The organism is Nostoc sp. DedQUE05 (assembly GCF_034530955.1).
In the GTDB taxonomy this organism is placed as follows: Bacteria; Cyanobacteriota; Cyanobacteriia; order Cyanobacteriales; family Nostocaceae; genus Nostoc.
The window spans coordinates 327,191-384,861 of the sequence record NZ_JAVRCB010000001.1 but is presented as its reverse complement, the minus strand read 5'-3'; the positions used below and the strand labels follow the sequence as shown (position 1 = coordinate 384,861).

Sequence of the window (57,671 nt, the reverse complement as noted above, 5' to 3'; positions counted from 1 at the left end):
TTACTTTACAACAACAATTTTTAGCCCAATTTAGATCGCTACCCTTTGACGATTTAGCCGCAACGACGTTTGGAACAATTCGCTCTCAACTAGAAGCATTAGGTACTCCCATTGGCGCGTATGACTTACAAATTGCCGCGATCGCTCTGACAAATAACTTAACCCTTGTCACCCATAACACTAGAGAATTCCAACGCATTAATAACTTGTTGATTGAGGATTGGGAGATATAGCGATCGCTGAAATCACAATTGCGTTGGCGTAGCCAAACCCAGGCATTGCACCCTTGTTTTACCTGAAACTGCCACTGGGCGATCGCCTGAACAACCTTTGCAATTGTTAGAGTTTGACAAATCGATACAATTAGCGATCGCCTTCATCGCTAGAGATAACCAAAAACTATAATGAATGCATAAAGCAACCAATACACGCAAGGTTAGGAGAATCTAAAGAATGCAGGCTGATAGCATTTCAGAGCAAAGGTTACTTAAAAAAATTCAAAAGCTACCTCCCGAAAAAGTTTTGCTAGTTGAAGATTTTATTGATTCTCTGGATCAGCAAAGCACAGATCATAGCCTTACCTTTGCAGCAGCAAAACTTTCTGAACCAGTTCTGCTCAAAATCTGGGATAACCCTGATGATGCAGAATATGACAAACTATGAATTTGGTGATGTTGTTTTAGTGCCGTTTCCCTTTACTGACCAAACTACTACTAAAAAACGTCCAGCAGTGGTTGTGAGTTCTAATAGCTATCAACGTGAGCGTTCGGATTTAATATTGATAGCGATTACCAGTCAAGCAAATCCAGCAACTTCCTTTGGTGAAATCACAATTACTGGATGGCGAGTAGCTGGTCTTCTCAAACCTTCAATTATCAAACCAGTTTTGACTACCATAGATAAAGGACTAGGATCAAAAAGTTAGGGCGACTTGAGGAGCCAGACCTTCAGGCTTTGCAAAACCTTTTTCTGGCTATTTTGGGTTAATATGCGATCGCTCCCTCCACTAAAAGCCTGGAACTATCACTCAAACTCAGTTTCGCAGAAAGCTTTTAACAAATCGATACAATTAGCGATCGCTCCTAAATGAGCAATTTCATATCCATGTGTATTTTGGGTAGGAAATGCCAAACACGCAGCACGCCCAACATGTCCGAATTTCATGGCAATGGAAGCATCGCTACCAAACCCACTCAGAGTTGTTAACTGCACTGCCATATCCAACTGTTTAGCACTATGGCGCAGTTGTCCATTTAAGCCCTCATCATATATTCCATAGGCATCTTGAGATAAAAGTACAGGACTTTTACCATCTTTAACAGGATATTCCTCAGATAATGGACAAATTTCTAAAGCAATCAAGGCATCCAAACGTTGATTTTGCGTGAAAAATAGCGCCCCAATTGCTCCCACTTCTTCTTTTGCTGAAGCTACTAAATAAACATCAACTACTGGCTGTTTCAGGTTTTCAGCCAAAGCTAACAAAATCGCCACAGAAGCTTTGTTATCCAAAGTGTAACCAGCAATATGATCCTTTAACCGAATTGGACGCTTGCGATGCTTGCCAATCACCATTCTAGTTCCAGGTCGAATGCCAGCTGCTTCTAATTCAGCAGATGTCAGCTTTGTTTCAATCCAAGCATTCTCCCACTTAACAGTAGTATCTTCCTGCTGGACTTTTTGGGGCGATTCGTGGGAAACGTGGCGGGAACCAAAGCTGAGAATACCGTTGATGGTTTCGTTATCTCCCAATAAATCGACAACACCTTCGCCATAAACCCACGGGAAAGAACCGCCGAGTTTGCTGACTTTGACACGACCTTCATCACCAAGACTCTTGACAATTGCGCCAATTTCGTCTTTGTGTGCTGTGATAGCAATTGCTCGATCTGGAATTTTACCTGGAATCTTAGCAATAATATTATCGGCGCGATCGCGCCAGACTTCTACACCCAGCGCTGTAAATCGTTGCATCAACAACTGGTTAATCTCAGCTTCTACACCACTAGGAGAGTGGTGCATAACTAATTCTTCAATAATTTCAAATAAGCGATCGTAATCCCACATCAATACAGTTAGTTTAGTTTTCGACTGTTATATGAGACAATTGTGCATCAACAACCCGACCTGCTGACCTTTTTTGTTGACGCTTCAGCATTCCTACTGCACCAAAAGCACCAAGAGCTAAAATTCCCAAGTTTATCGCAGGTTCAGGAACAGACTTAGCCTCAATTGCCGCCAGTGCAGCGTCTGCTACTAACTTATGAGCATTTGTTGTTGGATGTACAGAGTCAAAGAACAAATAATCATTTGGTTGAGAACATACACTGACGATTGTCTGGAAATTCCCGACTACACAAGGGTTAGTCACATCTTTAAACCCAAACTTCCCTGGATTTGCTTGTACCTGATTAAATAGGGAAAACACATCCACAGAGATCAGATTCAAGTCAGAGTTATTAGTAAATTTGTCTAGTTCGTCTTTTAATCTCGTGTTATGGTCATTTGTTAAGGCAGTCAAGTTGCTAGATAGACCTGTAGCGGCTGCAAAAGGAATCTTGCCTAAATCAGGCAAGTTAAAGACTAAAATATTTTTTGCACCCGATGAGGCAAGTAACCCTACTGCGTTTGATAAATTCTGGACTGTTTGCTTTGCATTCGTAGCTTGACCAAACACATAATCATTTGCACCTCCCCATACAGCATAAAGGGCATTTGGATCGAGCTTCTGATTGGCTTGTATAATCGGTTGCGTCAACAAGGCGACTTGCTCTAATACTCCCGGTAACGGCGCACTAGGAACAACAGCATTACCTTGACCAGAACTAGCACCACCCACAGCAAAGTTAATACCTTGATTGGGAATAGTAGGATTTAAAGTAATGTATGGAGAGGGTTTTAATCCTAGCCGATCTCCGAGGTAGTCTACCCACACTCGATCGTTGGAAAAACGCCCTTGAAAGTAAGGCGGATCTTGGGGAATGGCTGTTGTTGGAGCGACTAAACCATTAGTAGCAGCGAAAACATTGCCAGTATCAGAAAGACTGTCGCCAAATACATAAAATTTGTCAAAACTCGCAGCACTTACTCTGAGCGGCAACATGAAAGATAAGAAAACAAATCCTGCTGCTACAGCTTGTTTTTTCATATTTGTTTTACCTGTATTATTTTTTAGTTTGTTTAAAAGCAATCAAAAGGCGAAAGTCTGACAACTTGTCTTTACTAAGTACGTCTATTAAGTTAATTTACGTTATTTTACTTAACTATGCCTCAAAATTTCATCAAACACGGGTAAAAACGCTGAAAATACTTAGATTTACATTTTCTTGATGAAAAACAGGTCTATTACAAAAAAATGGTCAAATTTATATGTTATGACATGGGAATTGCACACTTTTATGCTTGCGATCGACTAACTGCGACAGAATGGTGCAACCCTTCCTCTTCATAGCTTTAACTTTGCTTTAATTTCAAAGCCTCAGTAGCCGATACACCCTCACCTTGACTGCCGAAATACCACAAAGCCGTAGCAGCCTCAGCACGAGTTACTGGTTTTTTGGGTTGAAACAGAGTCGTATAACCAAACACCCGGCGAATATTCGATTGTTCGCCATTCTGATAATCAGCCAACACTGCTCTTAAAGCCTTCGGGTCAATTTTCGCTACGTCTTGGAAACCCCAGGTTTGTTTAACCGCATCTAAGTTAGCAGAGGGTAAAGCTTGGCGAGTATCTAAGGGTAATTTCCATAGCAGCAATTGTTCTCGCGTTAGAGGTGCATCAGGACGAAACAAAACTACTGTAGAATCTCCAGACAAAGGACTAGGAATTAAGCCAGCCTCAGCCAATCCCTGAATTGCAGGAAAATCAGGATCTTTTGCTGACACATCACTAAAAGCTGGTTGAGTACTTTCTGATGCCAAGCGAATCTGTTTAGCTGGATTGTTGGCATATACAGCATTGTTAGCAGCAATTAGCCAACGGGCATATTCTCGATGTGTAACGATTTTACTGGGTTCAAACTGATTAGTTGTGGTAGTAGAGTTGCTCTTAGTTGTCTTTGTTTCTATAGATAAAACACCTAATGCAGCCAAGTCCTGGATATGTTGCTGCCATTCTTGTGGTGCCTTATTCAGATCGTTGAATACCTGAGATTTAGAGGTGGCTGTAGGGATTGTTTGGTTATTAGCTGTACTTGGTGGCTGTGCTGCCGAGTTTGTCGGTAGTATTGGGCCAATAAACTGTGAATTTCCCGGTTGAGGAACGGCGTTAGCAGTTTCGTTAGGATTTGTAATTGAAGTAGGTTGTGCTATTGCAGTACTATTCGGTACGTAATCAATCAGTAATTCAGTGGCTGTTTGAGGTTGATTGGGTGTGGCGTTAGTAACTGATTTGGGCTGAATGGAAACCTTTAACAGCAAATCGCTGCGACGCGCCTCAAAAGTGTTTCCTGTATCATCTGTCGGCTGTTGTAAAATCTGCCAGTTATTTGTTTGAAACTGGCTGCGATAAAAACTAGCAATAAAATTACTGGGGTCAGAACTTAACCAACGAGTTGAGATTTTGTTTTCTGAGCCGCTAGCAGGTGTAACTTCCTGTAGCTTGGCATTGGAATATAGTGGAATATCTTTAGGAAAATCAGCTGGTAACTGAACAGTTGATTCATTTTGCTGTGCTTGCGGTTGGTTACTCTGAGATTCTCCAAAGACAACTGGATTGCTTTGCAGTTTTGGATCTGCCGCCAAAGATTCCTCAAGGTTTTTGGCGACAGGACTATTAGCACAGGCTGTTAACGAAGTGAGTATAACAGCCCAAATTATTAGAAATACTGCTGGACGTTTACAGGGAAGCACAGGAAATCACAAATTGAGTTTCAATTCCTACCCTAGCGCAGACTGTCCATTAAATGGGAATGAGGCATGGGACATGGTTATCCTCCTTTATTCCCCTGCTCTGCTCTGACTCTCTATATCACCCAAAAACACTACCGACTCACTACGTCTTCTTCGTAAATGTCTATTTTGGTGATGATGTCTCTAAAAATGAGTAAACGGTAGCAAAAGCTACCGTATTGTCTTCGTTTTACAGCCATTAGGTTTTGATAATTCCTATGCTTATTTATAGAGTTCCCTAAAATTCTGGAAAACTAACATTTTTGGGAAAAAATATAAATAAACCTGAAATCATTGCTAGATAAGAGTTTTATAATTTCAGAGTTCTTAGTCAGGATTTTAGTATTTAGATAAGAGTCACCAACTATAGGACTCATATTTGATTTTTGAAAAAAACTCAGTATAGCTTTATTCCTTCTTCCCAGTCCCCAGTCCCCAGTCCCTAGTCCCTACGATTAATTCAGAAATCAAATCAGATTGCTATACAAACCGAGCGATACTAGATTGTGAACCAATCTTTTAGAGAGTTATCTAAATATCCAAGTTGTAGAGTAGATAACTGCTCAAAAAACAGTTTAGCTAGCAAAAGCTTGAATCTACTTCCAGATGCACTAGTTGTAACGCGATGCCTACGCCAAGCAACTGAAGTGATAGACTTGGAATAAAGCTCCCTTTAGCCTCACCCAAAGAGGGGAATAGATCGAGTTCACTAACACTGGCTGATAATCGATTCTGAAAATTATTCATCTGACGATGATAATGTGAGTCAGGCAATAGCTGAAAAATGCCAGTGTTAAACAATTCCAGTAACTTAGCGTAAGTTCGTTATTCTTGACGATTGGGGTAATAGGTAAAGCAGTCAAGTGTCGCAGCAGTTTCTTTAGTATCTCTAAATTGATTTTTTGGAGAAAATGCTACTTGTGCTGTAGTCAAGAATTACTTGACAGCCTCGAAAGCAGTGAGTGCTTTCTCTAAAAGTGTGTAGTTTACCGCCGTAGGCATCGCCTCTATGTTATCCAAAACTTTCCCTCAATCAACCCATCCCCTGTTATTCTTGGATAGGGCTGTGCTTCTTTTAGGAAAGCTGGAAGGTGCGCTTCGCAAGTTATAGAAATAGTACATAGTTGGCTTTGGCTGTTTTTCCCAATCCTAGTTAATGATTGGCTTGAGGCGAAAAAGACACTTCATCAAATGCACTGGCGGTTGAAAAAACCTCTACAAACTTGGTCTGAACAGTTAACACCTTCCTGATAGATTAGATACAATTAGCATCTGTGTTTTATTGGGCGATCGTTTGCTCAAAGCGAGTATTCAAATTGACATGGTGCTGGACTAGCCGATTTGACATAGTATTAAACCTTTCACCTGCTGGCTCTGGCGAAAATTTTTGATTCAGGGCAAATTAAGACTTATATTCAAGAGGCTTGAGTGTTTATTGGAGATGAAGTTCACCAAAAGGCAGCAAAAGGCAGAAAAAGACACGTTTGATGTCAAAAACGCAGATCGGATAGGAGTATGAAAATCTAAAATAGATATTAAGAAGAAAAAACAACGACCATCGACAACCGTCAGTCCTTTTTACTTTCTGTAAAGCGTCACCGGGTTGTTACCAGTGCTGAAACACGATTACATGCAAGTTTCCCAGGATCAGCCTATTTATTCTGAGGCTCCACTCCAGCTGTTACTGTTTGTCGATGGACGTCCCAAGTCCCGTCAACAGGTGCAGCGAATACGTGCTTACTTAAAAGAGTTGCAGGTTGAGTATAGTTTTGAACTTCAAACTATTGATGTTGGTCAACAACCTTACTTAGCAGAACACTTTAAATTGGTAGCAACGCCAGCTTTAATTAAAATTCACCCGGAACCACGGCAGGTTTTGGCTGGAAGTAATATCATAGCGCAATTGAAAAACTGGTGGCCTCGCTGGCAAGCCGCTGTAGACGCCTATTTGAAATTACAGGAAGACTTACAAGAACGGATAGACGATAATGCTAGGGTGACATTACCCAAATCGACTATCCGTTCAGTTGCTGTTTCTGCCGAACTGATCCGACTCTCAGACGAAATTTTTCGCTTAAAACAGGAAAAAGATAACCTCCAAGAGCAGCTACAGTTTAAAGATCGGGTGATTTCGATGCTGGCACACGATCTCCGCAATCCCCTAACTGCCGCCGCGATCGCCATCGAAACTCTCCAATCTAACTACAATTTAGAAACAGGCCAATTTCAGCGCCTTAAACCATCCTTAACGGCGCATCTATTAAAACAAGCCCGTAATCAAACTAAGATCATCGATCGGATGATTGCCGACCTTTTGCAGGTAGGTCGAGGCAAAGATACTGAGTTTCCAATTTTACCACAAAAATTACAACTAGGTAAACTGTGCTTAGATGTACTAGAAGAATTGTGCGATCGCTACACCGCTAAATCCCAAGAGGTCGAAACAGATATTCCCAACGACTTACCTTATGTATATGCTGACCCAGAACGCATCCGGCAAGTGCTGGTGAATCTGTTGGATAATGCCATCAAATACACCCCAGAAGGTGGCAAGATTAGCATCGCCGGATTACACCGCACTACCCAAAAAGTTCAGTTTAGTATTGGCGATACTGGGCCTGGTATTCCTGTAGAGAATCGCGATCGCATCTTTGAAAACCACTTCCGCCTGCAACGGGATGAAGGTACAGAAGGTTACGGCATTGGTCTTTGTCTATGCCAACGCATCGTTCTGGCACACTATGGCCAAATTTGGGTGGATTCTGCCCCCAATAACGGAGCATGGTTTCACTTCACACTGCCAGTTTATCCTTCTTAGGTAAGGGTATTGACAAATGACCAATGACCAATGACTAATGACAAATGACAAATGACAATTAAGAACTTGAGACAAAGCGATCGCGTCCCCCGGCCTTTGCTTGATAAAGTGCTTTATCTGCCAGCACGATCAACTCTGAAGGTGAAGATTCCCAAGTCGGGACAACAGTTGCCACACCCATACTGAGAGTGACGTGCTGACTCACCGCAGAACCGTCATGAACAATTTGCAAATCTTTGATTCCCGCTCTAATTGCGGCGGCGACATGAAGTGCGCCAGATGCAGGAGTGTATGGCATAATCACAGCAAATTCTTCTCCACCATAACGCGCTACTAAATCCCGATGTTTTTGTGCCTTAAGGCTTAAGACAGCACCCACCTTTTGTAAACATACATCCCCTGCCGGATGGCCGTATTTATCATTATAAAATTTAAAAAAGTCGATATCACACAAAATCATTGACAAAGGAAATCCCTCTTGTGCGAGATTAATCCATTGAGTATTGAGATAATCGTCAAAGCGGCGACGATTAGCTAACTCAGTTAAGCCATCTACATTGGCAAGGTGATGCAAAGCTTCGTTTGCCGCCTCTAACTGTTTGTATACTTGTGCTTGCTGTAGCAGTCGACGCAACCGCTGGCGTAATACAGGCCAGTGAATTGGCTTAGTGACATAATCAGTCGCTCCCGCTTCAAAAGCACGGTTTACAGATTCCTCATCGTCCAAGCATGTGATCATCAAGATGGGAGTGCGCTCCCATATCTTGGACATGACCGTATTGTTAAGAGTCGAGTCAGTATCAAAGGTGGCAAGGGCTGAGATTAAATTATTCCTAGCAATCTGGAGCAAGTGCTTACAGCAGGTAAAGCCATCCATCACAGGCATTACAGCATCTAGCAAAACTATATCGGGTTTGATAGTCTCGTAAGCATCTAAACATTGCTTACCATCATTGACCTCGACTACTCGATAACCTTCTTGTTCCATTGCTTTACGCAACAATACCCGGATGGTCTTGTCATCATCAGCCACTAGAATCAGTGGTGGTTGCTTAGAAACAGAAAATGGGCTTATGCCTGACATGAGTTGCCTTCCACTTGCGGGATTATCCTGAAAAAGGCTGTGCAACTCAATTGCATGGGGGCGATCGCTATTTTCATCAATGCCAGGATTTGCGGCAAAGGCGTGTCTGGCTTCACAATCAACTGTTTTTTGACAATGGACTGCCCAATGTTGTTGGGCCAAGCAAGCGGTAGATAAATAAGTTGCATAGACAATCTGTAATTTGAACGCGAAGGCAATTGCTGCCTTTTTGTTCAGCGATGGTTATGGGAGAAAATGTTACTTTTATATTTCCCTATTGTTAAAGTCAAATTACAATTTTTTTGAGAATTACAAATACACACCCTAATTATTTAGTTATGTAGTTAGTTTATAAACCCAGTGAGACAAGGAAAAGCAATCGCTAAAGTCCCCTTAGAAGATAGCTAATACTAAATACTAATATCACCTGACTGAAATTTATTTAGTCTATCCGACAAGGTTTGCTGAGGTTTAGTATAATTACATAAGATTGAGAGAAAACTTAGTGCAAAACTTTATTTTCAAGTGACTTCATAACCCTTTCGTTCTAGCCACAAACCGTCCAAAATTAAAGTTGACTACACAAACAAGCAAAAGTTCTTCCAAAAACCATTCAAACCTATTGACATTCGCTAAATCTTTAAAATGCCAGACTCATTAATGTACCAGCAGGATAATTTTGTTGTTCTAGAAACAAATCAACCAGAACAATTTATGACATCATCAGAGCTATTAGAAAAGCTCAAAATAACTCTTCAACAACTCATAATTCAAGATTTACCGCCTGACTTGCAAAAGTTTAATACTGTGGAAACTCAAGCCCAATATTTAATTGACACTAGTTGCGAATTAGACATTGGTCCTGGAAAATATTTACAGTGGTACGCAGTTCGTTTAGAAAAGTAACTTTTTGGTAAATGCTTAAGAGAATCACAAAAAAATCTTCATAAAAAATTTCTGACTACCTCCCCGACTTTTTGAAAAAGTTGGGGAGTTAAATCTTGGTTAAGGGAATTCTCCAAAAAGAATAATTACTAATTCATAATTCATAGTTCAAGACACTGTACAGTAATCCACACTGCTCATCAAAAATTTCGTGGTTAATAAGAGCATGGAGCCTACAGATACCACTAATTATAATTATGAACTATTAATTATTTTGACTGTTGCAAAAATATGGGTAACAACAAGTCATAAAGGTATGAAATTTGGGTAACGATAATTTTTGCTCTTGACTATTGACTACTGACTAGTGATTCTTTTTGAGTATTGATTAGCGCTAGCTCAATTGTATTTTCAGATGGCTGCGTTATTTGAATTTCCAAACCAGGGCCAAAATAATTGGTCATTTTTTCATGCTTTTTTTGCCACACATCAATCGGTATTAGCGGTGAATCAAATTCTAAAATTAGGGCATAGCTCCCATTAACTTCCGTTTCTCGTATCCCTGTCACTGTTGGTCGCTCCTGGTCAGTGGGACTCAAACCCAGAAAAGAAAGTGTTGTATCTAGATGAGCATCTTGACCGTAGCAATATCGGGTGATGTCTTTGCGAATTTTATTTTGCGTATCAGTTGCTTGCTGCTGGCGCAGTCTCAATGCTGATGGTGACGTAGTTTGGGTAAATGGTACTGGCTTAAGTTCATTCGCTTTTAGTGCCAGTCCTCCCAATAGTAGAGGAATCCCGTAAAAAAATCCGACAAGATTGAGTGTGGCATTATTATCAGCATAGGCGACAAAGCCAATGATGGTTAATATGCCGCCGATAGTTAGACCGAGTGTTCCCAAAGAGATTTGGCGTAGCATGAGCTTAAATTAGGATAAAGTCTGAATACCTTAGTTTTATTATCATCGGCTATGAGCAACAAATTAGGAAAGAACATTGTCACCAGGTGCTAGTGTTCAACTAACCCTAAATTGCCGTATTAAGATGGTTAGAAACCGCACGCCAGTTGCTCAAGAGTGGGAAGGGAACACACCAAGAGCGAATAAGTCAGGCATTGTCGCTCAAAACACTGGCTTCGTTTAAACGAGACTTTATCCACCTTTGTCTTTGTGGTTTTCAAACACTCAATTTATCCTTAGTCCATATTCGCACAGCATCACGCAGGGAAGGCAAGTGGCACTAAGTTGACTACTAAGGGTGTATAGTGTCCCAGAATATTAGATTTTGCGTTAACTTTAAATTTAAAGGTAGCTAAAGATAGGAAAAAAATAATGGATATACAGACTATAAAAGAACGAATTGTCGCAGTTCAAAATAAACGCGATTACCTATTAAGCTTACTGGAGCAACCAAACCTGGGAACTTTGAGAATAGATGTAAATCAGGCTTTGGAAGAACTGGATGAATTAATTGATGAATTTACACGCACCATTCCGGCAGAGTAAAAATTATTAAAATTTACGTCGGTTTAACCTCAACTTCCGGCTAGACCGACGTTCTTCAGTAGTATCATGTCTTCAAATCCCCAAAATTGAACTAAGCTTGAGTTGGCGAAGCAATAATCACTGGATTATTTATCCTGCCACTGAACCATCTCCTGCACGCTGACCTAGCTGCCTAACCAAGGCAATAAGTTCGCTTGTAGGTACATCTTTCTTGCAAACGTTATCAAAGCTAGACATTGCCTTTTGCCCATGAAAATTTACGTCTTCCACTGAGGAGTAAGCAAGTATCTGGGTGTTCGGAGATATAGCTTTAATGTGACTGGACGCACTCCAGCCATCCATGACTGGCATCTGTAAATCTAGAACAATTACGTCAGGATGGCAACGTTTAACCATTTCTATAGCTTCTTCACCATTACTGGCTAAACCTACTACTTGAATATTTTCCTGGCAAGAAAAAACCAATTGTAACGTTAAACGAGTCAGTTCGTGGTCATCAACTACTAAAACACGCAAGGTAGAGAGCTCGCAGGATAACATTAACATTGACGGGAAAGACAAATTTATTCAGAGTAACCCCTCCAGTTTATGAGAACAAGTGCCAGCACTGACTCTATCCTATGGTTGAATAACTTGTGTGAAACTATGTAAACAACTTAGACAACTGCTCAAAAAATTCAATTTTTCCAAAAAAAAACTAATTTGAGCTAGTTGTCAAGGTATAAGTAACTTATTTTTTTATCAATCAGGTTGGGACTACACCAGTTGAGCGTAATGCCATGTTCATGAGAATTTTTTGTGAATTAGCTTCTGGAGAATCATCATAAGGACGCCGTTGAATGTAAGTACCATCAGCTTGTAATTCCCAAGCTTGGCGATTATCTGCGAGCATAATTCCCATAATTTCTTGCAAATCTTTAGCAATATCTGGATCTTTTACTGGGGTAATTACTTCGACTCGGCGATCCAGGTTGCGGCGCATCCAGTCAGCACTGCCAATATAGATTTCCTCCTGTGTATTGTTATGAAAATAATAAATCCGAGAGTGCTCTAAAAAGCGACCAACAATACTGATGATGCGAATATTTTCACTAATGTCTTTGATTCCTGGGCGTAAACAACAAACACCCCTAACAATTAAGTCGATTTGCACTCCGGCGCGGGAAGCTTCATATAAAGTGGCAATAATTTCTGGATCGACTAGGGAATTCATTTTGGCGACAATCCGTCCAGAAAATCCATTTTGAACATTTTCGATTTCGCGGTGAATTAATGCCAAAAAGCGATCGCGCATATTCACAGGCGCAACCAGCACTTCTCGATAAGATTTTTGCAGGGAATACCCAGTTAAGAAATTAAATAAATCTGTAATGTCAGCACCCAATTCTTCACGGCAACTAAACAATCCTAAATCTGTATAGAGTCGTGCTGTTTTAGGGTTATAGTTACCAGTCCCAATATGCACGTAGCGACGTATCCGGTCTTTTTCGCGCCGTACCACCATGACGGTTTTACTATGGGTTTTTAGCCCGACTAAACCATAGACAACATGAACTCCAACTCTTTCTAGGCGTTTTGCCCAGTAAATATTATTCTCCTCATCAAATCGCGCCTTTAATTCCACCAGCACAGATACCTGCTTGCCATTTTCAGCAGCGGCAATTAAGGCGTTGACGATGGGCGAGTCACCAGAAGTCCGGTAAAGGGTCATCTTGATGGCTAACACATTCGGATCGTAGGCAGCGTAGGTAATAAAGCGCACAACTGTAGCCGAAAAAGATTGATAGGGATGGTGTACTAGTAAATCCTTTTCCCGAATTACAGCAAAAAAGTCTTTTCCTTCGTCCGTCTCCAGCGCATCTGGGTCTAAACTCGGTTCTCTCAGCCTTTGCAGGCGTAATGGTACAACAGATTGGCGTGGTGGATCTTTGAGTTCCGGCAATGGTAAGGACATAAAGTACATTAAATCCCGCAGTCCCAAAAGACCATCTACCTCGTAAACATCACTTTCTGCTAATTCCAAATCATGTAATAATCGCGATCGCACTATTTCTGGAGTTTGGGATTGAATTTCTAGCCGGACTGGACTACCACCCAGTCGCCGTTTTCGCAATTCCTGTTCGATCGCTAACAACAAATCATCTGCTTCATCTTCTTCTAAGACCAAATCGGCATCACGGGTAATGCGGAACGGATGATATTCTTGAATGTTCATCCCCGGAAATAGTGATTCCAAGTTATGAGCGATCGCCTGTTCTAAAGGTACTCCAGTCCAATGGGCAGGTTTTTCGCTATTCTGATCTCCCAACTCAGGCGGTATCGGTAAAAATCGTGGTAGAACACTAGGGACTTTGATTCTGGCAAAAAATTCTTCTTCGGTGTCTGGATTCTTCACCACAACAGCCAGATTCAGACTGAGATTAGAAATAAAAGGAAAGGGATGACTAGGATCGACAGCCAGAGGAGTCAAAACTGGAAAGATTTGTTCTTCAAAATAGCTGTTGAGATGAGTCCGCTGCTTTTGATTTAAATCTATGTAATTCAGAATATGAATGCCATGATTTACTAGTAAAGGACGAAGCACTTCCTCAAAATGTTTGTGCTGTTTGTTGACATGGGGAGTGAGGGCAGACCTAATATCGTCTAGCTGTTGTTGTGGTGTGCGACCATCAGGAGTTAACAGGCTAACTTTTGCCTCTACTTGTTGCTTTAAGCCAGCAACGCGCACCATAAAAAACTCATCTAAATTAGAGTTAAATATTCCCAAAAACTTAAGACGTTCCAGAAGTGGGGTGCGATCGTCACAGGCTTCATGTAATACCCTGGCATTAAATTCTAACCAGCTTAACTCTCGGTTAAGATAATATTGTGGATCGCTGAGATTGATGGGGGTAGCGCTTTTTTTAGATTTTGCCATAATGACCTAAAGGCAGTCAGATGTAGCCCATTCAACTGGGGGACAATAAATATAGTAAGTTAAATGGTGCTTGAGGGTAACGTTAAGGCAATTTTTTGCTGCGCTTACGATCTACCTCGCTACTGGGAAAGGACAGACATCATAACTTTCAAAAATCTATTGGTATTTAAATAACTGTAGTCAAAGACTCAAAAATTAACTTGTGTAGGCACGAAAGCCAACATTCCTAAGAAATTTTTGGGTGTTTTGCGCGTAGGCATAGCCCGTCGTAGACATCGCCTTGGCTATCTTCCAGATAACCACCCTAACCACCTAACCTATAACTAGATTTTATAGCCGTTTTCAATTTTATGGAATATGGTGTTGGCGTATAGTTATCTGCCCTTTGAAAATATTGCATCCATACAATAACTGCGATCGGACTGGGATTCAAATCGTTGCCCACAGCATATTACCTATAAAGATGCACTTAAGATTTAGCAAAGATATGACATAGCCATATCTGACAAGTTTTAACGAATTATTAAGCAGTATTTACAGAGTATTGGAGTGTTGTAAGCAGTCTAAAGGCTTACCTCCAATCCTTGATGGATTTGGCTTTCCAACATCAAAAATTTGGTAATCATTACTACAACTTTTATACAGGCATTTATTATGCATAAGCCTGACTGCAACTCTATTTTTATAAGGTATTTGAAGCTTTTATTCAGAGCTACACCAATACTTCCATCTATTAGTTTTTTTAATTTGTGACCTCTGCAATTTTAAAAAATTTCAGTATAATCTCTGAGATATTTCTGGCAGGCAATGGTTATATTGATAACGTAAAGAAAAACAACACGGGGAGTTTGTTAATCATGAAAATTTCTGCGATCGTTAAAGGAAGCATTTGTCTGCTAGGTTTGGTTGGCGTTGGTAATATCCTGGCTGCACCAGCAAATGCAGGACAAGCTTCTGCTCGTGGTGCAGTTACAATAGTTAGACCATCAGGTGCTTCTCTCAGCGTCAGTGGTGAGTTGGTTGCAGCTCCGGGTACAGACTTTACCGCACTAGATGTTGTCGTTAATGGTAATTCTGCTCCAGGTACAAACCAAGAAGTTGTCACAGGTCTCACATTAACTCCAACTAGTGCGGCATCTTCAGTCACACCTCCCACCACAATTTCAGCAGCTATTGCAGCAGCTATTGCAGCCAATGCTCCTACAACTGTTGAAGATTTAGCAACCCTTGTCAGAGCAGCTGGTGTTGGTGGCGGCTTAGAGTAGATTGAATTTTTGCTTCGTAAGTACTTACAAAAATTTTAACAACTGACAGAACAGTTGAATAAATTAATAGATCATAGGGAGGAGAAATAGCAATGCTATATCTGTTCCCTATATTTATTTTGTGGCTCAGATTCCCGACTTTTTGAAAAAGTCGGGAATTTTGTTATATGGGTCTTTCGTAGAGACGCATAGCTAGAGTCATTGGTGTTAACTAAACGTGAAAGCTGGTAAGCAAGAATGCTTTGAGACATTATCTTGTTCCTAGTCTCTTAACTGGAAAGGCATATTTTGTCCACCTCAAGTATTGAGGTAGAGCCGCAATGACAAGCATTGCCAGCTAGAGACTGGAAGCGAGGTTTTAAAAGGTTTTACGTTTAAACTCAGTAAAGGCAATTCATGAATTGCCCCTACTGAAAACTAGGATTTTAGTCCTTTATTGAATTGCCATCTAACTCCTCATCAATCCTTTACATAGCTTTATTGATATCAATATAAACCCTGAAACTCTCACTAAATATTGAATAGAGAGCTTGCGTAAAAATACGAAGCCTCAAAATGTCCATTTTTCACAAAACGCTCCCAACAAAGGTTTTATATTTTTATACACTGAAAGAATAAAAGCCCAATAACAAAAGGTTCTGCCTCTACTTTTGCTAGTCGAGGTTAATTTTGCACTATCAAGCAAAATCTGGAAACAAGCTAAGGCGAAGAACATGAGGAGTTCATAAAACATGAATAGCTTATCCCAAAAATTACCTATAAGTCTTCGAGGAAGTATCTGTCTATTAGGCTTAATAAGTGTAGGAAACTTTTTAGCCGCACCAGCAAACGCACAACAAGCTACTGCTAGTGGTGCTGTTACTCTTATTAGACCTTCTGGCACTTTTCTCAGTGTCAGTGGCGAGGTAACTTTACCTTCTGGCTCTTACTTTAACGGAGGTGTAACAATTTCTCCTACTTATGGAGGTATCGCAGGTGGAAATGAAGAAACGATAACTAGTCTGACTATAAGCCCAGGATTAGTTCAAACTACTACACTCTCTAACCCAAACCCATTTATTGATACAACAGCAAACTTATTAAAAAATACTACTTCTGTTGAAGATTTAACAACTGTAATCCGAGCAGTCGGTGGTAATAATGGCTTAGGTGGCTTAGATTAAACATAATTGACAAATTAAAAACCTTATATCCCCGACTTATCAAAGAAGTCGGGGATATTTTACGATGCTATCAAAATCGATAACCACCTTGAAGCTGTAGGTCAAATCCATTCTCGCCTGTACCAATTTGAGTTTCTATAAACACACTATTATCTGGAAAATTATGTCTTAGAATAACTCCATAATTGAAGCCAGAAACTCGGCTGCTCAAACCTACATTATTAATAGCATAATTTTTAAAATAAACGCCAGCAGAAAGATTTTTGCTAATTTTGTGTAAACCCTGAAATTGAAAGAAAAACTCTTTACCCATCTCCAAATTTGTCTTGAGGTTCATACCATGACTAGTACTAAATTCTCCATTAAAAAGACCTAGAAATTCACCATTGCTATTATTCTCAACAAAAGCAATGCCAGGAGCTAAAGAAAAACCAAAATTCCTTTCTTGATGCTGATATAAATAACTTAAATAAGTAGAAAAAGGATTATTTTTATTAGAAGCACTATTCCAATCAACTCTTAAGTATGGTACGTGAGTGTTAATAGCTACAGGCCTTTTGGCTGAATTTAACCGCACATCAGTTTTAATATAGTTAAGAAGTATATTAGTATAGAAACCTAATGTTGGTTCTTCTATTCCTAAATTATTATTAGAAACGCCTGGGGCTGAGTTAGCATCTATATTAAACCATGTTCCTACATTAGCACTATAATTAAAATTTCCAGAAGAACCTGCTGCTAATAATTCAACTGTCGGCAATGAAAGATAACCATTAAAGCTATTAAAACTAACACCAATTTTGTCAACTCTAGTGAGTTCCATATAATCGAATGCTAAATCGGCTGCTCGCGCTTGAATTGGTACTATTGTCGAATCTGAGGAATTAAATTTTTGTACAAATTGTTGTCCTTGGGGACTTGTCAAAATTACTTCGGCAGCAGATGATTGGTTAATAGGATCAATAGAAGTATCAGTTAAAGGAATCGGAATACCAATGTAAGTCAGAGGGCCAAAAGTTTTATTAGAAAGCCTTAAATCAGAAAAGAATGTATTACCTTCCTTTAAAATAGAAATATCTCTTCCAAGAAATTGAACTGCTCGTTTGTGGTTTCCCGTTCTTATTTGTAAAATACTAGAGTTCTGAGGAGTGACTTGACTAGGAAATGTATAAGTTCCAGATACCTGCTCTAGTCCACTAGATGCATTAGCATAAGATAAAGTGCGATTCAGCCTGTTATTGATTTGTCTTCTTTGTTCAGATGTAGCAGTTGTACTTAAAGAAGTAAAGCCTTCTCCATCCTTAAATTTTTGTCTAGCTTCTTGTAGACCTTGTTGAATATTATCAATTTGAATAGCTTCAAAAACTTCACCTAATAACAAACCTAATGTAGAATTTACTGATTGAATAGCATCAAGACTAGTATCGCTGAATTTCGCTGTCAGAGATAATCCTGGAGCAGAAAAAATATTAGAATAAGTAGCCTTGACTGCAACTGGATCGTATTGAATTAAACTGCGATTATGAGGACGGCTAACATATAGCCTATGCCAATCTGAACTTTTTTGAGTTTGAGATAGCGTCTGAAATACAGGTTGTCTTCTCCCTAAAGATAACCACATTAAAGAGTTAAAATAATGAAAGTCTTTCTCCGATTGAGAAAGAAAAGGATTGACTGCTACATTTAATAAATCATAATTATCAAATTTGCCAAGTTGAGCAACCTTAATACCTGGTAAGGAAGAGATAGGAGCATTAAAACCAAAACCTTCTCCTGTCAAGATATTTCCCCAGGAGATACCAGTGGCTTCTAGGGCACTATTAGGAATGATTTCGCCTATCTTGAGTTTGACATTTCCATCATCTAGTAAAGGCTGTATATTCGTCGTTGGAAAGCCTTGCAAAATTTTGGGGGCATTGGCAGCATCTAAAGCTTGAAATAAAGCTTGTCCACCATTAATACTCAAAGTAGAACCACTACCAATAGCTGGAATAGGATTTCTTAAAACTGTGACATTAGGATTGTTTGAGTCAATTCCACTATTAATGGTAACTCTGCCAGCAGGTATCCCTTCAAGATTTACCAATTGTCCAACTATTGAGGTTATGGAAAAATTTTGAGTATCAACGTCTCCAAATAAATTCTGAAAATCTGTAGGTATAGCGAACAGAGTTTGCAATCCCCAAAATGCCTGTTGTGAGGTAACATTTTGGGTGATATAAGTATTAGTTTGTCTTCCTTGAGAGATGATACCGACTTGGGAGCCTTTCGTTTCAACTACTATTCTATTGCCATCGAGAACCCAGTAAAACTGGTCAGTCTTGGGAAATTTGGCATAAGTAAATTTATCAATAATCTGATTCTCTCCAGAAAATCTTACTCTTATATCCGTATCTATATAATTTTGATTTTTATTTGGCTTAAATAATTCAGTGGAAAAAGTAAGGTTATCTGTAGGGTTAATAATCCAAGGATACTTGTTGGCACTAAATGTTAGGGCATCAAGAATTATTGTCTTTTGGATTGCTTGTGGTTGCTTTTTTGTTCGGCGTAGTTTTTCTATTAATATTTGTTGCTGGGGTGTGTATGGTTTTGACGGATTTGAATTTGTTGATGGCTGAATTGTATTTGGTTGAGGCTTTTCTCGGTCTTCTTCAGGTAGCTGGGGAGGCTTTTCTTTGTATTCTTCAATCGGGATAACGTCAGCAATGGTGAATTTGCGTAACTGTTTTGGCTTCTCTAAGTTAGAGTTAGACTTTCTTAAAGCCTGTTTTAACAGTTCTTGGCTTTGCAAGTTATTTATTTTTCGATCTGAATTTATTAATGACTTGTTATGATTAGCGATTAAATCAATACTATGCCTGTCTATGCTTAGAGCGATCGCAGATAATTTAATAAATACAATTTTGTATAAAATTGTTGAAAACAACAAACAAATACCAAGAATCTTGATATGTTTTCTGAATCTCATTAGGGAGATATTGAGAGTTCTTCGATTTGAATTTTTCAATGGTTTCAAAATAATTTTTTTGGCTATTCAAACTATTGAGCATTGGCTAATGTCGAAAATTAACCATTATTTAATACTTAGTCTTTGGATTTATTTGATTTGATGAATGGATTCAACAGTGTTTCAGTAAATATAGATAGTCAAAAAAGTTTTCTTTCTTATCCTGTCGGCAAATAATAAAATAGGATTAAGCAGATTTACTGCAACAAGAGTGTAATTCTTGAGCAAAAATTCAACCTCAGCGAAATCACCACAACTCAAAAATTGAGCGATTATTTAGCCGTATAAATACGTACTTAAAGACTAATAACTTAAAAAGTGGAGTAAAAATATACTTCAGGCTACTCGCTCTCGTCTGCAAATTTGATACATTTGCTGCTTTCTAGTAGAGTTTATTTATACATCCGGAGTAGACTGATTGAGCTAATTGAAGATACCCTTAGCCATGTATTGGAAATACTAGAGCGATATCTCACAATTAGCCGCTGTGCATTAATGCTGATGTAGATAAATTTCGCATTAATGTAAAAGCCAGTTTTCCTGAGAATTTCGACACAGTAGAAGACGATCGCATCGACCTAAAATGGTTTAGTGCGACTGGTAAATTACTCCGGTAAACTCACTAAATCTCTTATGTCTAATAACTAAATCTAATCATGCACAGTAAATACAATTAGTCCTAAACTTGTCTACACTAGGATTAGGGCGATGTCTACGACGGACTACGCCTACGCAATAAATTTGTGGCGTAGACAGGCAGTGGTTGATAAAAGCTTGTTGAAAAAGTTGTAAAGTATACTTAAAACCCCTCTTCAAATTTCTCCCTGAAACGGAGCGAGACTTTGAAACGCCGATTATCTTGTAGGCAAAGGGGGCTGGGAGAGTTAGGCTTTTAAGGCTTAGATGTTACGAAAAATACTTTTCAAACATCCTTTAAGAATCGCTTTTAACAAACTTTCCTGAACAGCCAAAGGTGAGGAAAGTATTAAGAATTATTAAAAAAACTTAAGCTATTCTTGAGATAATCATGTTGCTGACTGGATATAACATTTAGATTTTTTTAAAAAAAGTTAATGAAATTTAGACATATTGATACAGAAATAGCGAGGTTAGAAGCCCTCCGCCAGTATCAAATTCTTGACACAGAACCCGAAGAAGCTTATGACAATCTTGCTCGGTTAGCGGCCTTTATTTGTGGCACTCCCATATCCTTGGTAAATTTTATTGATGAAAACCGTCAATGGTTTAAGGCAAAAATAGGTTTAGATGTATCAGAAATGCCCCGGAGTGTTGGATTATCTTATCTTTGCCAAGAGCAGCGTCATGTTGTAGTGGTTTCTGATACCCTAGCTGATGAAAAGTTGGCAAGTAATCCGGTAGTAACTGGCTATCCATATATACGGTTTTATGCAGGTGTACCCTTAATTACTCCGAAGGGAGATATGTTGGGAACTCTGTGCGCGATTGACCAAGTTCCACGACAACTAAGCCAAAAACAAGTGGAGGCATTTGTGGGTTTGAGTCGCCTGGTAATTGACCAACTCGAACTCAGGCGTCATGTAAGTGAGGTATCTAAAGTTACTGAGAAACTAGTGGCACACGAGCAAGCAGCCCGCGCCCAATCTGAAGCCGCCAAAACCCGCATCACCAATCTTCTCGAAAGTATCACTGATGGTTTTTTTGCCCTAGATCAAAAGTGGCAATTCACCTATATTAATGGTCAAGCAGAACGGCTATTGCAAAAAACTCACAATCAGCTTTTGGGTAAAAATATCTGGGAGGTGTTTCCAGAAATTATCGGCACAACATTTGATTGTGAATATCGCAGGGCAGTCTTAGAACAGGTTAGTGTCGAATTTGAGGAGTTGTATCTGCCACAGCAGCAGTGGCTTAAAGTTCATGCCTATCCAGCTAAAGACGGCTTGTCTGTTTATTTTCAAGATGTTACTGAACGACGGAAAACAGCAGCAGCACTACGAGAAAGTGAAGAACGTTGGCAATTAGCATTACACGGTAATAATGATGGTATTTGGGATTGGAACCTCAAGACTAATGAAGTGTTCTTCTCAACTCGATGGAAGGAAATGCTCGGCTATAAAGACTACGAAGTTTCCAACCATTGGGATGAATGGATAAAACGAATCCATCCCGATGAGCGAGATTGGGTACTTCAGGCTTTCCAAGACCACTTTGCCAAGAAAACACCGTTTTACGTCTGTGAATATCGAGTCCAGTGCCAAGATGGCAGCTATAAATGGATTCTAGATCGAGGACAGGCACTTTGGGACGCATTGGGTGATATAGTGCGGATGGTTGGTTCTTATACTGATATCACAGATCGCAAGCAGGCAGATGAAGAATTAAAGCGGCAAAATCTGCGATCGCAACTATTTGCCGAAATCACCCTGAAAATTCGAGAATCTTTACAAATAGATGAAATTCTTCAAACCACTGTCACAGAGGTACAAAAACTACTACAAGCTGACCGTGTATTAATTTTTCGACTGGAACCTGACGGTTCGGGAACAGTGGTACAAGAGGCAGTGCTGCCTGGTTGGCCGGTAATTCTAGGAAAAAATCTTTTTGACCCCTGCTTCAAAGAAGACTATATAGAAAGATATCGCCAGGGAAGAGTAAGCGCCCTTGAAGACATTGAATCTGCTCATATCCAACCATGCCATCGAGAATTTCTTCAGCAGTTTGCTGTCAGGGCTAACCTTGTAGTGCCGATTATTGTCAGGGAGGATATTTGGGGCTTATTGCTAGCTCATCAGTGTAGCGCACCTCGACAGTGGAATCAGTTTGAAATGGATTTGTTACAGCAATTAGCGAACCAAATTGGGATTGCTTTATCTCAGGCAAAACTATTAGAAAAAGAAACCCAGCAAAGTCAGGAACTTACTCGTTCTAATGCGGAATTAGAACAGTTTGCCTACGTAGCTTCCCATGATTTGCAAGAGCCATTGCGGATGGTAACTAGTTATTTACAATTGCTGGAGCGGAGATACAAAAATCAACTGGATGCCAATGCGGATCAGTTTATCACCTATGCAGTAGATGGGGCCAGCCGGATGCAGACCCTAATCAACGATTTGTTAAACTATTCCCGCGTCAGCACCCGTGGACAGCCTTTTGTGCCAGTTGATTGTAGTGTTGTCTTAGAACAGGTGCTTGCTAATCTTCAAGTGGCGATCGCAGATAGTAAAGCAGTTGTCACTTATGATATTCTACCTGAAGTAATAGCCGATCCTACCCAATTAACACAAGTATTTCAAAACCTGATTGCTAACGCGATCAAATTTTGCGATCGTCAACAGCCATTAATTCACATTGGAGTAAGTAAGAGAGATACAAATATATTAGATGGAAAAAATTTAAATTTTACCCCCCCGGAGGATGAATGGTTGTTTTGGGTGCGTGATAATGGAATTGGTTTGGAATCCGAATATAGTGAACGTATTTTTATAATTTTTCAGCGCTTGCACGGTAGAGACAAGTATCTAGGTACTGGAATTGGTCTGGCAATTTGTAAGAAAATTATCGAACGCCACGGTGGCCGGATTTGGGTTGAGTCGAAACTGGGTCAAGGCTCGACTTTCTACTTCACAATTCCAGATAAAGTAGGTAAGCAATGGTAAACACCATAACAGCGATTATGCCTATTGAGGTTTTGTTAGTAGAGGATAATCCTGGCGATGTCCAACTTACACGCATCGCCCTAGAAGATAGTAAAATCTCAATTCATTTAAACGTAGTCGAGGATGGTGTAGAGGCAATGGCATTCTTGCGAAAACAGGGAAAATATGCTAAATTACCTCATCCAGATATTGTACTGCTCGATTTTAACCTTCCGAAAAAAGATGGACGAGAGGTATTAGCAGAAATAAAAGGAGATGAAAACCTCAAACGAATTCCTGTAGTAGTTTTGACTACTTCCCAGGCTGAAGAAGATATCCTCAAAGCCTATAACCTTTTTGCTAACTGTTATATAACTAAGCCAGTAGATTTCGATCAATTCGTTAAAATTGTCCAATCAATAGAAAATTTTTGGTTTGCGATCGTAAAACTGCCACCGGAGTAGTGGAAATGGCAGGTAAAAATATTATTAAAGTCTTGTTAGTAGAAGACAACCCTGGTGATGTCTTATTGTTACAAGAGTTATTCAAAGAAGTTACCACAGTTATAGTTGAGTTGATGCCCGTTGAACGGCTTTATGAAGCACTCAACTACTTAACAAACGAAATTTTTGATGTAATTTTGTTAGACCTCTCGCTGCCAGATAGCCAGGGATTACAAACTTTTGTCATGGCTCATAATCAGGCAAAAGCAACTCCAATTATTGTGCTGACGGGTATAAATGATGAAACCCTGGCAACTAGGGCAATGCAAAAAGGAGCGCAAGATTATTTAGTGAAGGGGCAAGTAACTGGCGACTTGCTGGTGCGATCTATGCGTTATGCCATCGAACGTCAGCAGGCAGACAACGCACTGCGGCAGAGTGAGGAGCGATTTCGGGTTGCTCTGAAAAATTCTCCAATTTTTGTCTATAACCAGGATAGAGATTTGCGGTACACCTGGGTTTACAATCCGCCATCTGGATTGACAGTTGAGAAAATATTGGGCAAGCAAGACTTAGATATCGTCCCAATAGAAGATGCTCAACGTCTCGTCGCAATTAAACGTGGAGTGCTGACTACAGGCATTGGAACGCGAGAAGAAGTATCAATTACCATCAAAGATACAACGCGATATTACGATTTAACTGTCGAGCCACTACGGAATGAAACCCAAGAAATTGTTGGAGTGACATGCGCCAGTATAGATATTAGCGAACGACAAGCTGCATTACGCGACCGCAAATTGGCACAAGAAAAAATTCGCGAACAAGCAGCATTACTAGATGTCACCACAGATGCTATCTGCGTCCGAGATTTAAACAATCAAATTATCTTCTGGAATAAAGGTGCAGAAACACTTTACGGTTGGCAAGCTACAGAGGCTTGGGGTAAAAATGCTAGCGAACTTTTGTATGACGAACCTTCACCGGAAATTGAAGCGGCTCTATTGCAAGCTATTAGTAAAGGGAAGTGGCAGGGCGAATTAACAAAACTTACTAAAATGAACAAAGAAGTCCTTGTGGCTAGTCGTTGGACTCTGGTATGCGATGAACAAGGAAAACCCAAATCAATTCTCACCGTTGACACAGATATTACCGAGAAAAAGCACCTAGAAGCCCAATTATTTCGCGCTCAACGCCTGGAAAGTATTGGCACTTTAGCTAGTGGTATTGCTCACGACCTCAACAACATCCTGACACCGATTTTGGCAGGAGCGCAACTGCTACCGCTAAAATTTCCTAATGCAGATGAGCGGACTCGTCATCTCCTAGAAATTTTAGAAATTAACGCTAGACGCGGTGCTGATTTAGTCAAACAGGTACTTTCCTTTGCGCGGGGTGTAGAAGGGAAGCACATCACTTTGCAACTCAAACATATAATTGTAGAAATTGCCAAGATTCTTAAAGAGACCTTTCCCAAATCGATAGAAATCAGCACTAATGTACCGCAAGATTTGTGGATGGTTTCTGGAGATAGTACTCAACTGCATCAAGTGCTGATGAACCTCTGCGTTAATGCCCGCGATGCTATGTCCAATGGTGGTACTTTGAGTATCTCTGCCGAAAATATGTTGATTGACGCAAATTATGCCCGCATGAACCTAGAAGCCAAAGAGGGGCCTTACATAGTGATTACTGTCTCCGATACTGGAGTTGGGATTCCGAAACAAATGCTAGATAGAATTTTCGAGCCATTCTTTACTACAAAAGATGTCGGACAGGGCACTGGTTTAGGACTTTCCACGGTATTGGGAATCGTTAAAAGTCACGGAGGTTTTGTAAATGTGTATAGTGAACTGGCAAGTGGCACTAGCTTTCAAGTTTACTTGCCAGCAGTGGGGGGAATGGAAACAATTAGCCCCGAAAATTTGCCACCACAGACAGGACATGGAGAATTGATTTTGGTTGTCGATGATGAAGCCGCCATTCAAGAGATTACGACAACATCATTAGAAGCTTACAACTACAAAATCTTAGTTGCCAATGATGGCATTGAAGCGATCGCGCTATATGCTCAAAATAGAGACAAAATTAGTGCCGTTCTTATGGATATTATGCTGCCCTCACTGGATGGTTTAACAGCCATACGTACCTTGCAAAAAATTAACCCCCAAGTCAAAATTATTGCCAGCAGTGGACTTATGTCTGACAAGAAGCTCAGTGCAGTAGCAGCTATTGGTGTCAATACGTTTTTGTCAAAGCCCTATACTGTTAACGAATTATTGCTTTCTTTGCAGAAAGTACTATCATGAATCAAATGCTTACGTAAGTATACTGTTAGCTGTGAGTACAAAACGCTGCTTTATTAAGCGGGTGCAAATTGCTTGGATTTGATATGATTGAGCATCCGTTAACAGACTTATTTTACCGATACTCACAGCTTGGCTATATTGTGGGTGGAAGTAGCTATTAGATTTGCAGGATTGCTGGTTTATTTGCGTAGGCTTTGCCCGCCGCAGGCATCGCCTTGCATATCTTGACGCACCTTATAGAATATTTGTCAATTTATTTGGTGCGATGCTTACAGCGGGCAAAGCCTAGGCAAATTGGTGTAGGTTGACCATTATCTTATCGATAACGGCCAGTGATTAATTACCCCTACACATTAAATCGGAACAACATTACATCTCCTTCCTGCACAACATACTCTTTCCCTTCACTGCGAACCAACCCTTTTTCCTTCGCTGCATTCATCGAACCAGTTGTTACTAAATCTTTATAAGCAACAGTTTCGGCGCGGATAAATCCCCGCTCAAAATCACTGTGGATTACACCAGCAGCTTGAGGTGCAGACATTCCCGCATTAATTGTCCAAGCGCGGGTTTCTTTGGGACCGGAGGTAAAATATGTCCGCAAGCCTAGAAGCGTGTAAGTTGCCCGAATCAATGATTTCAAACCGCCTTCTTCCACACCCAAAGACGCAAGAAAATCAGCTTTATCTTCCTCTAGTAATTCCACTAATTCAGCTTCAACTTGAGCCGAAACTATCACAACTTGGGCATTTTCTGCTGCTGCAATTTGCCGCACTGTTTCGACAAAATGATTACCAGTAGCCAACTCATCTTCAGATACATTGGCAGCATAGATAATTGGCTTATAAGTCAGCAGTTCCAATCCTTTAATAATTACTGCTTCTTCTTCATTCAAGCTTACCTGACGCACCGATTTACCTTCATTTAAAGCCGCAGCTAATTTTTCTAAGACTGTGATTTCAAACTGTGCATCTTTGCTAGTACGAGCTAGTTTACGAGTGCGGTCAATTCGCCGTTCAATTTGTGCTAAATCTGATAAACCCAGTTCTATATTAATGATTTCAATATCTCGCGCTGGATCAACAGAACCAGCAACGTGGATAATATCGTCATTCTCAAAACAACGTACCACATGGACGATCGCATCAACTTCCCGGATGTGGGACAGGAATTGATTCCCTAATCCCTCACCCTGACTTGCACCTTTAACTAAACCGGCAATATCTACAAATTCAACCCGCGCCGGGATAATTTGTGCCGAACTGGCAATCTTAGCAAGAACATTTAACCGTTCATCCGGTACTGCGACAACGCCGACATTCGGTTCAATCGTGCAAAAAGGGAAGTTAGCTGCTTCAGCTTTGGCATTAGCAACTACAGCATTAAATAAAGTAGATTTTCCGACGTTGGGAAGTCCGACAATTCCGGCTCTTAGCATTTTGGATTTTAGATTTGAGATTTTGGATTACATTACCAAGTTAATCTAAACAGGTTCCGGTATGGTTTGGGGAATTGTCCCTGGAACCGTCTGAGGAATGGGAGCAGGTACTGGTTCTGGTACAGGCCCCGGTAACGGTTGAGGAATCGCTGGCCCCGGTACAGGTTCGGGACTAGGTAGCGGATTCGGCTCAGGATTGGGACTAGGTAGCGGACTCGGGCCAGGAGTAGGAATTTGTGGTTCAGGTATAGAAATCGCAGTAAAATTAATCATCGTAAGTCTAAATTAAATTATTCAACCTTCCCACGCTAGATGACAACCTCATCTGTTGACATCTCCCCAAATAGCTATACCCACCAACACATCCTTTAATAATTTACCCCTCTTCTCATTCTCCGCGTCCCTCTGCGCTTCCCTTTGCGCCCCTTTGCGTTTAAATTTCACCCCTCAATTCCCCACCGCACAAAACTACTCCTCCTTCACCTTTTCCACCACCTCTGGCACTGGGTCGTAACCACCCGGATGAAACGGATGACAGCGCAAAATCCGCCGAGTTGCCATCCAGCTACCACGCAACACACCAAATCGTTCAATAGCTTCAATAGCATACATCGAACAAGTTGGTTGAAAGCGACAAGTTGGGAGAAACAACGGCGAGATAAACATTCGGTAGCCCCGAATCAGCCAAATAAATAATAATTTCATTGCAGCTACCCAAATCTTATAAATTAGTAACAGGGGTAAAACTTTTCATTTTGTCGCATCTTTGTTAATTACATTTTCTGACTTCACCTCAATTCCGGTTTTCTGGCTGCAAATTGCGTTGGCTTTGCCCGCCGAAGGCATCGCTGCAATCTGGGTGTTACTCATCCTCCTGATTGCAGGGGTGGTAAACCGCTTTGCCGACAAGCCAGAAATCGTGCGGAAGATTGTTCATATTGGCACTGGGAATGTGATTTTAATCGCCTGGTGGCTAGATATTCCCGCCAGCGTAGGGATTACAGCTTCTATTTTAGCGAGTGCAATCACCTTATTATCCTACCGATTGCCGATTCTTCCTGGTATTAATAGCGTTGGACGGCAAAGCTTAGGGACATTTTTTTACTCTGTTAGTTTCGGTATTTTAGTTGCTTGGTTTTGGTACTTGCAACAACCCCAGTACGCAGCACTCGGAATTTTAGTAATGACTTGGGGAGATGGATTAGCAGCCTTAATTGGGCAACGCTTTGGTAAACATAAGTATAAAGTTTTTGGGACAGAAAAAAGTTGGGAAGGCTCCCTAACTATGATGCTTGTTAGCTATGTTGTCAGTAGTTTGATTTTAGTTGGAACTCAAGGAAACAGTTGGCAAACTTGGGCAGTATCACTGTTAGTTGCAGTTATCGCTACTGGTTTAGAAGCTGTTTCATTTTTGGGTATTGACAATTTGACAGTTCCTTTGGGTAGTGCAGCCCTTGCCTTCTTTTTAAGTCAGTTAGTTCTGAATTAGTAATTGCCTAGACTCCTATTCCTAGTTGAGCAAATAAGAGACAGTGCCAAAAATTTATTGTTAGTTAATAAATGTAGCGCTTCTCAATTGAGTCTAATACGGGTAAGGAAGTTCGTAGTAAGGACTTTAGTCCTTATTTTCTAAGCACTAAAGTGCTTACTACAAACCCTCAAAACTGATTTACTGGTTTAGCAGTCCGATCGCAATTTCAAGATACATCTTAGCCTTGTGCAAGTTAAGCAAGCTTTCTTGGTCGTATCTGTCAGGGTAGCTCATAGCCTTTCCTTCCATTGTCAGCTTAATCAGCGCCGCTTGCTCATCTGTGGGTGAGTTCATCTCATCTACTACACCTTCAAGAAATTGAATAACGCTAAAACCTGGTGACTTCAACCCTCTTCCTTGCCTTAGTTGAGCGAGTGCTATCTGTGGGAATGCCATTAAGGTAACAATCCAACTGGTCTTGTACCCTCCGTTCCCAGTAGGCTTCAATCCGTAACGCCTACACAAGTCTCTCAATTCAGCAATAGTTTTGATTTCGAGTTCTGACCTTGTAAACATAAAATAGAGTTACCTCTTGTAAAAGTGGTATCGGTGGTGAACTTGTTTTGTAGACTGGGTATCGCCACCGATATAAAACTCTATTCTAATGGTTTCGTTCGTCTCAAGCTATATTTATATCTCTCAACAATGCCTAATCCTAAAGGGAACCCTCAAAATTTTGAACCAGCGCAACCAAAGGGAGATAAGCCATTAACTGACCAATTGAGTTTTAGAGTCTCTAAGGAAATGAAGGAAGAGGTAAAGGCTAAGGACGATCCTCCTGAATTTTGTCGCCAAGCTATCCAAAAAGCACTAGATGAAGATAAGAAGAAGTAGTTATACCAATTTGAAAAAAGAATGGGACAAATAGACTCTTTGTAGAGACGCGATTCATCGCGTCTTTACCCAAGGATGTGTTGCAATCATTAATTGAATTGGTATTAAAATTTTTTGGACTAAAACTTTAAGAACTATAATAAAGCCCTCTCTAATAGGAGGGCTTTATCGCTAAGTCAAACTCTTAATTTAATTAAGACCATAGTCCTATTGCCAATTTTTCGTATCGGCTCAATTAACAAAAAATAAATCTTTTTGATTATATTCAACACCATCCATTACGTGAAAATTGAGCCGAGTTTATTACGGCGATCGCTCCAAAATCCAATCGAGTAAAATCGGATTGACTAACTCCGGCGCTTCATCCTGCGGACAATGCCCCACTCCCTCTAAAGGAATAAACTTTTCTACTTGCCCAAAGTTAGCTAATTCTCTCCCTAACTTAATTGGTTCCCACGGATCGGCCGTTCCCCACAAAATAATCGCCGGACACTGTAACAATGGTAAAAGGTCTTCAGGCAATGGCCCTGTAGAATAAGAAGTAAAAGCCAGAAACACAGCCCCAGCCCCCGGATCGCTTGCTGGTGAAGTGAGAATATCTACCAACTCATCTGTTACCATCTCAGGATTCGCATAAGCTTGCAGCAAAATTTTCCGCACCGTTTTCGGTTTGGCGAGTTGATTGAAAAAGAAATCGCCAACTGGTTTAATAGATAGCACCCGTTGCAGCAAAGGCGCTCCGTAACGACGAGATAAAGGTAAAGTTACCCGTTTGCGATCGTGCAACAGCCGTAAAGAACAGTTGAGTAAAGCAACTCCCAAGGCAATATCTGGGTTGCTTACTGCTGCTTGCATAGCAACAATACAGCCAATGGAATTTCCCACTAAAAAAGCTGGCTCACCCACTACTTCACGGCAAAAATCTGCTACTTGTTGTCCCCAAGTTTCTAGTGTGTAGTTAATTTTTTCACCAGGCTGAGGTTTTGCAGAAGCCCCAAAACCAATTAAATCGATCGCATAAACACGGCAATTTTCCGCTAATACCGGAATATTTTTTCGCCAGTGCCACCAAGAAGCACCAAATCCATGCACCAGGACAACAGCTGGCCCAGTAGTTCCTTGGGTTTGGTAACAGATCGGAAAATCTTGCCAAATCCAGGTTTTTGTAGAGTTAAGTGCTGTTTTTGAACTTGAGGTTGTCATGGGAAATTTGATGTAAAGAATGCTAAAAGCTTTTTAGCAGCAAAGCACAAGTAAAATTGTTTTGAATTTGCAGAAAATTTATCAGATTTTCAAAATAAATCTTTGGCTCTAGTGATAGCCTATACATATACCACAAAAGCTTCTAAGCTGATAGTTTTATCCAGTATAGAAAGTTTTCATCTTATTGATAGAGGTAATTTACTCACAACTGAGATGATGTCAGTATTAAAAATCATAACGTTTCTAATATGAGTAATATTTGGGCTATTTTTTAGATGTGAGTGAATTAGCATCAGTGCTAGATTCAGTAGTTTTACAATTTACGATCGCAAATTTGGTCTATAAGATTGGCGAATATGAGGCATCGGCTAAGGGGTGGTTTGCAACTGGAAACTGACGCTGAATTTAACAATATTTTTCTTGTTCCTAGTTCTGCGGGCCAGAAATCATGAATCTACTAGAAACAATTGATACTCCCGTTGGGAGCTATGCACCAGATTTTGAATTGCCAGGAATTGATGGTCAAGTACACCATCTCAGGCGTTATCTTGAGAAGTTCCGAGCAGTCGGCGTTATTTCTATGTGTAACCACTGCCCTTATGTCGATCGGTATTTAGGCAGACTAAAAAACATTCAAGCCGAATTTGCCCCAAAAGGCTTCACACTAATTGGACTCAATGGTAGTAATGTTGACTACGACACTAGGTCAAGCTTTGAAAATATGAAAGCTTTTGCCCGACGTCACCAGTTGAATTTCCCCTACCTGTGGGACTCAACGCAAGATGTGACCGGCAGTTTCGGCGCAACAAAAACACCAACAGCCTTTCTCATAGATACTAACGGTATAGTCCGCTATAAAGGTAAAATTGATAATCATCCCCAAGAACCATTACCAGTGGGAGAGGATTATTTGAGAACTGCGATCGCTTCTCTGTTTAAAGGTGAAGAAATAGCCATACCACAAACAGAACCAGTAGGTACTACATTGATTTGGCGTAACTAGACATAGATAGTCCCTGTAACTGTTATCTTAAATTGGAGGCAATTGCAACTTTTTTGATAAAGCGTAACTTCATGGGAACGAATTACCGACGGGTTTTACTCAAACTGAGCGGTGAAGCCTTAATGGGCAACATGGGCTATGGCATTGATCCAGAAGTAGTCAAAGGAATAGCACAAGAATTAGCAGAGGTGATAGCGACTGGTACTCAAATCGCCATAGTTGTTGGCGGTGGCAATATTTTTCGTGGCGTTAAAGCAGCGTCGGCGGGGATGGACAGGGCAACCGCTGACTATATCGGGATGATTGCCACGGTAATGAATGCCATGACGCTGCAAGATTCGCTAGAACACATAGGAGTACAGACGCGGGTGCAAACCGCGATCGCTATGCAAGAATTAGCAGAACCATATATTCGTCGTCGTGCCATCCGTCATCTTGAAAAAGGACGGGTGGTAATTTTTGGTGCTGGTTCAGGAAATCCCTTTTTTACTACAGATACGACTGCGGCATTAAGAGCAGCAGAAATCGATGCTGAGGTGATTTTTAAAGCCACCAAAGTAGATGGAGTATATGATGCCGATCCTCATATTTATCCTGACGCCAAGCGTTACAATAGCTTAACCTACGCGCACGTTTTAGCCCAAGATTTGCGGGTGATGGATAGTACTGCGATCGCCTTGTGTAAAGAAAATAATATCCCAATTCTGGTATTTGACCTAACGGTGCGAGGAAATATCCACCGAGCAGTCTTGGGAGAATCCATCGGCACCCTTGTGGGAGGTTCTTGTGAAATTAGCTGAAGCTGAAAGTACGATGCAAAAAACCGTTGAGGCAACTCAACGGGCTTTTAACTCGATTCGCACTGGTCGCGCCAATGCGAGTCTATTAGATAAGGTATTGGTGGACTATTACGGTTCGCCTACTTCCTTGAAATCACTGGCAAATATTAGCACGCCAGATGCTACGACAATCTTAATTCAACCCTACGAGCGCAACACCCTAAACATCGTTGAGAAGGCTATTTCCCTCTCAGATGTGGGTTTAACACCTAGTAACGACGGTTCTGTAATCCGGTTGAATATTCCGCCCTTAACCAGCGAACGCCGTAAAGAATTTGTCAAAATGGCATCCAAGTATGCTGAAGAGGGTCGTGTTGCTATTCGTAACATTCGCCGCGATGCTATAGACGCCATTCGCAAACAGGAGAAAGCCTCTGAAATCTCCAAAGATGAATCAAAAGACCAACAAGACAAGTTGCAAAAATTGACAAATGAGTATACTGCCAAAATAGATGCACTGTTGGCAGAAAAAGAAAAAGACATCACGACTGTTTAAAGTCTCAAGTCTTAAGAAATGATAAAGGCTGAAGGATAATGGATAAATTCTTCAGCCTTTATCATTTCTTAAGTTATTGCATAAATTCTAGAAAAATTGATCGAGTAAGTAAGTAGACATGAATAATTAAAGTAGGAACAATTCATCAATTGCCCCTACTCAATAGAAAATAAACTAATTCTGGAGCAAAAATTCAATATGTACGACTGCATCATCGTCGGCGCTGGGCCAGCTGGTGGAACAGCTGCATATCATTTAGCCAAACAAGGTCGCTCAGTATTAGTGTTGGAAAAAGAATCTCTGCCAAGATATAAACCTTGTGGTGGTGGTGTATCTCCAGCGATCGCTCAATGGTTCGACTTTGATTTTAGCCCAGTAATTTCTGTAAAAGCCGACTCCCTTCGCTTTACCTGGAATTTGGGCGACCCCGTAGAAGCAAAAATCGCAACAATTGAACCAGTCTGGATGGTGAGACGAGATACTTTTGACCATTTCCTAGTGCAGCAAGGGCAAAAGCAAGGAGCTGAACTACGAGATAATACGGAAGTAACGGGTATTGAGTTTCAAAGTGATTACTGGCAAGTTAACACAGCTAATGGCTCAGTTACAGGTCGTTACTTAATCGCGGCTGATGGTGTTAAAGGGCCAATGGCAAAATGGCTAGGCTTCAAAGATCGTAAACGCCGTTTAGCAGGAGCTTTAGAAGCAGAAGTGGCCGCGGAGGTCAAGGATAAATCTACAATTCATTTCGAGTTTGGCTTGGTGAAAAACGGCTACATTTGGAACTTCCCGAAGGCGGACGGTTATTCCATTGGTGTCGGTACATTTGTCGGCGGCAAACCCCAGGATTTTAAGAAAATTTTAGATGAGTACGCGCGATCGTTTAATGTAGATATCAAAACTGGCAAGCAATATGGTTATCCTCTTTGCTTGTGGGATGGCAACCAAAAGTTGCATACTCAAAATGCAGTTTTAGCTGGGGAAGCTGCTTGTGTAGTCGATCCGATGACAGCAGAAGGCATTCGTCCGTCAATTTTTAGCGGTTTAATTGCAGCAGGAGCGATTAATGAGGCACTTTCTGGTGATACCAACGCTTTAGAAAAATATAGCGAAGTGATTAATGAAGAATGGGGTACTGAAATGGCTTGGGCGCAAAAATTAGGTGGAGCATTTTATCGCTTTCCTGGCATTGGCTACAAAGTTGGTGTTAAGCGCCCTTCCGGTGCGAAAATTATGGGTAAAATTCTGTGTGGAGAACTGCGCTATGGCGACGTTGCCAGTCGTGCCCTCAAGCGTTTAATTCCTGGTTTTGGGACTTGAGCAACTTGTTAAAGTGAGCAAACTTTCGCCGCAGTGTACTAGATATTTCTCAATATGGCAATTTACTTGATAAAACGGCTATCTGTGTTCGCTAATATTCTTGCTCTTGTCCTCTTCATGCCGGGAATTGCCTTAGCTGCACCCGTTCAACTCCATACTATTTCTGGTGTCATTTCCGCCCAAACTACCAAAACTGCAAGCTACTCCACCTCGTCGGAGATTAACCTGACTCCTTTACAGCGCCAAGAACTCCAAGCTGTGCGTCAAAGAAGAAATAGGGAAATTGAGGCAGTGTTAAACTCAGCCCAACGTGCCCAACTTACTCACAATCTCCGGGCTGGTAATAATATCAAGCAAGCTTTAGAAAAATTAAATTTACAACCAGAACAGCAAGATTTTGTAAAGGCGATCGTGCAATTTACTAACTTGAAAATGAAGGCTATTTCATCTAGGCATTTGCTAAAAATAGGACATAACTAAAGGCTTAAAATTAGCGATCGCCTAATAATTTTTTAGTAGCGATCGCAAGCAATTTTTATTTTCGCTGTCTCATACCAATTTTATCAAAGAATAGGGCAGATCGTGAATATGAGTTTAATACAGTAAAACCAAATAAATTTAGATTTATAGAATTTTTTTTCCAGAACCAAATCCAACCTACGAGATACTAATTGTCCTTTTTGAATAAAAAGAGATATAAATGGGATGGGTATTGTAGCTGAACTTAAGCAAATATCACCTTTAATGTTAGAGAATTTTCAAAGAGATTCTTCTCTATTGGATATATTTTTTAGTGTTAAGTATTTGCCTGAGTCTCACTTTTGGGAAGAAGCTATTTATATATCAGATAACTCACGGCTGAGTATACAGAAAGATTCAGAAGATAAATTTAAAAAATTTCAGTGGGCAGATAACCAACAAAGATAAAACACAAAAGCAGAGATGTTGAGGGAGTGGCAAATCTCAGAATTATCTTTAGGAAAATCGTGGCGTGAACTACATTTTTTACTAACCGGATATACACATACAGACAAATTATATTTTTTAGTAAGTGAAAATTCTCTAAATAACTTACCCAAAATTCCATTGAATAATTGGAGTTTTTTTAAACTAATTCATAAAATTATAAATAATCAACGGCACATAGAACAGTACACGATTCCTACGTTAGATATAGATCATTTACCCTTGGTGAATGTCATTATGGGTGGCACAGAAATAGGAAATAAAGAAGGTTATGGTAAACACAGATATTTACCACCTGATGAAGTGAGGCAAGTAGCTAAAGCTTTATCTGAACTTTCAGAAAATGGCTTTATAGCAAGGTATAAGCGAGAAGAAATTAAACAAGAACGAGTGAGTATTATAGATTGGTCAGAGTCGGAGACAGTAGACTACTTAATAGAATACTACCAAGAAATAATTGCTTACTACATAGAAGCAACTAATTTGGGAAATGCTATGTTACTTTATTTAACTTAATTATTTTAATTATGAATGCGATGTACAACTTATTCTTAGAATCCCACTTCTATTATTCCTCTAACCCACAGTCTGAGAGGCTTATGGAAACAGTTGATTAATCATGACTTCAATTTCTGGAAATGCAATCAAGGATAATGTTGCATCCTCCGGCAAAATAAATTCAAGATTGTAACCTTTCAAGCTTGGTTCGCGAAAAACATAAACCTGACGCTGATTCACATCCAAAATCCAGTAGTCATTAATTCCTGCTTTCGCATAAAGAGGCGCTTTGTGTTTACGGTCTGTTTCTAGTGTTGTATCGGCTATCTCAATGAGTAAAAAGATTTCATTCGGTGCAGGATGACGAGCAATGTACTTTCGCGCATCAATGCAGACAACAGCAATATCTGGCTCAGGTTCCGAGTATTCGCTTAACTGAATCGGATCTTGCACCCGAACTAAGGCAACTTCTGCTAGCAGCCGCTTGAGATAATCAGATGCACAAAGCGTTGTCGCTGCATGGGGAGGATTTTTGGCGCTCATCGGGATAACTTGCCCGTTAATCAGTTCTACCCGTTCATCCTCTGTAATAATACCCGTTTCAAACATCCGGTGATATTCGTTTACAGTCCACAGGCGCACTCTAGTTTGTGTCATTGGATTTCCTTTAGCGATACCTACGGTGGGCTACGCCTACGCGCATCACTTTTAGGCGATTATCTTTTACTCTCAACTTTGGCAGCATCTATAATTAATCTTGCCCTATTTAGTTCGTTACCATGTCGGAAGAAGATATCCGAGCCGCAAGGCTGGAGAAAGTAGAACAACTCAAGCAGCTAGGGACTAATCCCTACGCCTATCGTTGGGAATCCACCCATCATGCAGCGCAGTTGCAAGAAAAGTTTGCCGATTTATCCAGTGGCGAAGAAGTTGATTTGGAAGTTGCCATAGCTGGACGCATTATGGCGCGTCGCGTTTTCGGTAAACTGGCTTTTTTCACCTTGCAAGATGAAACCGGTACAATTCAGCTTTATCTGGATAAAAATCGCATCCAAGAAAGCATGGCAAATATTGATGCTGATGCCTTCAATCATTTAAAACAACTCACAGATGCAGGCGATATCCTGGGAGTTAAAGGTACTATTAAACGGACTGAAAAGGGCGAGTTATCTGTCTACGTTAAACAATATACTATCCTCACAAAATCCCTGTTGCCCCTACCCGACAAGTGGCATGGATTAACGGATGTTGCCAAGCGTTACCGTCAGCGCTACGTTGACTTGATTGTAAACCCGGAAGTACGGCAAACTTTTCGCCGTCGCGCTCAAATTACTGCTGGTATTCGTCGTTATTTAGAAGAACGGGATTTTCTGGAAATTGAAACGCCAGTTTTGCAAAGTGAGACTGGGGGTGCAGATGCGCGTCCATTTATCACCTACCACAACACTTTGGAAATGGAGTTGTATCTGCGAATTGCCACAGAACTCCATCTCAAGCGGTTAATTGTGGGTGGTTTTGAAAAGGTGTTTGAATTGGGGCGAATTTTCCGCAATGAGGGAATTTCGACTCGACACAATCCCGAATTTACGACGATTGAAATTTACCAAGCCTACGCCGACTACAACGATATGATGGCGTTGACTGAAGGGATTATTACTACTGTCGCCCAAGATGTACTCGGCACATTACAAATTACCTACCAAGGGGAACCAATAGATTTAACACCACCTTGGCGGCAGGTGACAATGCACGATTTAGTTAAAGAATTTACAGGCTTGGATTTTAATTCGTTCCAAAGTTTGGAAGAAGCAAAAACAGCAAGTAAAAATGCTGCTATTCCTGGTATAGATGAAGCCCAATCAATTGGTAAGTTACTAAATTTAGCCTTTGAAGAGAAGGTAGAAGCTAATTTAATTCAACCTACCTTTGTAATTGATTACCCTGTAGAAATTTCGCCTCTAGCAAAACCTCACCGTTCTGTGCCTGGTTTGGTGGAAAGATTTGAGTTATTTATAGTCGGGCGAGAAACTGGGAATAGTTTCTCAGAACTTACCGATCCCATCGACCAAAGAGAACGTTTAGAAGCACAAGCGGCGCGGAAAGCTGCTGGTGATTTAGAAGCCCAAGGTGTAGATGAAGACTTTCTCACCGCTTTGGAATATGGGATGCCGCCTACAGGTGGTTTAGGGATTGGGATCGATCGCTTGGTGATGTTATTAACTGATTGTGCCAGTATTCGGGATGCGATCGCTTTCCCTTTACTCAAGCCAGAAAAATCAGAATCATCCTCAGAAGAATCCTAATCTTACACCCCATTCCTTAATCCCCTCCTCGCTTGCGGGGCTGAAGTGTACACACATCCTGTCAATTAAGCCCAAACCTTGGATTTACCCCCCTTAATCCCCCCTTGCAAAGGGGGGAAATCCGGTTCTCCCCCTTACCAAGGGGGAGTTAGAGGGGATGAGAAGGACTTGTGTGTACACCGTAGCTTTGGCGGGGTGGGGTTCTTCTGTTGAAGCCCTTATACCACTACCTTTTCTAAGATCAGCTTAGAACGTTTCACTTGCTCAGGAATCGTCACGGGATAATCTCCGGTAAAGCAGGCAGAACAGAAACTATTGGTGTCTTCTCGTGTCGCTTCTAGCATTCCTTCCCAACTCAGATAGGCAAGGCTGTCTACTTCCAGTTGCTTGGCAATTTCTGCTACTGACTTGGTAGCAGCAATTAGCTGATCCTGAGAATCGGTATCGATGCCATAGAAGCAGGGATGAGTTACAGGCGGAGACGAAATTCGCATGTGTACCTCTACTGCACCTGCTTCACGTAAGGTTTTGACTAGTTTACGGCTGGTAGTACCCCGTACAATCGAGTCGTCTACAATAATTACTCGTTTACCTACCAGCACATCTTTGAGGGGGTTGAGTTTCATCCGCAGACCCGATTCGCGCATGGTTTGGGTTGGTTGAATGAAGGTTCGCCCAACATAGCGATTTTTAATCAGTCCTTCGCCGTAAGCGACACCAGAGGCTTGGGAAAATCCAATAGCAGCAGGTATACCAGAATCAGGAACACCAAAAACAATATCGGCATCTACAAAAGATTCTTTAGCTAGCTGGTGCCCTAATCGCATTCGATAGCTGTACAAACTCTCGTTGTGCATGACGCTATCAGGGCGGGCAAAGTATATCATTTCAAAGATACACAATTTCCGCTCAGATTTTTGACTCCAATGATAAGAAGCTAAACCTTCTTCAGTAATCCAAACTAATTCACCTGGTTCTACGTCTCGCAGGTATTCGGCTCCAATGATGTCTAAACCACAAGTCTCCGAAGCCAAAACGTAACGGACTGGATTACCTGCCAAAGTGCCGATTACTAAGGGGCGGATTCCATTAGGATCGCGGACACCCATAACGCCGACGGGAGTGCCAATAACTAAACTAAAGGCTCCTTGGCAACGTTGAAATGCCTGAATTCCACCTTCTAGCCAATCAGCGCCCGTATCTATGGCTTCTGCGATCGCAAAAGCGATCATTTCTGAGTCTGTTGTTGTGACTAAGTTACATTTATTCTCAAGCAACTCTTGACGCAATTGCACTGTATTGACTAAATTACCATTGTGTGCAAGAGCTATTGAACCTAAACGGGTTTCTAGTACTGCGGGTTGGGCATTAACTTTGCGGCTAGAACCTGTGGTGGAATAACGAGTGTGACCAACAGCAAGACTACCGGGCAATTGATCCAAGACAGATTCATTGAAAACTTGAGATACCAAACCCATGTCTTTATGGAGATGTACCTTTGTCCCCTCAAAGGTGGCAATACCAGCTGATTCTTGACCCCGATGCTGGAGGGCATACAATCCAAAGTAGGTCAGTTTAGCAACGTTTTCTCCTGGGGCGTAGATGCCAAAAACACCACAAGCTTCTTCTGGCTTGTCAGGTTGATTTTCATGACTATTGATTGGGTTGTTGGTCTGGTCGGGGTATTCATCCGAAGTGACAGAATGAATAGAAATCATGCTAGCTTTGCTCCTGGTGGGGGGTCAATCAATTTTGGATTTGAGACTTCGGCTACGCTCAGTCGAACGATTGACGATTTTGGATTGATCGCACCGTGTAAAGATGCGGCTTGGGATTTTAGAATGGCTATTTTAGATTTTTTGCCCAGTAAGAGCAAGATATGAACTAGAAGCAATGCCCCTAATCCAAAATCTAAAATTCAAAATCTAAAATTGGTAGTCAGTCACTGGGATTATTAGATGGCTGGGGAGTTCTTAACAAATCTTTAACCATCCATTAAAACAGTACCCTAATTTTGCTCAGAGACGCTAATAGTTGTGAGTGAAGTCTAAATACTCAGCATTCAGCGCTCAGAAGTAGTGGTATGGATGGCGAGACGTTTGGCGATCGCATGGGAATAGCGATCGTTCATATCTTCGATACTAACTTTGATTAAGGTTTGGTTATCAGTGGTGAAAACCCCTAAACCCGTCTCAAAATTACTAACTACACCCAGTTTTTGCCACTCTTGACCGAGATGTTCCTGTAAATATGATTCCCAAATTTCTTGTTGTGCTGATCCTACAGAAACTAAAATTCTGGCACCACCTTCGGCAAACAACACCTCGTCAAGTCGGTTTAACTGTGTTTGCGCTATTTCTAAATTGATTTCGGCACCAAGGTTGCCAGCAAGACAAGATTCGGCTAGTGCGATCGCCACTCCTCCCTCAGCAGAATCGTGAGCTGAACGTACCCAACCATTACGAATTCCTTCACGACAAACTTTTTGGACGCGACGTTCCAAGTCAAAATCAACCCGTGGTGGTTTTCCGGCAACAGTATTGTGGATAGTAGCTAAATACTCAGATGCTCCCAAACTGATTTGAGATGCCAGAGGCAATCCCAGAAGATAAATCAGATCGCCGGATGCTTGCCAACCTTGACCACAAATTTTGGTTAGATCGGGAATCAAGCCCACCATACCGACAACAGGAGTGGGATAAATGGGTTGTGGGATGCCTTGAGAATCAAGAGTTTCGTTGTACAAAGAGACATTTCCGCCTGTGACTGGTGTCGCCAATTCTCGGCAACCTTCCGCCAAACCGCGACAAGCTTCTGCCAATTGCCAGTAACCAATGGGTTTTTCTGGAGAGCCAAAATTCAGATTATCCGTCACCGCCAAAGGTTCAGCACCCACACAACTAAGATTGCGTGCAGCTTCTGCCACCACTGCCTTAGCTCCTTCGTAAGGGTCAAGATAAACATAACGAGGATTGCAATCTACCGTTGCCGCCACACCGCTTTGGGCATTGAGGGTTTCCTTGTCTCCTTGTCCTCCTTGTCCCCTTGTCCCCTTGTCCTCTTCCAAAGGGCGTAAGCGGATAACAGCCGCATCTGCGCCACCTGGAAGCATTACTGTATTATTTTGTACCTGATGGTCATACTGACGATATACCCAATTTTTAGAAGCGATCGTGGGTGTATCGAGCAAAGTTAAGAGAATATCATTCCAACTTTGCAGTCCTCCTGGAAGTTCTATTCCAGCAGTTGTGGAAGGAGGTAGGGAATCAGCAGTCCATTCCCAAGCTTGACGCGCATATTCTGGTGCTTCTGCCAATAACTCCCGGTTATACAGTGGGGTATTTTCTGCCAAAGCTTCAGCGGGAATTTCTGCTGCTACTTTACCCTGAAAGAGAATTCGCACAATAGGATCGGCGATAACTGTCCCAGCAACAACGGCTTGAAGTCCCCAACGGTGGAAAATGTCGATTAATTCTTGCTCGCGCCCTTTATGAGCAACAAACAGCATTCGTTCTTGAGATTCCGAAAGCAGATATTCATAGGGAACCATCCCCGTTTCTCTGACGGGAATTTTATCTAAATCTAGTTCAATTCCCACACCGCCTTTTGCCGCCATCTCTGAGGTAGAACAGGTGATTCCCGCAGCTCCCATATCTTGGGCGGCGACAACTGCACCCGTTTTAAACGCCTCCAGACAAGCTTCAATTAACGACTTTTCCAAAAAGGGATCGCCCACTTGCACAGCAGGGCGATCGTCTATGGATTGATCGCTCAATTCTGCACTAGCAAAACTCGCGCCTCCCATACCATCGCGCCCAGTGGTGGAACCAACATACAGCACGGGGTTGCCTAAGCCAGATGCTCCAGATTTGACGATTTCTGAGGTTTCCATCAACCCCAATGCCATAACGTTCACCAGAGGATTACCAGAGTAAGCAGAGTCAAAGTAAACTTCGCCGCCAACGGTGGGTACTCCCACACAGTTACCATAATGAGAGATTCCTGCCACCACACCGCTAAACAGCCGTTGAGTTTTGGGATCTTCTAGGGAACCAAAGCGTAACGAGTTTAATAGAGCAATGGGACGCGCACCCATTGTAAAAATATCTCTGAGAATACCTCCGACTCCTGTTGCAGCTCCTTGAAAGGGTTCGACTGCTGAGGGATGGTTGTGAGATTCAATCTTAAAAGCTAGTTGGAGTCCATCACCCAAATCTACAACACCAGCATTTTCACCAGGCCCCACGAGGATGCGGGGGCCATCGGTGGGAAATTGTTTGAGTAGAGGTCGAGAATTTTTGTAACAGCAATGCTCAGACCACATGACACCAAACATTCCCAGTTCAGCTTTGTTGGGATGACGGCCTAGCCGACGGACAATTTCTGCGTATTCTTCTGGTTTAAGACCAACAGCCGCAATTTCTTGGGGGGAAAAAGCTGGTTTTGAGGTTGCAGTCATGGAAGTAATGCACTCTGGGGGGACAGAGCATTATTCTATCGATTTACTTGCCCTGTAAGTACAGTTCTTAATTGAAGCGCGATCGCTCTTTAATTTAAACTCTAACTAAATACTTGTATTTCCATGTTGGTAAATAATTGGTAGAAAATGCTTGTGCAGCCTTTTTTACAAGCAAACTTATTTCTTTGATGGAGGAGTAGTAAAACCCCAGAATGCACTCAACAGGATTATTTCGACCATGAGATAGACAAGATGAAGATCAATAGCACACAAAATGCTTTAGTCTGTAAAGATAACTTTATTTTTTAATCTTGGTGAAATTTCTAGCTCCTTTACTTACGTGAGTCTAGTCTCACTCAGAGATTATTCGGGTATATGCAGTTTAGATGTAACAATCAAGTGACGAGAATCACACATATCGATGATTAAGATCGTCCCCCAGCGATCGGTAACTAGGCATAATTAATGACAACTGAACTCTAGCCGAGTCATTAATAGGGAACACACTTAATAGCCGACAGTCTTAATCAAGGACTGTCGGTTTTTTGTATTTGTCATTAGTCATTGGTCATTGGTCATTAGTCAAATGCCCCATGCCCATATCCATAAAATTTCCCCACAACTGGTTGGTAACTTGACAGAGATTTTGCCACAGCCACTACCAAATGTGGGGAAGGTACGATCAAATTGGGGATCTTATGCCTATCGAGTGCTAATGTTTCGCACTCACTCTAGTAGACCGAAACTATATTCCTAGAACCAGCACACACTTTGTCTTAAGACATCGCTTGAATGATGTAATCAAAGTAAGGTGCTGCTTCGGCAGCGTCTTCCGCACTCAGTAAGCTAAGGGAGGCTGTTTTGAGGGAATTAATCGCTTCTACCATTCCAGGCACGGGAACGCCCAATGAATTGTACATTTCCCGCACACCAATCAAACCAATTTTTTCGATTGGCTCTTTGTCACCGGCAAGTACACCATAAGTAATTAGGCGTAAGTACCAGCCAAAATCACGAATACATAGAGAGCGTTGGCGTTCGCCGTAAGCATTACCTCCAGGGGAGATAAAGTCAGGACGCTTCTGCCAAAGTTGTTTAGTTGCTTCTTGAACTATCTTCTTTTCGTTTTCAGCTAAGGTAGCCGCAATCCGCGTCCGTTGTACACCGGTTTGCAAAAAGTCTTTGATATTTTTAAGTTCGCCACTGCTGGGATAACGCAGTTCGTCGTCGGCTTTGAGAATAACTTGGCTAATTACAGTCATGATTATTGAAATCACCTGAAATATTATCTGTTAGTTTAGCGAGTTGGAGGTACACAAGTGAAGGGATAGGAGCTACTTATGTATTGAATTTATCTATTTGGGGGAGTGGGGAGCAGGGGAGCAGGGGAGCAGGGGAGGCAGGGGAGGCAGGGGAAGAAGAATTAATAACTAATGTCCAATACTTCGACTTCGCTCAGTACAAGTGCCCAATGCCCAATGCCCAATGCCCAATGCCCAGTAACAAATGACAAATGACAAATGACAAATGACAAATGACTAAAATAATTTGGCAACAGGGTGAATTAATTGAAGTGACGATCGCTAACCTGAGTGATACAGGTGATGGTGTGGGACGCGCTGATGAGCGTGTAGTGTTTGTCCCAGATACTGTCCCAGGCGATCGCGCCATTGTCCGCTTGGTACACGTTAAACCAAAATACGGCCACGGTAAGCTCCAAGAGCTATTGGAGCCATCCCTCCACCGTATCCGACCTAGCTGTATTGTGGCGGATAAGTGCGGCGGTTGTCAGTGGCAGCATATTAATTATGATTACCAGCTAGTAGCCAAACAAAATCAAGTTATCCAAGCTTTGGAACGTATTGGCGGTTTTATCCAACCACCAGTAGATCCGGTACTTGCTGCCCCTTCTGCTTTGGGCTACCGTAACAAATCTACATATCCTCTCTCGCTATCGGCAACAGGACAAGTACAAGCTGGTTACTATCAAAAAGGTAGTCACCAATTAATTAATTTAAATCAATGTCCAGTCCAAGATGCGCGATTAAATCCCTTACTTGCCGAAGTTAAGCAGGATATTCAACAGCAAGGTTGGCAAATTTACGACGAACACCGCCACCAAGGAAAAATTCGCCATCTCGGTTTACGCATTGGGCGATACACTGGGGAAATGTTGCTGACTTTGGTGGTAAAGGACTGGAATTTATCAGGAATTGCAACCCAAGCCCAGGAATGGTTAAAGCGCTATCCGCAGTTAGTCGGAGTGTCGCTCAATCGCAATAGCGATCGCACAAATGCTATCTTTGGATCAGAAACCCGTTGCATTGCTGGAGTCCCCCACCTGCGTGAAAATTTTGCTGGACTGGAATTTCAAGTACGCCCAGATACATTTTTCCAAGTGTATACCGAAACAGCAGAGGCACTATTACAGGTAATTCAATCAGAACTCAATCTTCAAGGGCATGAGTTCCTAGTTGATGCCTACTGTGGTATTGGGACTTTAACTTTACCCCTGTCCAAAAAAGTACGAATTGCTACAGGATTAGAAGTGCAACCAGCAGCAGTAGAACAAGCAATTTTGAATGCCCACCGCAACGGAATTGATAATGTGACTTTCCTTGTCGGGGCAGTAGAGAAATTGCTTCCCCAAATGGGCACAATACCAGAAGTAGTAATACTCGATCCGCCACGTAAGGGGTGCGATCGCGCAGTCATAGACACTTTACGGCAATTGAAACCATATAGGATCGTTTACGTCAGCTGTAAAGTAGCTACCCTCGCCCGCGACCTGAAATTGCTTTGTCAAGATGGGCAATATACCATCACACGGGTACAACCTGCTGATTTTTTTCCTCAAACTGCTCATGTTGAAGCTGCCGCCTTTCTTGTGTTATCACATTGTTGACAAGGTTAGTAATTCCTTCAAAAAAACTGAAATTTGAAATTTTTAGTCTAGTGCATACTAAAGATGCTAAAATTGAATTAAGCGAAAAATAAAAATTCATTTTGTTTAAATAAATTCAAGTAGCATAGGTTCTGAAAAATATGAAGAAGATTGTGTGAATGATAAATCGGCAACTAATTAGAGTATGCCAATACTCTCTAAAATTAACAGCATATTCTTAATTTGCTGACCTCATTATCAAATTTCTTCCAGCCGATATATCTAAACAATCGCAATTCATAGTTATAGAGCCAATGCTCCCTAGCATTTTCAAAATTTAGTTTTAAAGACGCAAGTTTGAAGGCAGCATGACCACCTCAAGTTTTATCAGGGTGACTGTAATAGCAAACTGATGTCTAGCTAACTGAAAGCTATGGGGTTTCTCTTGTGATTACTATTTCACTCCGTCCAGTTGGACGTTATTGGGGCACTATTAGTTTTGCCTCAACCCTCTACCTTTGTCCCATATTAGACTTATTGTTGGCAGAAATTCCAGCAAGATTACAAGCAGAACTGCGGCTAGGACTTCAAGAAGCCCTAGTCAACGCAGCTAAACATGGTAATAATCTCGATCCGAGTAAAACAGTTGTAGTTCGTTTTTCCGTAATAGATAATCAATATTGGTGGATAATATCAGACCAGGGTAGTGGTTTTACTCCTTCATCTACTAGTAATGAAGAACCAACAGACTATCTTCCACCAGATGAGTCAGAAAATGGTCGTGGTTTATGTCTTCTACATCAAATTTTTGATCGGGTAGAGTGGAACCGAAAAGGCACAGAATTGAGACTTTGTAAACAAATGGAAAATCGCCGGGGATTATCTCTGCGGCGGTAACTTAGTTAGGAGTTAGGAGTTAAAAGTTAGGAGTTGAGTAATAATTCATAACTCCTAACTCTTAACTTTTAACTTTTTCCGTGAGTTTGACAGGGAGGGGCAGAAATGGAGCGATCTAACCAACCAACTGCTTGTTGTAATCTAGCTTGAGCTTCTTCTGGCTGATTCTTTAAAAGATACACAATAGCTGCTGCCACTTGTTCATTAGCGCGGGAATTGCGGTTAGACTTGAGGCGATGCCAATCGTTAGGGGAAATAGTCAGCCTTTCCATGAGGGCTTGAGCTAGTTCCAGAGTACTAAATTCATTCAGTTGACTGGTTTTAGGCAGCTGAGTAGATTGAGACATAATTATGAGTCCTTTGTCTTTTGTCCTTCGTCCTTTGTCCTTCGTCCTTTGAAAAATTACAAATGACTAATGACAATTGATTAATATTTAATTTTAGTTTACTACTTGTAAATGAAGCCGCCAAAACAATCACAGCCGTCAGCAGAAAATCCCGAACCAGATTTTGAACAAGAATTAGAAGAAGTAGAGCGATCGCTCCTATCCTTAAAAGAACGTTACGATCGAGTGCAGCGCGATCGCCAACAACAGGCACAATGGCAACAGCGCCGGGATCAACTAAAGCACAATAAATCTCAGACACCAGAAATCAAAGCAGAGTTACGGCACATTCAACAGCAGTTGGAAAGGCTAGAAGTGAACTTAGAAAGCCAGTTATTTTCTTGGCGTAGCCTCAAAAAACCTTTCTGGCAAGTCGTCCGCTTTGGTGGAATGGGCGTTATCATAGGCTGGATATTAAAGTCTTATGCTGGGTAAATATGGTAAATCGACGAATTGCAGAAATATTGCGAAGTGGCCAACCTGATGAGTCTCTCCTAGTTCAAGGCTGGGTGCGGACGAAACGTGAGTCAAAAGAGTTTGCTTTTATTGAAGTCAATGACGGCTCATCACTAGCTAATTTGCAAGTCGTCATTAATCAGGATTTGCCAGACTATGAAGCTATTTTGAAAAAACTGAATACGGGTGCTGCTGTGGAAACGACAGGGGTACTAGTGGCTTCTCTTGGTAAAGGACAGAGGATTGAGTTGAAAGCCGAGTCCGTGAAAGTTTTCGGAGAAGCCGATCCCGATACATATCCCCTGCAAAAGAAACGCCATTCCTTTGAGTTTCTGCGAACCATTGGACATTTGCGATCGCGTACCAATTCCTTTGGTGCAGTTTTCCGCGTCAGAAATGCTTGTTCGACAGCAATTCACCAATTTTTCCAACAAAGAGGCTTTTTGTGGGTACACACACCCATCATCACCGCTAGCGATTGCGAAGGCGCGGGTGAATTGTTTAGCGTTACCAGTTTAGATTTAAAGAATATTCCCCGCACAGAAAATCAAGCAGTAGATTACAGCCAAGACTTTTTTGCTAAACCCACATATCTAACAGTTAGCGGCCAGTTAGAAGCGGAAGTTATGGCGATGGCGTTTAGCAACGTCTACACCTTCGGCCCTACCTTCCGTGCAGAAAATTCCAACACCTCCCGCCACCTAGCAGAATTTTGGATGGTTGAGCCAGAAATGGCTTTTTGTGATCTAGAAGGCGATATGGATTTAGCTGAGGCGTTTCTCAAGCACATTTTTAAATATGTGTTGGAAACGTGCCCAGAAGATATGGAGTTTTTCAATGAACGCATTGATAAATCTGTGTTGGCAACAGCCGAAAATATTATTAATAATCAGTTTGAACGGTTAACTTATACAGAAGCGATCAAACTTTTAGAAAAAGCTGATGTTAAATTTGAATATCCAGTGAGTTGGGGTTTAGATTTACAATCAGAACACGAACGTTACTTGGCTGAACAATTATTTAAAAAGCCTGCGATCGTTACAGATTATCCAGCGCAAATTAAAGCATTTTATATGCGCTTGAACGACGATGAAAAAACCGTCCGCGCAATGGATATTCTCGCACCCAAAATTGGCGAAATTGTCGGTGGTTCCCAGCGCGAAGAACGTTTAGAAGTATTAGAACGCCGCGTGTTAGCGCAAGGATTAAAGCCAGAAGACTTGTGGTGGTATCTTGATTTGCGTCGTTACGGTACTGTTCCTCATGCGGGTTTTGGACTAGGTTTTGAACGACTCGTGCAATTTATGACTGGTATGGGAAATATTCGTGATGTGATTCCGTTCCCGCGTACACCCCAAAGTGCTGAGTTTTAGTTTAAATTTTAGACCTGGCCATTTCTAATCGCCAGGTTTTTGACTTTTGTGGATAAACAGAAATCCATCTGAGAATATTTATCATGAGCATACAAGACCAAACTATTGGTAAAATCCGGCAAATGCCAGAAGCTTTAGTTCAGGAAGTAAGTGATTTTATCGACTTCCTATTAATGAAGCATAGCGGTAAAAACTGGGAACTATGGCTTCAGTTTAGCGAGTCGTTAGAAATAGTAGAATCAGATTTTTCAGAATATTTATCTAATTTAGAAGATTATGAAGAACGCTTGGCGCGTGGAGAAATCCAGTGGTAGATATCTCAAGAGGAGATGTAGTTTTGTGCGATCTAAATCCTGTTATTGGTACAGAACAAGCAGGGATTAGACCTGTCGTAGTAGTGCAAATTGATCGGGCAAATGCTGTTAGTCCCCATACCATTATCGCACCATTCACCTCAAAAATTAGACGTGCTATTTTACCCTCTCATGTGTTTGTACCTGCTGGCATCGGTGGTTTAAACCAAGATTCTGTTGTGCTTTGTGAGCAACTTCGGGTTGTTGATAAATCAAGAATTATCAGAGTGATTGGTCATTTGGATGATAATTATTTAGATGAATTAGCAATAGCTTTATGTACTATCCTTGGATTAAGGATTATGAACAATGATAATGATTGATAAATATTAGGTATTCTCAGATCATTTATTTATATAGTTATTGAACTGTTCACCATACGGGTTTTGGGTTGGGTTTTGAATGACTCGTGCAATTGATGACGGGTATAAGAAATATTCGTGATGTAATTCCGTTTCCGCGTACACCACAAAGTACTGAGTTTTAGTTTGAAACCCAGGCGATTATAAATCACGTCTACACAAACTAAGTCCGTCTGCGCGGATTAATAAAAACTTTGAAACCTGCGAATGCGGGTTTTGCTTGTATAGTTATGTATTTTATAAAACGATTAATTAAAATTCAGATTTTTGAATCTCCTCTTGTAAAACTTGAATTTCTTCAATAGATAATTCAGTAACTTGAGCAATTTGCTCTAAACTCATTCCAATTCGCAATAAATTTAAAGCCAACTTTCTTGTTGTTTCTGCTTTGCCTTTGGCTTCGCCTTCTTCTAGGATTTGTTGATAAATAACTGATTCGCGCATAATCTCACTCCTTAAAATCTTGCTAATTACATTTTTATTTAGCACTAGACCTGCTAAAATGCTACTGGCAGTAGCTATATTTCTTTGTAGCTGGCGATGCCTGCGGCGGGCTACGCCTACGCTAATTGCTTCAACTGCTTTGGCTACTTCGGTTAATACCAATTAAGTGTAATAAACTATTTGATAAAATCTGTTAACATCTGTTCTTGTGACCCTGATATCCTGAAAATATGTTAGTTAATCCTCCATAAGATTTTTCTTGGATAAACTACCAGTTATTTGTAAATAATGTGTTCTTACTTCGGACGTTATTTACAAGTCGCTACAAGTATTTAAGGGACTCTGGCACTCCCCAAATTTTAATTGTTCTATCAATGCTATAACTAGCAATGAAGTTACGATCGCTACTCATGGCAACATAACCAATTGGCGCTGTATGCCCCTGCAATGTACATAGTTTTCTGTTCATTGCCAAATCCCAAACAACTATTTCGTAGTTGTCTGTACAGTAGATTAAAACTCTACTATCTGAACTCATAAGGCAAGGAGCAACACCCGAAGATGTATAGAGAATGCGATCGCCGATCAATTGCCACACACACACCTTTTTTTCCCGGATTCCGCAAGCCAAAATTTGCCCATCAAAGCGATTTGCAAGTCCATTCACTGTCATAGCAGGTAGATTATCCAATGTTTGAATAAGTTCTCCTGTTTCGGTATTCCAGAGGTGTAGCTTATTCTGCAATCTCTGCTTGAAATATGCAACCAATAGTTTTCCATCAGGAGTGAAGAGAAGGGGTGATATATAGTTACCCAAAGGCAAATTCCCAAGAGGTACTAAAGCCCAATCCTGAAATTGATGATGGAAGCGACGAGTATAGGTTTCATAATCCCAAATCTCTAGCTCTCCTGTTTTCCCCACAGTATAGCCAGTGGCAAGCAATGGCTGTTTAGTTGAGCAGACAGCCAAGCAATGGGGAGCGGTTTGAACAGTATTCATAAGGTAATCGGGATAAGTGCCAATTGGCTCTTGTGTTTCTGTATCTAATGGCCAAAGAAAGTGCTGAAAGCTAATGATACATACTTTTCCGCTTTTGCCTAAACCAAATTCGTGAGCCATCGCCAGATCAAAATCTTTCTTACTTTGACCTGTTTCCAAATGCCAAATATTAACGAAAGATTGCTTATAAGACAGATCCCAGTAGCAAATAAGGGTGTTATTGTAGTCTGCAATCGCAAAATAATATGGATGATGTTGTTCAGGTTTGTAGCAATCTAGATTAAATTCCGTCAAGGTATGCAGGCATTGCATTTTTGCAAAGGGCAGATAATTCCATAGGGCTTGTTCAGCAGTAGCTTCGCTGCTGTAGGACAATAACAGCAAAGCTGATTCCCGCACTTCTCTGACGCCATCGCCCAATGCCTGGATTACTAAATCAATTCCTTTGTGCCCATATTGAAATGCTTCTAAAAGAGCATCCACTTTTTCTTTTGTAGAAGCACCGCGCAAACGATATCTAATGCCCTCTAATCCCTGTATTGCTGGACTAGAAGAAGAAACTAAGTCGTGTTCTCTCATCACGTTACTGTTATCTGTGGGCTTTTCAGAAATCATCTCGCAAACACTAAAACTCTGACAAAGTAGCATATAGTTTTTAGAATATGCCTGCAATAAATTTCTCATCACCGTAGGATAGGCGTCTTGCATAGCCTACAAGGAATACAAAAGCTAGCAATGGAGATGTAAATTAGTGTTAATGTTACTTCTCAACATTGGGAATGAGCGATATGCCATAGAAAGCCGACAGGTTGTAGAAGTAATACCACTTGTTGTACTCAAAAGTTTGCCCCACCAGCCTGAGCATATCGCTGGTGTTTTTAACTATCGCGGACGCATTATACCAGTAATCGATTTATGCCAGTTGATGCGTGGTAAACCCTCCAGTGAGTATCTGAGTACTAGAATTGTCCTAGTTAATTATTGGGGGAGTAATAATGCAGAACTTCAGGCTCCCTATATTTTGGGTTTGATGACAGAACAAGTTGTAGAAACATTACACCAGTCTGAGTCTGAATTTGTTGATCCCAATATTCAGATAGATATAGCGCCATATTTGGGCAAAATGATTGTAGATGATCGAGGGATGATTCAGTGCCTTCGCATTGAGTACTTGTTGTCAGAAGCGCAGCAAGTCAATCTCTTGCCAGAAAGTCATCACAATACTAGATTTTAGATTGGTCTGAAGACTCTATAAATGGCACAATCTGTTATTCAAGCTTTACTAAAAAGCAAGATTGGTTTAGATGCAAATTCTATTGGTGCTGATGCGATCGCTAGTGCAATTTATCAACGCATGGCAGATTGCGGCATCACGGATATTGCTCACTATCTAGGGAAGTTACAGGGATCTACCCAGGAATGGGAAGCACTGATTGACAGTGTAATTGTTCCAGAAACTTGGTTTTTTCGAGAACCAGAGTCTTTTGCATTTCTGAAGCATTATGTATTATCTGAGTGGTTGCCAAAAAATCCCCAAGGCGTATTGCGGGTTTTGAGTGTACCCTGTGCAACGGGTGAAGAACCATATTCTATTGCGATCGCTCTTTTGGAAGCAGGATTAAATCCAACAAACATTCACATCGATGCTGTTGATGTTAGCAACAAGTGCCTATTAAAAGCCCAACGAGCAATCTACAATCAATACTCGTTTCGCGGCAATAGCCAATCGTTTCAAGAGCGCTATTTTCAGGCAACTGAGGCAGGATATCGCCTGTGCGAACAGGTAAGATGTATGGTGAATTTTCTGCACAGTAACTTAGTAGATACCGATTTTTTATTGGGTACGCCGCCCTATGATATTGTCTTTTGCCGTAACCTGCTGATTTATTTTGATAGTGCTACCAAGGTACATACTATTGGAGTTCTAAAAAGGTTGCTAAACCCGCAAGGTTTGCTATTTGTTGGACATGCTGAAGCTTGGTTAATATCGAAAACTGAATTTGTTTCAGTTCGTCAAGATTCAGTAGTTGCTCATCGAAAGTCCCCAACGTGCGAAAATATTCGCAAAAATCATCATCCCAATCTTCACAAACAAGACTTTACAAGCAAAAATATCGATGTTCTCAACAAGCGACAACTACCCAACAAAAACCATTCCAAGTTTGCCGCACAACCGAGATTGAATCTTCCTCCTCAAAACCCCATATTACCAAAAGACCTGAAGGAAAATTTGTTAGAAACAGCCAGAAACTTAGCTAATCAAGGTCAGTTGAATGAAGCTGCTAAATTATGCAACGACTATCTGAACCAAAATCAGGTCAGTATTGAAGCGTATCTTCTACTTGGTCAGGTACAGCAAGCAATGGCGCAAAATGAGCAGGCGGAACAATCTTTTCAAAAAGCAATCTACCTGCAACCTACCCATGAAGAGGCACTTATTCATTTGGCATTACTCAGAGAACATCAAGGAAATGCTGGTAGCGCAAACATCCTTTGGCAGCGAATTCACCGACTAAAGAAGAAGTGAAATCAGGATAGCGCTTAATAATTTGTTTCAAAATTGAATATGCAAACTGTTAATCTCGTTTACGATCTGGGAACTCTAAGAATTGCAAGTGTTTCAAAAGACTTTTGACATCATGTTCAAAAATCTTTACAACAAATGAATAAGTCATAAAGGCTTATATCTATATGAGCCTAACCGTATAACCCAATCTGGTTTAGTTAAGGGTTACTGGCAACAATTTTGGGTTTTCGAGACGCGATAAATCGCCGTCTCTACAAGTATTTTGTTGCTTATTCTGAACTGTATTGCTATGTAACCTTCATCTGCCTCTGGCAAAATTTACTTTTGCAAAAAATCTAATTGGCGAATTGGGTAAACCTCAAGCAATTTCTATCCATCCAGAAACGTACATTAAAACCTCATCCATTTGGAAACTTGGAGTAGTGCGGACATCTTGCCCGCTAATATCAGCAGGAAGCAAGATACTCCCACTACTTTAAAAATATGGTTATCAAAATAGATGTGGTTTAGTATAGCGTGGTGGAAATAGTTATCCAATTTAAAAAGCTGATTTTCGCATTTTACCTAATACACCTATTTGGAAAAAGTCAAACATCAAAAATATATGCAACAAGGAATTAGAATTAATCAATTTGTCATTGGTGGATTTGGAATCATTGTTATCTTAACAGGTATTGCTAGTTTTGTGGCTAAATCAGCAAACGATTCTCTAGCTAATTCTGCTACTTTAGTAACGCATACCTATTCAGTTAAATTGGATTTAAAAGAAATTGAAAAAATTTTAGTTGATGCTGAAACTGGACAAAGAGGATTTATTATTACAAACAAACAACAATATTTAGAGCCTTATAAAATTGCTAAAAATAACCTGAAGGATAAATTTAAATATTTAAGACAAAAGATTTCAGACAATCAAAAGCAAGTCCAGAGTTTAGATAAATTTGAGGAATTATCCCAAGAAAAGATGAGCGAGTTAGAAACAACGATCGCTCTCAAAAAAGCTGGTAAAGAGCAAGAAGTACTAGCTCTGATTCTTTCAGATAAAGGTAAAAATATTATGGATGCAATCAGACAAAAGCTTAGTGAGATGCTGCAAACAGAAGGGCAACTTTTAGAAGAGAGGCAAAAGCAAGCAAGTCAATTTCAGGCATTTGCAAATTCCGTTAATTTCGCTACTTTCTTCTGTATTATGATTGTTGCATTCATTGTCTCACTGGTTATTGTCCGCATTCTCAGTCTTTCTTTGAGTCGCTCTTTGCAGTCAGCATTTAGTCTAGCAGAGCAGGTTTCTGCCGGTGATTTGACAACCCAGGTTGAAGTTACCTCAGATGATGAAATTGGCAAGTTAATGGCTGCATTAAAAAATATGATTGCTAACCTGAATACCCTTGTCCGTCAGGTGCAAAATTCAGGTATTCAGGTAACTACTTCGGCTACTCAAATTGCTGCTTCTGGTAAACAATTAGAAGCGACGATTTCTGAACAAGTAGCCTCTACGAATGAGGTAACTGCTACTGCCAAAGAAATTGCTGCAACTTCTAGGGAACTAGTAAATACTATGGAACAAGTTGCGACTACCTCACAAATCACGACGACGGCTGCTAGCACTAGCCAAAAAGATTTGGTTCGTATGGAAGCCACTATGCGGCAGTTGGTAGAAGCCACTAATGCGATCGCTGCTCGACTGGGAGTAATTAGCGAAAAGGCGAATAACATTAACAACATTGTTGTCACAATTACGAAAGTGGCAGATCAGACAAATTTGCTGTCGTTAAATGCGGCTATTGAAGCCGAAAAAGCTGGAGAATACGGTTTGGGTTTTGCGGTTGTTGCTAGAGAAATTCGCCGACTGGCAGATCAAACTGCTGTTGCGACTCTCGACATTGAACAGATGGTAAAACAGATGCAATCGTCAGTCTCTACAGGTGTGATGGAGATGGACAAATTTGCTGCTGAAGTTGGACGAAGTGTAGAAGATGTTGCCAGCATTAGTTCTCAAATTGGGCAAATTATCCAACAAGTGCAAGACATGGCCCCTCACTTTGAGTCTGTGAACCAAGGTATGGAAATCCAGTCAGTGGGAGCGCAACAAATTAGTGATGCGATGGTGCAGTTGAGTAGTACTTCAGTGCAAACGGCGGATTCTCTGCGGGAAATTAATCATGCCATAGCTCAACTCAATCAAGTTGCTCAAGGATTACGTCAAGAGATTGCCCGCTTTCAGGTGAAAACAGAATATTCTAGTTTAACTCCTCAGCAATCAATTTAATCAACAATTGAGGAAATATTTCAATACTTTTAGATCGTCAGTAAAATCTAGTTTCTGAACTAAACTACCTACTTAATAATTTGTTTAAAAATAAAAATACAAACTGTTCATCTTGCTTGTGATTTGGGAATTCTAATAAACGAATGAATTTTACAGCAGCAGAGGAACAATAGGATATCCAATGTTCAAGAACATCACCTTGCAAACACGGTTGATCGGTTCATTTTTATTCATAGGACTGATTGTATTCGTAATGGCCTTGCTGGCATGGTTCGTTACCAACGAGTTAAATCAGTCAATTAACTCACTAACCTTGAATAACATCCCCAGCTTGTCTGGGGTATGGAAGATTAAGGAAGGCCACGAATGCGATCGCAGCTCGATTGGGAGTAATTAGCGAAAAGGCAAATAGCATTAATACTATCGTCGTCACAATTACTAAGGTGGCAGACCAAACGAATCTGCTGTCGTTAAATGCGGCGATCGAAGCCGAAAAAGCTGGAGAGTATGGCTTGGGCTTTGCTGTTGTGGCTAGAGAAATTCGCCGACTAGCAGATCAAACCGCCGTTGCTACCCTCGATATTGAACAGATGGTGAAGCAGATGCAATCGTCAGTCTCTACAGGTGTGATGGAGATGGACAAGTTTGCCGCAGAAGTTGGGCGGAGTATAGGAGATGTTGCCAGTATTAGTACACAGGTTGGGCAAATTATCCAGCAAGTGCAAGACCTGAATCCGCGATTTGAGTTTGTCAACCAGGCTATGGAAACCCAATCTGTGGGAGCGCAACAAATTAGTGAGACGATGGTGCAGTTGAGTAGTACCTCTGTGCAAAGCACGGATTCCTTGCGGGAAATTAATCATGCCATAACCCAACTTAACCAAGTAGCGCAGGGATTGCGTCAAGAGATTGCCCGCTTTCAGGTGAAAACAGAAGACATTATACCCCTGCACCAATTCTCTTGAGCAGCCCTTATGAACCCCGCTACGCCATTAAATATTGAACGTTGTTGGAATTTTATCGGCATTGAGGGCGATCGCTCCTGTCCGCAATTAGCCACTTATACCCATTGCCGCAATTGCCCCGTTTACTCTACTGCTGGACGCTATTTGCTAGAGCGCTCCATATCTGAAGATTATCGCCATCAGTGGACTGAGTTACTGGCTAAATCTAGAACTGATGAAAATTCCCAGATATCCCATACTTTAACCACCACTCAAATCACAGTTGTGATTTTTCGTCTGCAACGGGAATGGCTGGCGCTTTCTGCCCAAATCTTCAAGGAAATTTCTCTTTCTAGCGTGGTTCATACCCTACCGCATCGCAGCAACCAAATCTTGCGCGGATTGGTAAGTATCCGAGGCGAATTGCTATTGTGTATTTCTTTGAGCGATCTTTTGAATCTGGAAACTGCCGATACAGCAGTACAAACGCTCAGTTCAGTGGTGTATTCGCGCATGGTGGTGCTGGAAAAGGCAGATAAAACTTGGGTGTTTGGTGTAGATGAACTTTATGGATTACACCGACTTCACCGGGATGAGTTACAAGATCCGCCTAAGAGTCTGACTCAAACTTATACTAAAGGGTTATTTCACTGGCAACCTGGCGGATCGCAAATGGAGCGATCGCACAGTGTTAGCTATTTGGATGATGAATTGTTATTCACCACCTTAGCTAGGAAGGTGCTGTAATCAAAGACCTAACCCCCCAACCCCCTTCCCTACAAGGGAAGAGGGAGCTAAACTCCCCTCTACTCGTAGGCTACGGTGGTGTACACAAGTCTTTTAAAGTTGCTGCGGAACGTAGGGTGGGTTAATTTTTGTAGGTCGATGCAACAAAGGTGCGAGTCGATACAACAAACGTGCAGGGCGATGCAACAAAGGTGCGAGTCGATACAACAAACGTGCAGGGCGATGCAACAAAG

Annotated in this window: 50 protein-coding genes and 3 pseudogenes (1 of these 53 cut by a window edge); 33 read left to right on the top strand and 20 right to left on the bottom strand. The window is 41.1% G+C overall.

The window, feature by feature from the left end:
• The 3 genes from vapC to RMZ42_RS01645 all read left to right on the top strand — a co-directional run.
• Positions 1-233 carry the 3' portion of a type II toxin-antitoxin system tRNA(fMet)-specific endonuclease VapC gene (gene vapC / locus RMZ42_RS01655; RefSeq protein ID WP_322669743.1) on the top strand. Its footprint begins 169 nt before the window's first position, so the window shows 233 of its 402 coding nt (coding positions 170-402); its start codon lies off the left edge, out of view; the stop codon is at positions 231-233.
• A 220-nt stretch (positions 234-453) separates the two neighbouring features.
• A complete protein-coding gene (locus RMZ42_RS01650) occupies positions 454-663 on the top strand; it encodes a toxin-antitoxin system, antitoxin component, Xre family protein (protein WP_322669742.1) in 210 nt (69 codons plus the stop codon).
• The gene (locus RMZ42_RS01645; RefSeq protein WP_322669741.1) at positions 650-925 is read left to right on the top strand and encodes a type II toxin-antitoxin system PemK/MazF family toxin; all 276 of its coding nucleotides are present in this window, start codon (positions 650-652) and stop codon (positions 923-925) included. Before RMZ42_RS01650 ends, RMZ42_RS01645 begins: the two co-directional genes overlap by 14 nt.
• 98 nt (positions 926-1,023) lie before the next feature.
• Here the strand turns inward: RMZ42_RS01645 and RMZ42_RS01640 are convergent, their stop codons facing one another.
• The 3 genes from RMZ42_RS01640 to RMZ42_RS01630 form a co-directional block, all read right to left on the bottom strand.
• On the bottom strand, positions 1,024-2,067 hold the full coding sequence (locus RMZ42_RS01640; protein WP_322669740.1) for a M42 family peptidase: 1,044 nt from the start codon (positions 2,065-2,067) through the stop codon (positions 1,024-1,026).
• Positions 2,068-2,080: 13 nt separating this feature from the next.
• Positions 2,081-3,148 (bottom strand): SGNH/GDSL hydrolase family protein, encoded by a 1,068-nt coding sequence (locus RMZ42_RS01635; RefSeq protein ID WP_322669739.1) that lies wholly within the window; start codon positions 3,146-3,148, stop codon positions 2,081-2,083.
• 305 nt (positions 3,149-3,453) lie between these two features.
• Positions 3,454-4,851: an S-layer homology domain-containing protein gene (locus RMZ42_RS01630; protein ID WP_322669738.1), complete on the bottom strand. Its 1,398-nt coding sequence runs from the start codon at positions 4,849-4,851 to the stop codon at positions 3,454-3,456.
• A 1,651-nt stretch (positions 4,852-6,502) separates the two neighbouring features.
• On the opposite strand from RMZ42_RS01630, the gene RMZ42_RS01625 reads away from it, so the two are divergent.
• Positions 6,503-7,708, top strand: coding sequence for a histidine kinase (locus RMZ42_RS01625; protein ID WP_322669737.1), 1,206 nt, complete (start codon positions 6,503-6,505; stop codon positions 7,706-7,708).
• Between the two features lie 58 nt (positions 7,709-7,766).
• On the opposite strand, the gene RMZ42_RS01620 is transcribed toward RMZ42_RS01625, so the two are convergent.
• Positions 7,767-8,792 carry a PleD family two-component system response regulator gene (locus RMZ42_RS01620; RefSeq protein ID WP_322669859.1) on the bottom strand — a complete coding sequence of 342 codons (1,026 nt, stop codon included), beginning with the start codon at positions 8,790-8,792 and terminating at the stop codon, positions 7,767-7,769.
• Between the two features lie 645 nt (positions 8,793-9,437).
• Here RMZ42_RS01620 and RMZ42_RS01615 point away from each other — a divergent pair.
• Positions 9,438-9,698: a chlororespiratory reduction protein 7 gene (locus RMZ42_RS01615; protein WP_322669736.1), complete on the top strand. Its 261-nt coding sequence runs from the start codon at positions 9,438-9,440 to the stop codon at positions 9,696-9,698.
• Positions 9,699-10,027: 329 nt separating this feature from the next.
• Here RMZ42_RS01615 and RMZ42_RS01610 read toward each other — a convergent pair whose 3' ends face one another.
• On the bottom strand, positions 10,028-10,597 hold the full coding sequence (locus tag RMZ42_RS01610; RefSeq protein WP_322669735.1) for a DUF2854 domain-containing protein: 570 nt from the start codon (positions 10,595-10,597) through the stop codon (positions 10,028-10,030).
• A gap of 411 nt (positions 10,598-11,008) precedes the next feature.
• Here RMZ42_RS01610 and RMZ42_RS01605 point away from each other — a divergent pair, with 411 nt between their 5' ends.
• Complete coding sequence (locus tag RMZ42_RS01605) at positions 11,009-11,182, top strand: hypothetical protein (protein ID WP_322669734.1); 174 nt, start codon at positions 11,009-11,011, stop codon at positions 11,180-11,182.
• A 129-nt stretch (positions 11,183-11,311) separates the two neighbouring features.
• Here RMZ42_RS01605 and RMZ42_RS01600 read toward each other — a convergent pair whose 3' ends face one another.
• The gene (locus RMZ42_RS01600; protein ID WP_322669733.1) at positions 11,312-11,728 is read right to left on the bottom strand and encodes a response regulator transcription factor; all 417 of its coding nucleotides are present in this window, start codon (positions 11,726-11,728) and stop codon (positions 11,312-11,314) included.
• Positions 11,729-11,889: 161 nt separating this feature from the next.
• A pseudogene (gene ppk1 / locus RMZ42_RS01595) lies at positions 11,890-14,099 on the bottom strand (polyphosphate kinase 1).
• 857 nt (positions 14,100-14,956) lie between these two features.
• On the opposite strand from ppk1, the gene RMZ42_RS01590 reads away from it, so the two are divergent.
• Together RMZ42_RS01590 and RMZ42_RS01585 are read left to right on the top strand one after the other, a co-directional pair.
• Complete coding sequence (locus RMZ42_RS01590) at positions 14,957-15,364, top strand: hypothetical protein (RefSeq protein WP_322669732.1); 408 nt, start codon at positions 14,957-14,959, stop codon at positions 15,362-15,364.
• Positions 15,365-16,095: 731 nt separating this feature from the next.
• Complete coding sequence (locus RMZ42_RS01585; protein ID WP_322669731.1) at positions 16,096-16,527, top strand: hypothetical protein; 432 nt, start codon at positions 16,096-16,098, stop codon at positions 16,525-16,527.
• Positions 16,528-16,597: 70 nt separating this feature from the next.
• On the opposite strand, the gene RMZ42_RS01580 is transcribed toward RMZ42_RS01585, so the two are convergent.
• Positions 16,598-19,321: a hypothetical protein gene (locus RMZ42_RS01580; RefSeq protein WP_322669730.1), complete on the bottom strand. Its 2,724-nt coding sequence runs from the start codon at positions 19,319-19,321 to the stop codon at positions 16,598-16,600.
• 1,289 nt (positions 19,322-20,610) lie between these two features.
• Here RMZ42_RS01580 and RMZ42_RS01575 point away from each other — a divergent pair.
• Genes RMZ42_RS01575 through RMZ42_RS01565 form a run of 3 tightly spaced genes read left to right on the top strand, consistent with a single transcriptional unit; the run spans position 20,611 to position 25,906 of the window.
• Positions 20,611-23,175 (top strand): GAF domain-containing protein, encoded by a 2,565-nt coding sequence (locus tag RMZ42_RS01575; RefSeq protein ID WP_322669729.1) that lies wholly within the window; start codon positions 20,611-20,613, stop codon positions 23,173-23,175.
• Positions 23,169-23,618 (top strand): response regulator, encoded by a 450-nt coding sequence (locus tag RMZ42_RS01570; protein WP_292814634.1) that lies wholly within the window; start codon positions 23,169-23,171, stop codon positions 23,616-23,618. Before RMZ42_RS01575 ends, RMZ42_RS01570 begins: the two co-directional genes overlap by 7 nt.
• 5 nt (positions 23,619-23,623) lie before the next feature.
• The gene (locus tag RMZ42_RS01565; RefSeq protein WP_322669858.1) at positions 23,624-25,906 is read left to right on the top strand and encodes a response regulator; all 2,283 of its coding nucleotides are present in this window, start codon (positions 23,624-23,626) and stop codon (positions 25,904-25,906) included.
• 346 nt (positions 25,907-26,252) lie between these two features.
• Here RMZ42_RS01565 and ychF read toward each other — a convergent pair whose 3' ends face one another.
• The 3 genes from ychF to yidD all read right to left on the bottom strand — a co-directional run bounded on the left by ychF (position 26,253) and on the right by yidD (position 28,049).
• Complete coding sequence (ychF, locus tag RMZ42_RS01560; protein ID WP_322669728.1) at positions 26,253-27,344, bottom strand: redox-regulated ATPase YchF; 1,092 nt, start codon at positions 27,342-27,344, stop codon at positions 26,253-26,255.
• Positions 27,345-27,389: 45 nt separating this feature from the next.
• Positions 27,390-27,617, bottom strand: coding sequence for a hypothetical protein (locus RMZ42_RS01555; RefSeq protein WP_322669727.1), 228 nt, complete (start codon positions 27,615-27,617; stop codon positions 27,390-27,392).
• Between the two features lie 195 nt (positions 27,618-27,812).
• Positions 27,813-28,049 (bottom strand): membrane protein insertion efficiency factor YidD, encoded by a 237-nt coding sequence (gene yidD, locus RMZ42_RS01550; RefSeq protein ID WP_012412579.1) that lies wholly within the window; start codon positions 28,047-28,049, stop codon positions 27,813-27,815.
• A 61-nt stretch (positions 28,050-28,110) separates the two neighbouring features.
• Here yidD and RMZ42_RS01545 point away from each other — a divergent pair, with 61 nt between their 5' ends.
• On the top strand, positions 28,111-28,833 hold the full coding sequence (locus RMZ42_RS01545) for an SEC59/DGK1/VTE5 family protein (protein WP_322669726.1): 723 nt from the start codon (positions 28,111-28,113) through the stop codon (positions 28,831-28,833).
• Positions 28,834-29,013: 180 nt separating this feature from the next.
• Here RMZ42_RS01545 and RMZ42_RS01540 read toward each other — a convergent pair whose 3' ends face one another.
• On the bottom strand, positions 29,014-29,391 hold the full coding sequence (locus tag RMZ42_RS01540) for a hypothetical protein (RefSeq protein ID WP_292814627.1): 378 nt from the start codon (positions 29,389-29,391) through the stop codon (positions 29,014-29,016).
• 33 nt (positions 29,392-29,424) lie between these two features.
• On the opposite strand from RMZ42_RS01540, the gene RMZ42_RS01535 reads away from it, so the two are divergent.
• Entirely contained in the window at positions 29,425-29,709 is a 285-nt protein-coding gene (locus RMZ42_RS01535; RefSeq protein ID WP_322669725.1) for a hypothetical protein, read from the top strand.
• A 303-nt stretch (positions 29,710-30,012) separates the two neighbouring features.
• Here RMZ42_RS01535 and RMZ42_RS01530 read toward each other — a convergent pair whose 3' ends face one another.
• Positions 30,013-30,912 (bottom strand): alpha/beta fold hydrolase, encoded by a 900-nt coding sequence (locus RMZ42_RS01530; RefSeq protein WP_322669724.1) that lies wholly within the window; start codon positions 30,910-30,912, stop codon positions 30,013-30,015.
• A 448-nt stretch (positions 30,913-31,360) separates the two neighbouring features.
• Here RMZ42_RS01530 and RMZ42_RS01525 point away from each other — a divergent pair, with 448 nt between their 5' ends.
• The 7 genes from RMZ42_RS01525 (at position 31,361) to RMZ42_RS01495 (ending at position 36,052) form a co-directional block, all read left to right on the top strand.
• Positions 31,361-31,915, top strand: coding sequence for a thioredoxin family protein (locus RMZ42_RS01525; protein ID WP_322669723.1), 555 nt, complete (start codon positions 31,361-31,363; stop codon positions 31,913-31,915).
• Between the two features lie 71 nt (positions 31,916-31,986).
• Complete coding sequence (gene pyrH / locus RMZ42_RS01520; RefSeq protein WP_322669722.1) at positions 31,987-32,715, top strand: UMP kinase; 729 nt, start codon at positions 31,987-31,989, stop codon at positions 32,713-32,715.
• Entirely contained in the window at positions 32,702-33,250 is a 549-nt protein-coding gene (gene frr / locus RMZ42_RS01515; RefSeq protein WP_322660513.1) for a ribosome recycling factor, read from the top strand. Before pyrH ends, frr begins: the two co-directional genes overlap by 14 nt.
• A 198-nt stretch (positions 33,251-33,448) precedes the next feature.
• Complete coding sequence (locus RMZ42_RS01510; protein ID WP_322669721.1) at positions 33,449-34,570, top strand: geranylgeranyl reductase family protein; 1,122 nt, start codon at positions 33,449-33,451, stop codon at positions 34,568-34,570.
• A gap of 54 nt (positions 34,571-34,624) precedes the next feature.
• Entirely contained in the window at positions 34,625-35,050 is a 426-nt protein-coding gene (locus tag RMZ42_RS01505; protein WP_322669720.1) for a hypothetical protein, read from the top strand.
• A gap of 225 nt (positions 35,051-35,275) precedes the next feature.
• The gene (locus tag RMZ42_RS01500) at positions 35,276-35,497 is read left to right on the top strand and encodes a hypothetical protein (protein WP_322669719.1); all 222 of its coding nucleotides are present in this window, start codon (positions 35,276-35,278) and stop codon (positions 35,495-35,497) included.
• Between the two features lie 15 nt (positions 35,498-35,512).
• On the top strand, positions 35,513-36,052 hold the full coding sequence (locus tag RMZ42_RS01495; protein ID WP_322669718.1) for a DUF1877 family protein: 540 nt from the start codon (positions 35,513-35,515) through the stop codon (positions 36,050-36,052).
• 81 nt (positions 36,053-36,133) lie between these two features.
• Here RMZ42_RS01495 and RMZ42_RS01490 read toward each other — a convergent pair whose 3' ends face one another.
• Positions 36,134-36,691 (bottom strand): Uma2 family endonuclease, encoded by a 558-nt coding sequence (locus tag RMZ42_RS01490; RefSeq protein WP_322669717.1) that lies wholly within the window; start codon positions 36,689-36,691, stop codon positions 36,134-36,136.
• A 122-nt stretch (positions 36,692-36,813) separates the two neighbouring features.
• On the opposite strand from RMZ42_RS01490, the gene lysS reads away from it, so the two are divergent.
• A complete protein-coding gene (lysS, locus tag RMZ42_RS01485) occupies positions 36,814-38,337 on the top strand; it encodes a lysine--tRNA ligase (protein ID WP_322669716.1) in 1,524 nt (507 codons plus the stop codon).
• A 218-nt stretch (positions 38,338-38,555) separates the two neighbouring features.
• Here lysS and purF read toward each other — a convergent pair whose 3' ends face one another.
• From purF to RMZ42_RS01470, 3 genes are all read right to left on the bottom strand, one after another.
• On the bottom strand, positions 38,556-40,055 hold the full coding sequence (gene purF / locus RMZ42_RS01480; protein WP_322660504.1) for an amidophosphoribosyltransferase: 1,500 nt from the start codon (positions 40,053-40,055) through the stop codon (positions 38,556-38,558).
• A 344-nt stretch (positions 40,056-40,399) separates the two neighbouring features.
• Positions 40,400-42,796 carry a phosphoribosylformylglycinamidine synthase subunit PurL gene (gene purL / locus RMZ42_RS01475; RefSeq protein WP_322669715.1) on the bottom strand — a complete coding sequence of 799 codons (2,397 nt, stop codon included), beginning with the start codon at positions 42,794-42,796 and terminating at the stop codon, positions 40,400-40,402.
• 776 nt (positions 42,797-43,572) lie between these two features.
• A complete protein-coding gene (locus RMZ42_RS01470; RefSeq protein WP_094348587.1) occupies positions 43,573-44,058 on the bottom strand; it encodes an allophycocyanin subunit alpha-B in 486 nt (161 codons plus the stop codon).
• 272 nt (positions 44,059-44,330) lie between these two features.
• Between RMZ42_RS01470 and rlmD the strand changes: the two genes are divergently transcribed.
• Both rlmD and RMZ42_RS01460 read left to right on the top strand, forming a co-directional pair.
• Entirely contained in the window at positions 44,331-45,701 is a 1,371-nt protein-coding gene (gene rlmD / locus RMZ42_RS01465) for a 23S rRNA (uracil(1939)-C(5))-methyltransferase RlmD (protein ID WP_322669714.1), read from the top strand.
• Positions 45,702-46,127: 426 nt separating this feature from the next.
• Positions 46,128-46,577, top strand: coding sequence for an anti-sigma regulatory factor (locus RMZ42_RS01460; RefSeq protein WP_322669713.1), 450 nt, complete (start codon positions 46,128-46,130; stop codon positions 46,575-46,577).
• A gap of 68 nt (positions 46,578-46,645) precedes the next feature.
• On the opposite strand, the gene RMZ42_RS01455 is transcribed toward RMZ42_RS01460, so the two are convergent.
• Entirely contained in the window at positions 46,646-46,924 is a 279-nt protein-coding gene (locus RMZ42_RS01455) for a DUF6439 family protein (protein ID WP_322669712.1), read from the bottom strand.
• Positions 46,925-47,035: 111 nt separating this feature from the next.
• Here RMZ42_RS01455 and RMZ42_RS01450 point away from each other — a divergent pair, with 111 nt between their 5' ends.
• The 5 genes and pseudogenes from RMZ42_RS01450 to RMZ42_RS34615 form a co-directional block, all read left to right on the top strand.
• Entirely contained in the window at positions 47,036-47,398 is a 363-nt protein-coding gene (locus RMZ42_RS01450) for a hypothetical protein (protein ID WP_322669711.1), read from the top strand.
• Positions 47,399-47,400: 2 nt separating this feature from the next.
• Positions 47,401-48,792: an asparagine--tRNA ligase gene (gene asnS, locus RMZ42_RS01445; protein WP_322669710.1), complete on the top strand. Its 1,392-nt coding sequence runs from the start codon at positions 47,401-47,403 to the stop codon at positions 48,790-48,792.
• A gap of 83 nt (positions 48,793-48,875) precedes the next feature.
• Complete coding sequence (locus RMZ42_RS01440; protein ID WP_229456950.1) at positions 48,876-49,106, top strand: DUF2281 domain-containing protein; 231 nt, start codon at positions 48,876-48,878, stop codon at positions 49,104-49,106.
• The gene (locus RMZ42_RS01435; RefSeq protein ID WP_322669709.1) at positions 49,100-49,468 is read left to right on the top strand and encodes a type II toxin-antitoxin system PemK/MazF family toxin; all 369 of its coding nucleotides are present in this window, start codon (positions 49,100-49,102) and stop codon (positions 49,466-49,468) included. The genes RMZ42_RS01440 and RMZ42_RS01435 overlap by 7 nt, the downstream gene beginning before the upstream one ends.
• 44 nt (positions 49,469-49,512) lie before the next feature.
• A pseudogene (locus RMZ42_RS34615) lies at positions 49,513-49,632 on the top strand (amino acid--tRNA ligase-related protein); the annotation flags it as partial.
• A 127-nt stretch (positions 49,633-49,759) separates the two neighbouring features.
• On the opposite strand, the gene RMZ42_RS01430 reads toward RMZ42_RS34615, so the two are convergent.
• Both RMZ42_RS01430 and RMZ42_RS01425 read right to left on the bottom strand, forming a co-directional pair.
• Positions 49,760-50,113: a hypothetical protein gene (locus tag RMZ42_RS01430; RefSeq protein ID WP_322669708.1), complete on the bottom strand. Its 354-nt coding sequence runs from the start codon at positions 50,111-50,113 to the stop codon at positions 49,760-49,762.
• 160 nt (positions 50,114-50,273) lie between these two features.
• Complete coding sequence (locus RMZ42_RS01425; protein WP_322669707.1) at positions 50,274-51,566, bottom strand: hypothetical protein; 1,293 nt, start codon at positions 51,564-51,566, stop codon at positions 50,274-50,276.
• A 142-nt stretch (positions 51,567-51,708) separates the two neighbouring features.
• Here RMZ42_RS01425 and RMZ42_RS01420 point away from each other — a divergent pair, with 142 nt between their 5' ends.
• The 5 genes and pseudogenes from RMZ42_RS01420 (at position 51,709) to RMZ42_RS01400 (ending at position 57,438) form a co-directional block, all read left to right on the top strand.
• Positions 51,709-52,185, top strand: a complete 477-nt coding sequence (locus RMZ42_RS01420; protein ID WP_322669857.1) for a chemotaxis protein CheW — start codon at positions 51,709-51,711, stop codon at positions 52,183-52,185.
• 21 nt (positions 52,186-52,206) lie between these two features.
• The gene (locus RMZ42_RS01415; protein WP_322669706.1) at positions 52,207-53,478 is read left to right on the top strand and encodes a CheR family methyltransferase; all 1,272 of its coding nucleotides are present in this window, start codon (positions 52,207-52,209) and stop codon (positions 53,476-53,478) included.
• Between the two features lie 604 nt (positions 53,479-54,082).
• Complete coding sequence (locus RMZ42_RS01410) at positions 54,083-55,747, top strand: methyl-accepting chemotaxis protein (RefSeq protein ID WP_322669705.1); 1,665 nt, start codon at positions 54,083-54,085, stop codon at positions 55,745-55,747.
• Positions 55,748-56,094: 347 nt separating this feature from the next.
• Positions 56,095-56,712 (top strand): annotated as a pseudogene (locus RMZ42_RS01405) (methyl-accepting chemotaxis protein); the annotation flags it as partial.
• Between the two features lie 9 nt (positions 56,713-56,721).
• Positions 56,722-57,438 (top strand): chemotaxis protein CheW, encoded by a 717-nt coding sequence (locus tag RMZ42_RS01400; RefSeq protein WP_322669704.1) that lies wholly within the window; start codon positions 56,722-56,724, stop codon positions 57,436-57,438.
• Positions 57,439-57,671: the final 233 nt, after the last annotated feature.

Bases quoted from the DNA above. Each gene is read 5' to 3' on its own strand.
- RMZ42_RS01650 (WP_322669742.1), top strand. From the start codon at position 454: ATGCAGGCTGATAGCATTTCAGAGCAAAGGTTACTTAAAAAAATTCAA.
- RMZ42_RS01645 (WP_322669741.1), top strand. From the start codon at position 650: ATGACAAACTATGAATTTGGTGATGTTGTTTTAGTGCCGTTTCCCTTT.
- RMZ42_RS01640 (WP_322669740.1), bottom strand. From the start codon at position 2,067: ATGTGGGATTACGATCGCTTATTTGAAATTATTGAAGAATTAGTTATG.
- RMZ42_RS01635 (WP_322669739.1), bottom strand. From the start codon at position 3,148: ATGAAAAAACAAGCTGTAGCAGCAGGATTTGTTTTCTTATCTTTCATG.
- RMZ42_RS01620 (WP_322669859.1), bottom strand. From the start codon at position 8,792: ATGTCAGGCATAAGCCCATTTTCTGTTTCTAAGCAACCACCACTGATT.
- RMZ42_RS01615 (WP_322669736.1), top strand. From the start codon at position 9,438: ATGCCAGACTCATTAATGTACCAGCAGGATAATTTTGTTGTTCTAGAA.
- RMZ42_RS01610 (WP_322669735.1), bottom strand. From the start codon at position 10,597: ATGCTACGCCAAATCTCTTTGGGAACACTCGGTCTAACTATCGGCGGC.
- RMZ42_RS01605 (WP_322669734.1), top strand. From the start codon at position 11,009: ATGGATATACAGACTATAAAAGAACGAATTGTCGCAGTTCAAAATAAA.
- RMZ42_RS01600 (WP_322669733.1), bottom strand. From the start codon at position 11,728: ATGTTAATGTTATCCTGCGAGCTCTCTACCTTGCGTGTTTTAGTAGTT.
- RMZ42_RS01590 (WP_322669732.1), top strand. From the start codon at position 14,957: ATGAAAATTTCTGCGATCGTTAAAGGAAGCATTTGTCTGCTAGGTTTG.
- RMZ42_RS01585 (WP_322669731.1), top strand. From the start codon at position 16,096: ATGAATAGCTTATCCCAAAAATTACCTATAAGTCTTCGAGGAAGTATC.
- RMZ42_RS01575 (WP_322669729.1), top strand. From the start codon at position 20,611: ATGAAATTTAGACATATTGATACAGAAATAGCGAGGTTAGAAGCCCTC.
- RMZ42_RS01570 (WP_292814634.1), top strand. From the start codon at position 23,169: ATGGTAAACACCATAACAGCGATTATGCCTATTGAGGTTTTGTTAGTA.
- RMZ42_RS01565 (WP_322669858.1), top strand. From the start codon at position 23,624: ATGGCAGGTAAAAATATTATTAAAGTCTTGTTAGTAGAAGACAACCCT.
- ychF (WP_322669728.1), bottom strand. From the start codon at position 27,344: ATGCTAAGAGCCGGAATTGTCGGACTTCCCAACGTCGGAAAATCTACT.
- RMZ42_RS01555 (WP_322669727.1), bottom strand. From the start codon at position 27,617: ATGATTAATTTTACTGCGATTTCTATACCTGAACCACAAATTCCTACT.
- yidD (WP_012412579.1), bottom strand. From the start codon at position 28,049: ATGAAATTATTATTTATTTGGCTGATTCGGGGCTACCGAATGTTTATC.
- RMZ42_RS01540 (WP_292814627.1), bottom strand. From the start codon at position 29,391: ATGTTTACAAGGTCAGAACTCGAAATCAAAACTATTGCTGAATTGAGA.
- RMZ42_RS01530 (WP_322669724.1), bottom strand. From the start codon at position 30,912: ATGACAACCTCAAGTTCAAAAACAGCACTTAACTCTACAAAAACCTGG.
- RMZ42_RS01525 (WP_322669723.1), top strand. From the start codon at position 31,361: ATGAATCTACTAGAAACAATTGATACTCCCGTTGGGAGCTATGCACCA.
- pyrH (WP_322669722.1), top strand. From the start codon at position 31,987: ATGGGAACGAATTACCGACGGGTTTTACTCAAACTGAGCGGTGAAGCC.
- RMZ42_RS01510 (WP_322669721.1), top strand. From the start codon at position 33,449: ATGTACGACTGCATCATCGTCGGCGCTGGGCCAGCTGGTGGAACAGCT.
- RMZ42_RS01505 (WP_322669720.1), top strand. From the start codon at position 34,625: ATGGCAATTTACTTGATAAAACGGCTATCTGTGTTCGCTAATATTCTT.
- RMZ42_RS01500 (WP_322669719.1), top strand. From the start codon at position 35,276: ATGGGTATTGTAGCTGAACTTAAGCAAATATCACCTTTAATGTTAGAG.
- RMZ42_RS01495 (WP_322669718.1), top strand. From the start codon at position 35,513: ATGTTGAGGGAGTGGCAAATCTCAGAATTATCTTTAGGAAAATCGTGG.
- RMZ42_RS01490 (WP_322669717.1), bottom strand. From the start codon at position 36,691: ATGACACAAACTAGAGTGCGCCTGTGGACTGTAAACGAATATCACCGG.
- lysS (WP_322669716.1), top strand. From the start codon at position 36,814: ATGTCGGAAGAAGATATCCGAGCCGCAAGGCTGGAGAAAGTAGAACAA.
- purF (WP_322660504.1), bottom strand. From the start codon at position 40,055: ATGATTTCTATTCATTCTGTCACTTCGGATGAATACCCCGACCAGACC.
- purL (WP_322669715.1), bottom strand. From the start codon at position 42,796: ATGACTGCAACCTCAAAACCAGCTTTTTCCCCCCAAGAAATTGCGGCT.
- RMZ42_RS01470 (WP_094348587.1), bottom strand. From the start codon at position 44,058: ATGACTGTAATTAGCCAAGTTATTCTCAAAGCCGACGACGAACTGCGT.
- rlmD (WP_322669714.1), top strand. From the start codon at position 44,331: ATGACTAAAATAATTTGGCAACAGGGTGAATTAATTGAAGTGACGATC.
- RMZ42_RS01455 (WP_322669712.1), bottom strand. From the start codon at position 46,924: ATGTCTCAATCTACTCAGCTGCCTAAAACCAGTCAACTGAATGAATTT.
- RMZ42_RS01450 (WP_322669711.1), top strand. From the start codon at position 47,036: ATGAAGCCGCCAAAACAATCACAGCCGTCAGCAGAAAATCCCGAACCA.
- asnS (WP_322669710.1), top strand. From the start codon at position 47,401: ATGGTAAATCGACGAATTGCAGAAATATTGCGAAGTGGCCAACCTGAT.
- RMZ42_RS01440 (WP_229456950.1), top strand. From the start codon at position 48,876: ATGAGCATACAAGACCAAACTATTGGTAAAATCCGGCAAATGCCAGAA.
- RMZ42_RS01425 (WP_322669707.1), bottom strand. From the start codon at position 51,566: ATGATTTCTGAAAAGCCCACAGATAACAGTAACGTGATGAGAGAACAC.
- RMZ42_RS01420 (WP_322669857.1), top strand. From the start codon at position 51,709: ATGTTACTTCTCAACATTGGGAATGAGCGATATGCCATAGAAAGCCGA.
- RMZ42_RS01415 (WP_322669706.1), top strand. From the start codon at position 52,207: ATGGCACAATCTGTTATTCAAGCTTTACTAAAAAGCAAGATTGGTTTA.
- RMZ42_RS01410 (WP_322669705.1), top strand. From the start codon at position 54,083: ATGCAACAAGGAATTAGAATTAATCAATTTGTCATTGGTGGATTTGGA.
- RMZ42_RS01400 (WP_322669704.1), top strand. From the start codon at position 56,722: ATGAACCCCGCTACGCCATTAAATATTGAACGTTGTTGGAATTTTATC.